This is a genomic window from Alkalibacterium sp. AK22 (assembly GCF_000585255.1).
Taxonomy (GTDB): domain Bacteria; phylum Bacillota; class Bacilli; order Lactobacillales; family Carnobacteriaceae_A; genus Alkalibacterium.
The window spans coordinates 230,685-288,355 of the sequence record NZ_JANL01000042.1; the positions used below are offsets into that span (position 1 = coordinate 230,685).

49 protein-coding genes, 8 tRNA genes and 1 other RNA gene (1 of these 58 only partly in view) are annotated in these 57,671 nt (G+C 43.9%); 13 read left to right on the forward strand and 45 right to left on the reverse strand.

Going from position 1 to position 57,671, the window contains the following annotated elements; genetic code table 11:
* The 3 genes from ADIAL_RS10505 to ADIAL_RS10515 all read left to right on the forward strand — a co-directional run.
* Positions 1–382, forward strand: partial view of a M20 metallopeptidase family protein gene (locus ADIAL_RS10505; protein WP_034303331.1) — the end only. Its footprint begins 776 nt before the window's first position; only the last 382 of its 1,158 coding nucleotides appear in the window; the start codon falls outside the window, past its left edge; it ends in the stop codon at positions 380–382.
* On the forward strand, positions 379–1,437 hold the full coding sequence (locus ADIAL_RS10510; RefSeq protein ID WP_034303333.1) for an alanine racemase: 1,059 nt from the start codon (positions 379–381) through the stop codon (positions 1,435–1,437). The genes ADIAL_RS10505 and ADIAL_RS10510 overlap by 4 nt, the downstream gene beginning before the upstream one ends.
* A 224-nt stretch (positions 1,438–1,661) precedes the next feature.
* Complete coding sequence (locus tag ADIAL_RS10515) at positions 1,662–2,636, forward strand: hypothetical protein (RefSeq protein WP_034303336.1); 975 nt, start codon at positions 1,662–1,664, stop codon at positions 2,634–2,636.
* A gap of 130 nt (positions 2,637–2,766) precedes the next feature.
* On the opposite strand, the gene ADIAL_RS10520 is transcribed toward ADIAL_RS10515, so the two are convergent.
* From ADIAL_RS10520 to pflB, 3 genes are all read right to left on the reverse strand, one after another.
* The gene (locus tag ADIAL_RS10520) at positions 2,767–3,693 is read right to left on the reverse strand and encodes a manganese-dependent inorganic pyrophosphatase (RefSeq protein ID WP_034303340.1); all 927 of its coding nucleotides are present in this window, start codon (positions 3,691–3,693) and stop codon (positions 2,767–2,769) included.
* A 118-nt stretch (positions 3,694–3,811) separates the two neighbouring features.
* Positions 3,812–4,564 (reverse strand): pyruvate formate-lyase-activating protein, encoded by a 753-nt coding sequence (pflA, locus tag ADIAL_RS10525; protein WP_034303342.1) that lies wholly within the window; start codon positions 4,562–4,564, stop codon positions 3,812–3,814.
* Between the two features lie 33 nt (positions 4,565–4,597).
* Complete coding sequence (pflB, locus tag ADIAL_RS10530) at positions 4,598–6,859, reverse strand: formate C-acetyltransferase (RefSeq protein ID WP_051503863.1); 2,262 nt, start codon at positions 6,857–6,859, stop codon at positions 4,598–4,600.
* Between the two features lie 320 nt (positions 6,860–7,179).
* On the opposite strand from pflB, the gene adhE reads away from it, so the two are divergent.
* Both adhE and ADIAL_RS10540 read left to right on the forward strand, forming a co-directional pair.
* Positions 7,180–9,798, forward strand: a complete 2,619-nt coding sequence (gene adhE, locus ADIAL_RS10535; RefSeq protein WP_269317909.1) for a bifunctional acetaldehyde-CoA/alcohol dehydrogenase — start codon at positions 7,180–7,182, stop codon at positions 9,796–9,798.
* Between the two features lie 196 nt (positions 9,799–9,994).
* Positions 9,995–11,002 (forward strand): potassium channel family protein, encoded by a 1,008-nt coding sequence (locus ADIAL_RS10540; RefSeq protein ID WP_034303346.1) that lies wholly within the window; start codon positions 9,995–9,997, stop codon positions 11,000–11,002.
* A 168-nt stretch (positions 11,003–11,170) separates the two neighbouring features.
* On the opposite strand, the gene parC is transcribed toward ADIAL_RS10540, so the two are convergent.
* From parC to ADIAL_RS10565, 5 genes are all read right to left on the reverse strand, one after another.
* Positions 11,171–13,654, reverse strand: a complete 2,484-nt coding sequence (parC, locus tag ADIAL_RS10545; protein WP_034303348.1) for a DNA topoisomerase IV subunit A — start codon at positions 13,652–13,654, stop codon at positions 11,171–11,173.
* Between the two features lie 23 nt (positions 13,655–13,677).
* On the reverse strand, positions 13,678–15,651 hold the full coding sequence (gene parE / locus ADIAL_RS10550; protein WP_034303351.1) for a DNA topoisomerase IV subunit B: 1,974 nt from the start codon (positions 15,649–15,651) through the stop codon (positions 13,678–13,680).
* 240 nt (positions 15,652–15,891) lie between these two features.
* Positions 15,892–17,532 carry an ABC transporter permease gene (locus ADIAL_RS10555; protein WP_034303353.1) on the reverse strand — a complete coding sequence of 547 codons (1,641 nt, stop codon included), beginning with the start codon at positions 17,530–17,532 and terminating at the stop codon, positions 15,892–15,894.
* Between the two features lie 54 nt (positions 17,533–17,586).
* Positions 17,587–18,630 (reverse strand): extracellular solute-binding protein, encoded by a 1,044-nt coding sequence (locus ADIAL_RS10560; protein WP_034303355.1) that lies wholly within the window; start codon positions 18,628–18,630, stop codon positions 17,587–17,589.
* A gap of 121 nt (positions 18,631–18,751) precedes the next feature.
* Complete coding sequence (locus ADIAL_RS10565; RefSeq protein ID WP_034303357.1) at positions 18,752–19,813, reverse strand: ABC transporter ATP-binding protein; 1,062 nt, start codon at positions 19,811–19,813, stop codon at positions 18,752–18,754.
* Positions 19,814–20,026: 213 nt separating this feature from the next.
* On the opposite strand from ADIAL_RS10565, the gene plsY reads away from it, so the two are divergent.
* Positions 20,027–20,626 (forward strand): glycerol-3-phosphate 1-O-acyltransferase PlsY, encoded by a 600-nt coding sequence (plsY, locus tag ADIAL_RS10570; protein ID WP_034303360.1) that lies wholly within the window; start codon positions 20,027–20,029, stop codon positions 20,624–20,626.
* 100 nt (positions 20,627–20,726) lie between these two features.
* Here the strand turns inward: plsY and ADIAL_RS10575 are convergent, their stop codons facing one another.
* The 14 genes from ADIAL_RS10575 to ADIAL_RS10640 all read right to left on the reverse strand — a co-directional run bounded on the left by ADIAL_RS10575 (position 20,727) and on the right by ADIAL_RS10640 (position 34,242).
* Entirely contained in the window at positions 20,727–21,758 is a 1,032-nt protein-coding gene (locus tag ADIAL_RS10575) for a sensor domain-containing diguanylate cyclase (RefSeq protein WP_051503864.1), read from the reverse strand.
* Positions 21,759–21,784: 26 nt separating this feature from the next.
* A complete protein-coding gene (gene hslU, locus ADIAL_RS10580) occupies positions 21,785–23,209 on the reverse strand; it encodes an ATP-dependent protease ATPase subunit HslU (protein WP_034303363.1) in 1,425 nt (474 codons plus the stop codon).
* Positions 23,210–23,220: 11 nt separating this feature from the next.
* A complete protein-coding gene (gene hslV / locus ADIAL_RS10585) occupies positions 23,221–23,760 on the reverse strand; it encodes an ATP-dependent protease subunit HslV (RefSeq protein ID WP_034303366.1) in 540 nt (179 codons plus the stop codon).
* 141 nt (positions 23,761–23,901) lie between these two features.
* Entirely contained in the window at positions 23,902–24,798 is an 897-nt protein-coding gene (gene xerC, locus ADIAL_RS10590) for a tyrosine recombinase XerC (protein ID WP_034303369.1), read from the reverse strand.
* Between the two features lie 198 nt (positions 24,799–24,996).
* Positions 24,997–27,066 (reverse strand): type I DNA topoisomerase, encoded by a 2,070-nt coding sequence (gene topA / locus ADIAL_RS10595; RefSeq protein ID WP_034303372.1) that lies wholly within the window; start codon positions 27,064–27,066, stop codon positions 24,997–24,999.
* Positions 27,067–27,237: 171 nt separating this feature from the next.
* A complete protein-coding gene (gene dprA / locus ADIAL_RS10600; protein WP_034303374.1) occupies positions 27,238–28,116 on the reverse strand; it encodes a DNA-processing protein DprA in 879 nt (292 codons plus the stop codon).
* A gap of 73 nt (positions 28,117–28,189) precedes the next feature.
* Positions 28,190–28,960 carry a ribonuclease HII gene (locus ADIAL_RS10605; RefSeq protein ID WP_034303498.1) on the reverse strand — a complete coding sequence of 257 codons (771 nt, stop codon included), beginning with the start codon at positions 28,958–28,960 and terminating at the stop codon, positions 28,190–28,192.
* Positions 28,944–29,807 carry a ribosome biogenesis GTPase YlqF gene (gene ylqF / locus ADIAL_RS10610; protein ID WP_034303500.1) on the reverse strand — a complete coding sequence of 288 codons (864 nt, stop codon included), beginning with the start codon at positions 29,805–29,807 and terminating at the stop codon, positions 28,944–28,946. The genes ADIAL_RS10605 and ylqF overlap by 17 nt, the downstream gene beginning before the upstream one ends.
* Before the next feature lie 33 nt (positions 29,808–29,840).
* Positions 29,841–30,494: a signal peptidase I gene (gene lepB / locus ADIAL_RS10615; protein WP_231492172.1), complete on the reverse strand. Its 654-nt coding sequence runs from the start codon at positions 30,492–30,494 to the stop codon at positions 29,841–29,843.
* A gap of 70 nt (positions 30,495–30,564) precedes the next feature.
* A complete protein-coding gene (locus tag ADIAL_RS10620; RefSeq protein WP_034303376.1) occupies positions 30,565–32,061 on the reverse strand; it encodes a S41 family peptidase in 1,497 nt (498 codons plus the stop codon).
* 33 nt (positions 32,062–32,094) lie between these two features.
* Complete coding sequence (gene deoD, locus ADIAL_RS10625) at positions 32,095–32,808, reverse strand: purine-nucleoside phosphorylase (RefSeq protein ID WP_034303378.1); 714 nt, start codon at positions 32,806–32,808, stop codon at positions 32,095–32,097.
* Positions 32,809–32,836: 28 nt separating this feature from the next.
* The gene (locus tag ADIAL_RS10630; protein ID WP_034303380.1) at positions 32,837–33,058 is read right to left on the reverse strand and encodes a YozE family protein; all 222 of its coding nucleotides are present in this window, start codon (positions 33,056–33,058) and stop codon (positions 32,837–32,839) included.
* Entirely contained in the window at positions 33,055–33,570 is a 516-nt protein-coding gene (gene msrA / locus ADIAL_RS10635; RefSeq protein WP_034303382.1) for a peptide-methionine (S)-S-oxide reductase MsrA, read from the reverse strand. The genes ADIAL_RS10630 and msrA overlap by 4 nt, the downstream gene beginning before the upstream one ends.
* A 45-nt stretch (positions 33,571–33,615) precedes the next feature.
* The gene (locus ADIAL_RS10640; RefSeq protein ID WP_034303384.1) at positions 33,616–34,242 is read right to left on the reverse strand and encodes a YpmS family protein; all 627 of its coding nucleotides are present in this window, start codon (positions 34,240–34,242) and stop codon (positions 33,616–33,618) included.
* 165 nt (positions 34,243–34,407) lie between these two features.
* On the opposite strand from ADIAL_RS10640, the gene trhA reads away from it, so the two are divergent.
* The gene (gene trhA, locus ADIAL_RS10645; protein WP_034303386.1) at positions 34,408–35,064 is read left to right on the forward strand and encodes a PAQR family membrane homeostasis protein TrhA; all 657 of its coding nucleotides are present in this window, start codon (positions 34,408–34,410) and stop codon (positions 35,062–35,064) included.
* An 82-nt stretch (positions 35,065–35,146) separates the two neighbouring features.
* Here trhA and ADIAL_RS10650 read toward each other — a convergent pair whose 3' ends face one another.
* The 3 genes from ADIAL_RS10650 to ADIAL_RS10660 all read right to left on the reverse strand — a co-directional run bounded on the left by ADIAL_RS10650 (position 35,147) and on the right by ADIAL_RS10660 (position 38,545).
* A complete protein-coding gene (locus tag ADIAL_RS10650; RefSeq protein WP_034303388.1) occupies positions 35,147–35,638 on the reverse strand; it encodes a dihydrofolate reductase in 492 nt (163 codons plus the stop codon).
* 65 nt (positions 35,639–35,703) lie between these two features.
* Complete coding sequence (locus ADIAL_RS10655) at positions 35,704–36,648, reverse strand: thymidylate synthase (protein ID WP_034303391.1); 945 nt, start codon at positions 36,646–36,648, stop codon at positions 35,704–35,706.
* Positions 36,649–36,661: 13 nt separating this feature from the next.
* Positions 36,662–38,545 carry an ABC-F family ATP-binding cassette domain-containing protein gene (locus ADIAL_RS10660; RefSeq protein WP_034303393.1) on the reverse strand — a complete coding sequence of 628 codons (1,884 nt, stop codon included), beginning with the start codon at positions 38,543–38,545 and terminating at the stop codon, positions 36,662–36,664.
* 172 nt (positions 38,546–38,717) lie between these two features.
* Between ADIAL_RS10660 and ADIAL_RS10665 the strand changes: the two genes are divergently transcribed.
* A complete protein-coding gene (locus ADIAL_RS10665) occupies positions 38,718–38,927 on the forward strand; it encodes a cold-shock protein (protein WP_034303395.1) in 210 nt (69 codons plus the stop codon).
* Between the two features lie 90 nt (positions 38,928–39,017).
* Entirely contained in the window at positions 39,018–39,434 is a 417-nt protein-coding gene (locus ADIAL_RS10670) for a ribonuclease HI family protein (RefSeq protein ID WP_034303397.1), read from the forward strand.
* A gap of 118 nt (positions 39,435–39,552) precedes the next feature.
* Here ADIAL_RS10670 and ADIAL_RS10675 read toward each other — a convergent pair whose 3' ends face one another.
* From ADIAL_RS10675 to ndk, 3 genes are all read right to left on the reverse strand, one after another.
* Complete coding sequence (locus tag ADIAL_RS10675; protein ID WP_034303399.1) at positions 39,553–41,061, reverse strand: DUF1846 domain-containing protein; 1,509 nt, start codon at positions 41,059–41,061, stop codon at positions 39,553–39,555.
* 79 nt (positions 41,062–41,140) lie between these two features.
* Positions 41,141–42,724: a Mur ligase family protein gene (locus tag ADIAL_RS10680; RefSeq protein WP_034303401.1), complete on the reverse strand. Its 1,584-nt coding sequence runs from the start codon at positions 42,722–42,724 to the stop codon at positions 41,141–41,143.
* A 225-nt stretch (positions 42,725–42,949) separates the two neighbouring features.
* Entirely contained in the window at positions 42,950–43,348 is a 399-nt protein-coding gene (gene ndk / locus ADIAL_RS10685; RefSeq protein WP_034303404.1) for a nucleoside-diphosphate kinase, read from the reverse strand.
* A 484-nt stretch (positions 43,349–43,832) separates the two neighbouring features.
* Here ndk and ADIAL_RS10690 point away from each other — a divergent pair, with 484 nt between their 5' ends.
* A complete protein-coding gene (locus ADIAL_RS10690; RefSeq protein ID WP_034303407.1) occupies positions 43,833–45,143 on the forward strand; it encodes a Na+/H+ antiporter family protein in 1,311 nt (436 codons plus the stop codon).
* Between the two features lie 710 nt (positions 45,144–45,853).
* Here the strand turns inward: ADIAL_RS10690 and ADIAL_RS10695 are convergent.
* The 4 genes from ADIAL_RS10695 to ADIAL_RS10705 all read right to left on the reverse strand — a co-directional run bounded on the left by ADIAL_RS10695 (position 45,854) and on the right by ADIAL_RS10705 (position 48,539).
* The gene (locus ADIAL_RS10695) at positions 45,854–46,978 is read right to left on the reverse strand and encodes a THUMP domain-containing class I SAM-dependent RNA methyltransferase (RefSeq protein ID WP_034303409.1); all 1,125 of its coding nucleotides are present in this window, start codon (positions 46,976–46,978) and stop codon (positions 45,854–45,856) included.
* 117 nt (positions 46,979–47,095) lie between these two features.
* An RNA gene (gene rnpB / locus ADIAL_RS11280) (RNase P RNA component class B) lies at positions 47,096–47,474 on the reverse strand.
* Positions 47,475–47,490: 16 nt separating this feature from the next.
* Positions 47,491–47,805, reverse strand: coding sequence for a cell division regulator GpsB (gene gpsB, locus ADIAL_RS10700; RefSeq protein WP_034303411.1), 315 nt, complete (start codon positions 47,803–47,805; stop codon positions 47,491–47,493).
* A 134-nt stretch (positions 47,806–47,939) separates the two neighbouring features.
* Positions 47,940–48,539, reverse strand: coding sequence for a DUF1273 domain-containing protein (locus tag ADIAL_RS10705; RefSeq protein ID WP_051503865.1), 600 nt, complete (start codon positions 48,537–48,539; stop codon positions 47,940–47,942).
* Between the two features lie 28 nt (positions 48,540–48,567).
* On the opposite strand from ADIAL_RS10705, the gene recU reads away from it, so the two are divergent.
* Complete coding sequence (recU, locus tag ADIAL_RS10710; protein WP_034303504.1) at positions 48,568–49,188, forward strand: Holliday junction resolvase RecU; 621 nt, start codon at positions 48,568–48,570, stop codon at positions 49,186–49,188.
* 126 nt (positions 49,189–49,314) lie between these two features.
* Positions 49,315–51,981 carry a transglycosylase domain-containing protein gene (locus ADIAL_RS10715; RefSeq protein ID WP_051503866.1) on the forward strand — a complete coding sequence of 889 codons (2,667 nt, stop codon included), beginning with the start codon at positions 49,315–49,317 and terminating at the stop codon, positions 51,979–51,981.
* A gap of 315 nt (positions 51,982–52,296) precedes the next feature.
* Here ADIAL_RS10715 and ADIAL_RS10720 read toward each other — a convergent pair whose 3' ends face one another.
* The 11 genes from ADIAL_RS10720 to ADIAL_RS10770 form a co-directional block, all read right to left on the reverse strand.
* Positions 52,297–52,494, reverse strand: a complete 198-nt coding sequence (locus tag ADIAL_RS10720; protein WP_034303413.1) for a hypothetical protein — start codon at positions 52,492–52,494, stop codon at positions 52,297–52,299.
* Positions 52,495–52,651: 157 nt separating this feature from the next.
* Positions 52,652–52,723: transfer RNA gene (locus tag ADIAL_RS10725), tRNA-Gln, on the reverse strand.
* A 6-nt stretch (positions 52,724–52,729) separates the two neighbouring features.
* A tRNA-His gene (locus tag ADIAL_RS10730) sits at positions 52,730–52,802 on the reverse strand.
* A 69-nt stretch (positions 52,803–52,871) separates the two neighbouring features.
* Positions 52,872–52,942: transfer RNA gene (locus ADIAL_RS10735), tRNA-Trp, on the reverse strand.
* Positions 52,943–52,946: 4 nt separating this feature from the next.
* A tRNA-Tyr gene (locus ADIAL_RS10740) sits at positions 52,947–53,027 on the reverse strand.
* Positions 53,028–53,037: 10 nt separating this feature from the next.
* A tRNA-Phe gene (locus ADIAL_RS10745) sits at positions 53,038–53,110 on the reverse strand.
* Positions 53,111–53,117: 7 nt separating this feature from the next.
* Positions 53,118–53,189 (reverse strand) — tRNA-Glu (locus ADIAL_RS10750).
* A 10-nt stretch (positions 53,190–53,199) separates the two neighbouring features.
* Positions 53,200–53,287, reverse strand: a tRNA-Ser gene (locus ADIAL_RS10755).
* 9 nt (positions 53,288–53,296) lie between these two features.
* Positions 53,297–53,369: transfer RNA gene (locus tag ADIAL_RS10760), tRNA-Asn, on the reverse strand.
* Between the two features lie 84 nt (positions 53,370–53,453).
* Positions 53,454–54,374 carry a diacylglycerol/lipid kinase family protein gene (locus ADIAL_RS10765; RefSeq protein WP_081757812.1) on the reverse strand — a complete coding sequence of 307 codons (921 nt, stop codon included), beginning with the start codon at positions 54,372–54,374 and terminating at the stop codon, positions 53,454–53,456.
* Entirely contained in the window at positions 54,371–54,805 is a 435-nt protein-coding gene (locus ADIAL_RS10770; protein ID WP_034303417.1) for a Fur family transcriptional regulator, read from the reverse strand. The genes ADIAL_RS10765 and ADIAL_RS10770 overlap by 4 nt, the downstream gene beginning before the upstream one ends.
* Before the next feature lie 164 nt (positions 54,806–54,969).
* Between ADIAL_RS10770 and ADIAL_RS10775 the strand changes: the two genes are divergently transcribed.
* The gene (locus ADIAL_RS10775) at positions 54,970–56,058 is read left to right on the forward strand and encodes an FUSC family protein (RefSeq protein WP_034303419.1); all 1,089 of its coding nucleotides are present in this window, start codon (positions 54,970–54,972) and stop codon (positions 56,056–56,058) included.
* Between the two features lie 117 nt (positions 56,059–56,175).
* Here the strand turns inward: ADIAL_RS10775 and ADIAL_RS10780 are convergent, their stop codons facing one another.
* A complete protein-coding gene (locus ADIAL_RS10780; RefSeq protein WP_034303421.1) occupies positions 56,176–57,012 on the reverse strand; it encodes a hypothetical protein in 837 nt (278 codons plus the stop codon).
* A gap of 97 nt (positions 57,013–57,109) precedes the next feature.
* The gene (gene ntdP, locus ADIAL_RS10785; protein WP_034303422.1) at positions 57,110–57,646 is read right to left on the reverse strand and encodes a nucleoside tri-diphosphate phosphatase; all 537 of its coding nucleotides are present in this window, start codon (positions 57,644–57,646) and stop codon (positions 57,110–57,112) included.
* Positions 57,647–57,671: the final 25 nt, after the last annotated feature.

Here is a 57,671-nt window from a genome sequence, read left to right on the forward strand (position 1 = left end):
TGATCTGGAACACATCAAAAAACAGATGGACCGTATTATTAAAGGAACTGACGCACTATTTGGAACCCAGAGCGAATTGACCGTAGCCAAGGGCTACCCCGCTGTATACAATGATGAGTCGTTGATGGAAACAGTGGAAAAAAGTTGTGAACGGTCCGGTCTGTCACTCGAACTGCTCAGAGAACCCTATCTTTTCGGAGAAGATTTTTCCTTCTACTCGGCGGTGGCATCTACCCACTTTGCCTTCTTAGGCGCCCGTAATGAAGAAAAAGGCTATGTTCACGGCTTGCATACCCCAGAATTCGATTTTGATGAACGCATACTTGAGAAAGGCATTCGTTTTTATCAAAGTATTCTGCACACGTTAGGAGCGATATCATGACGGCGGTCATTACCAAAAACCAGAAACTATTGTCCAAGCAAGCAGAAAGCATTCAATCTAAGGTGCCCACCATAGCGGTAGTTAAAAATGACGCCTATAATTTCGGACTTAAAGAAACGTATGAAGCTTTTTACAAAGCCGGAATCCGCTCTTTCACAACCACAAACTTGAAGGAAGCTATCGAACTTAGACAGCTGGACGGCACGATCACTGTGCTTCTGCTCGATCCTTCTCTAGCTTTTGATGAATTGAGAGAATACCAGATCACGGCCACCATCCCATCCCTGGACTACTACAGGAAGTACCGGGCGGACCTGGAAGGCATCCCTGTGCACCTGGTCTTTAAAAACGACTTGAACCGTCTCGGTTTCACCTCGTCTTCAGATATGCAGGCCGTACTGGATGATTCCAAAATAAATGTCACCGGCCTCTGGACACACTTTGGTTATGCAGATGATTTTGAGAGCGCCCATTACGTTCGTGAAGTTGAAAACTGGAACAGGGTGCTCGACGATCTGAACGATTACCTGCCGAAGCTTTCCTGCATTCATGCGCAGAACAGCGCATCCTATGCCCGGGACGGCCTTCACGACCGGCATACACATATACGCTGCGGTGTCTTTCTCTATGGATCCCGACCTTACTACCATGGGATCGACCAAAAAAATGCCCGGCAGACCGTAGAAGTCAGCGCAAATGTGATCGAGCTTTCTGATGTTAAAAAAGGGGAAAATGCCGGTTATTCTACCGCCTTTACGGCTTCGGAGGACACCCGCCTTGCTGTCTGCGATATTGGCTATGGTAACGGCCTGATGCCCGGACGGAAGGCGTTTCCGGTGATCATAAATGGTAAAGAGTGGCCGATCCGTGTGATGATGATGAGTCACTTGCTGGTCGAAGTCGATGAGACAGTAGCTGTAGGAGACGAAGTCATCCTCTACAATGGCGAAACACTCCGGTTCGACTGGTTCACCGAACAGGGACTGGGGTCTTTTTCTCAGCAGATGGCTGCTTTAAATGTGCGTACCTTCACCGAACGTTTCATCTCCTGCTGATCAGCACACCTTTCACATTAGAACCCGGATCAAGCCCCCTATTTAGGGGGCTTTTTTTTGCAGATACAGCTTCAGCTGATTAAAAGGCTACATATGGAGAAATAATGTTTTTTGTATCGGTTTTATGTGATACAATGAACATGTAAAAATAACCGTTTACAATAAAAACAAGAATAGTTCCATCGCTATTCTTGTGACTTTAATCACGAAAGGGAGCGAGTAAAGTGATCACTATGCTTAGTTTTCTGCTCTTCTCTGTCGTGTCCATTCATATCATCCAGGCTCTGATCACTGGCAACATTAATCAGCTGCACTCCCTGCTAATTATACTGGTTGCCTTTATCGGTGTCTTTCTATGTATTCAGGTTTATAGAGAATGGACGGAGACCCGACAGACTGTGACAGATACAAACCGTTTAAAAAACAGGCAGCACCTGTTCACCATGCTGGCTTTGACTGGGGGAACTTACCTTACTTTTATTCTTAATCATGCCGCAGGCCTGGGCGGCGTGCTGGCTTCCAGCCTGGTGGGCTTGCTAGCGGCCTGGAAATTTAAACCCTATGCAGCAGCCATTTACTGCGGATCTTTTATTGGAATGGCCTGTAGCCTGATTTTCTCCAATCCTTTTTCGCTTCTGCTTGCAAGTTTGATAGCCAGTATTCTCTTTGTCATTAGCCTCCCTTTCTTTGCCGGATACGGCGGAAAATTGGGATTCATGGCTTTCACAGGTACCTTTTCAGCCTCTCTTATAATGAGAACGCCCCTGCGGACAGTCGATCCGCTGGCTCAGGACTTATATCTGCCTGTCTTTATCTTTATCATCATTGCAGGCATGGTTACCTATTTTCTCCAACGGGCATTTGAAATGGATGCAGTATCGGCTTCGGCCCTGATTGGTTTGACTTTCGCCTTACTCTATCCAGACCCTGCACACACGGTGGTTGTAGCCGCATTTTGTGCAACCTTTACCGGCATGGTATCCTGCAGCAGATGTACCTCCTATAAAAACATGTTCTTCCTGACAACCCTGACGGCCGTCTTGTTCATAGCTGCCTTTGCGCTGTTTGACGGCTCTGGAGGAAAACTTGGTGCCATTGCTTTTATTGCCACCGTCAGCGGAACAGGCATGCTGCAATTGATACGCTCAGTAAAAAAGCGAATCAGCCCCGCACATAAAGCCACTTACAGTCCCAGATAATCTTACATTCTGAATAGAAAAAAACCGCCGGACACCCTCTCGCTTGGTGCTGACCCCCAAAAGTTAGATTCTTCCTCTAACTTTTGGGGGTTGGTACACTTTGGAGGTGTCCGGCGGTTTTAACCATTTATTAGCTCAGTTCCTTAGTTAGTTGCGGAACAACCTGTTTCTTTCTGGATACGACACCTTCAAGCAGCATCGTACTTCCAGATAATTTTTTATCAAAAGCCTTAGCTGCACGGTCAGCATCCTTACCAAACACCACAGCAACGGAATCACTGTCCAGTACATTTGTTACAATCAGGATAAAGAGGTCGTAGCCTTCGCCTTTACTCTGTGCTTCCATTTCCTCCAAAAGCTCTGCCTTTCGGTCCAGCACCTCATCAACATCCACGACATTAACCTGGCCGATACGAACCGTATGCTCTCCCATCGGAAAGTTCTTTGCATCGCCATTTAACAGCTGGTCTGCTGTTTTATCAGCTGTGTTAGTACCTGCCTTCAAAAGGTCTTTACCGTATTGTTCATAGTCGTCACCAGCAATGTCTGCAAGCTCTTTTACAGCTTGCTCATCTTCAGACGTGCAGGTTGGTGATTTAAGCAGCAAGGTGTCTGAAATAATGGCTGACAGCATCAAACCAGCTATATTCTGAGGGATAGCTACGCTGTTTTCCTTGAAGAGTTTTAAAATGATTGTGTTAGTACAGCCGACAGGTTCGGCACGATAATAAAGCGGGTTGGCCGTCTGAAAATTGGCGATCCGGTGATGGTCGACGACCGCCAGAACTTCAACGCTCTCAATGTCAGCAACACTCTGCTGTTTTTCATTATGATCGACTAGCATGACCTGATCGGTTTCTTCCGACACCGTTGAAACAACTCTTGGAGCTTCAGTATTGAATCGGTCCAGGGCAAACTGGGTCTCTTCTGTAGGCTTCCCTAGGGCGACGGGCTCTGTTTTCTTACCAAGCTGGTTTTGTAGATAGGAAAAACTAATGGCTGATGTAATAGCATCGGTATCTGGACTCTGATGTCCAAAAACTAGTATGTTACTCACTGTCATTCTCCTTTTAAGTTAAAGTCTTTATAACTAGAATATAGGAATCTGGCAAAAAATTCAATCAAAGGAAAAGAACTTTACCTGACTGATGCGCTCGGGTAAAGTTCTTTTTACGTCAACTTGACTGATATTTGTGTGTTTTTAATATCCGATTTGCGTTGGCAACCCGTTCAGCTGTCGGCGGATCGATCTCTTCAAGCTTATAGGGTATGCCCAGTTCTTCGTACTTGTAAACACCCAGCTTATGGTAAGGCAGGACCTCTACCTTTTCCACGCTGTCAAGCTGGTCGATGAAATCACTCAATTTTTCCAGATGTTCGTCATAATCGGAACGTTCAGGCACTAGCACATGCCTTAACCACATGGGTACATTTATTTCCGATAAGTACCTGGCCATGTCTAGTATAGCTGTGTTTGGATGCATGGTGTACTTTTTATGAATTTCATTATCGATATGCTTGATATCCATCAGCACCAGATCCGTATACTGCATCAGCTCCTTGAAGCGGCTGAAAAACGGTTCGTCATAGGTGAACGGCTGACCGCACGTATCCAAAGACATGTGAATCCCTTCAGCCTTAGCGAGCTTAAAGAACTCGATCAGAAAATCGATATGCAGCAGGGGCTCCCCGCCACTGACGGTAATTCCGCCCTCTTCTCCCCAGTACTCCCTGTAGTCCAATGCCTTCTCAAGCATTTCTTCAGGTGTATAAGGTGTGCCTCCACCCATGTTCCAGGTATCAGGATTATGGCAGAATTCACAGCGCATGCGGCAACCCTGCATGAACACCACGAAACGAATGCCCGGTCCGTCAAGGGAACCAAAACTTTCTATCGAGTGTACGAATCCTACTGTTTTATCTGCCATTTCATTTCCTCCTGTTGGTTTATATTAGCCTGTTTACATGCTGTCGTGGAACGTTCTGCTCAGCACATCCAGCTGCTGTTCTCTTGTCAGTTTGATGAAGTTGACCGCATAGCCAGATACACGGATGGTCAGCTGCGGGTACTCTTCCGGACGTTTCATGGCGTCTTCCAGTGTTTCGCGGTTCAGCGCATTGACGTTCAAATGGTGCCCGCCTTTTTTGACATAGCCGTCTAGCATGGCTGAAAGGTTACGTTTTTGCGTTTCCTCTTCTTTACCTAATGCTTTCGGCACAATAGAGAAGGTATTGGAAATACCGTCAAGAGACTCAGTATATGGAAGCTTCGCAACAGAATTCAAGCTGGCAAGCGCTCCATTGGTGTCACGGCCGTGAAGCGGGTTGGCTCCCGGTGCAAATGGCACACCGGCTCTTCGTCCGTCAGGTGTGTTACCGGTTTTCTTGCCGTAAACGACGTTTGAAGTAATGGTCAGAATAGAAGTCGTGTGCATCGCATTTCTGTATGTTGGGTGCTTCTTGACTTTACCCATGAATGCCTTCAGCAGGTCGATCGCAATTTGATCCGCACGGTCATCGTTATTTCCGTATTTTGGATAGTTTCCTTCGATAGTGTAGTCCACTGCCAGTCCGTTCTCATCTCTAATCACATGAACTTTTGCATGTTTAATGGCTGACAGGGCATCAACTGTAACGGAGAAACCAGCGATACCGGTAGCCATTGTACGGACGACCTCAGAATCATGAAGGGCCATTTCCAGACTCTCATAGCTGTATTTGTCATGCATATAGTGGATAATATTCAGTGTGTTAATGTACATGCCAGACAGCCAGTCCATCATGTCGTCATATTTTTCCATCACTTCAGCATAATCCAGTACATCAGAAGTGATTGGACGGAATTTCGGTCCTACCTGTGCTCCTGACATTTCGTCCACACCGCCGTTGATGGCATAAAGCAGGGCTTTGGCCAGGTTGGCACGGGCGCCAAAGAACTGCATCTGCTTGCCGATTGGCATAGCGGATACACAGCAGGCAATACCGTAATCATCGCCCCATTCTTCTCGCATAATATCGTCATTTTCATACTGAACAGCTGAGCTTTCAATCGATACTTTGGAGCAGTAGTTTTTGAAGGAAGACGGCAGTTTAGTTGACCACAGAACAGTCAAGTTAGGTTCTGGAGCCGGTCCCAGGTTGCTCAAAGTGTGCAAGAAGCGGTAGCTGTTTTTTGTAACCAGATGACGGCCGTCCATGCCGATACCGGCAATGGCCTCCGTTACCCATGTCGGATCTCCAGAGAACAGTTCATTATATTCCGGTGTACGGGCAAATTTGACTAGTCGGAGTTTCATGACAAAATGATCGACAAGCTCCTGTGCTTCCACTTCAGTCATGACCCCTTCTTTGAGGTCTCTTTCAATGTAAATATCAAGGAATGTAGAGGTTCGTCCAAGTGACATTGCAGCGCCGTTCTGTTCTTTTATCGCTGCCAGATATCCCAGGTAAAGCCACTGGAAAGCTTCTACTGCGGTATGTGCAGGCCGTGACAGATCAAAGCCATAAATGTTTCCCAGTTCCTTCAGCTGGTGAAGAGCTTTTATTTGATCGCTCAACTCTTCACGATTACGAATAGTTTCCTCGCTCATCATCACCTTATCGGAGAGTGCCTTATCCTGTTCTTTTTCCTCAATCAGACGGTCTACACCATAAAGTGCTACTCGTCGGTAGTCACCGATAATTCGTCCCCGTCCGTATGCATCCGGTAGGCCTGTGATGACACCTGACCGGCGAGCATTTCTCATTTCAGGAGTATAAGCGTTAAATACTCCTTCATTATGAGTCTTTCTCCACTCTCTAAAAATTTGAGACAAATGGGGATCGACCTCAAAGCCGTAAGATTCAGCAGCCTGCTCCATCATGCGGATACCGCCGAAAGGCTGTAGCGAACGTTTGAATGGTTTGTCAGTCTGGAAGCCCACTACTTTTTCTTTTTCCTTAGTAAGGTAGCCAGGACCGTGTGAAGTAATGGTAGAAACGATCTCTGTATCCATGTCCAGCATGCCGCCGGCTTCTCTTTCTTTCGTGTTCAAGTCCATGACTTGGGCCCACAGCTCTTCTGTGGCTTCTGTAGGACCTGCAAGGAAAGATTCATCACCATCATACGGTTTATAGTTGCTCTGGATGAAATGACGGACATCAATGGCTTCTTTCCATTGTTTACCTTTGAAACCCTTCCATAGCATGTCGAGCGTCAGTTCACTTGCGCGTTGTTTTTCCATTATAAGATCTCCTTTATTCACTATTTAATTCATGTTCACTATATCACATTCACTTCCTTTATACAAGTGAATAAATGAACATTATACGACAAACCAACTCTAGGGCAGACGTCAACTTTTATTGCTCATAACATCACAATATGTCACAAAATGGACACAACTGTCTTTTTATGCAAGCGGATTCACTGTGTTATGATATGGCTGTAAAGAAATTGAAGTATGAAAGCACATGAATATCAGTTTTCAAACTTTTTCAGACCACCCTCGGTAAGGGGACGGCTTGATTAATTATTTAAGTTCATTTGCTCACTACTTCACTAATTAAATGGAGGGAACCCATTATGGCAAAAGTACTAGACAAAACACAAAAAGGAACAAATGTACAAGCAGATATCGATCAACTCGTCACAAAGGCTAAAAAAGCTCTTGATGGCATGTACGAACTGAACCAGGAACAAGTAGACAAGATCGTTAAGGAAATGGCGCTAGCCGGCCTGGATCAGCACATGCAACTGGCAAAGATGGCTGTTCAGGAGACCGGCCGTGGAATCTATGAAGATAAGATCGTCAAGAACCTTTTCGCTTCTGAGTATATCTACCACTCCATCAAGTATGACCGCACAATCGGTGTCATCAATGAGAATGAGCACGAAGGAACAGTTGAGATCGCTGAACCGATCGGTGTCATTGCCGGTGTTACGCCTGTAACTAACCCGACATCAACAACGATCTTCAAATCTATGATTTCTATCAAGACAGGAAATCCAATTATCTTCGCCTTCCACCCTTCTGCCCAGAAGTCCAGTGCTGCAGCTGCCAAAGCGGTGTATGACGCAGCCGTTAAAGCAGGCGCACCGGAACACTGTATCCAGTGGATTGAAAAACCTTCTGTAGAAGCAACTCAGACACTGATGAGACACGAAGGGGTGGCTACGATTTTGGCTACCGGCGGATCCGGCATGGTTAAATCAGCTTACAGCTCCGGCAAACCCGCTCTAGGTGTGGGCGCCGGTAACGTCCCATGCTACATCGAAAAATCAGCCAGCGTCAGACGTGCAGTCAATGATCTGATTCTGTCCAAGACTTTTGACAACGGAATGATTTGTGCTTCTGAACAAGCTGTCATCGCTGACAAGGAAATCTATGAAGAAGTTAAAGCTGATATGATCGAAAACGGCTGCCACTTCCTTAATAAGGATGAAAGACTGAAAGTTGAACAGCTTATGGTCTCTGAAGACAATCATTTAAACCCTGATATCGTCGGACGTTCTGCTTACCAAATCGCTAAAATGGCTAACATAAAAGTGGCTGAAGATACAAAGATTCTAGTTGCAGAATATGCCGGTGTCGGTCCTGACTACCCGCTCTCAAGAGAAAAACTCAGCCCTGTACTTGCTGCTTATAAAGTCAATAATACTGAAGAAGGCATCAAACGTGCCGAAGAAATGCTATCTTATGGTGGACTGGGACACTCAGCTGTTATCCACTCCAATGACGATGCAGCAATCAGCACGTTCGACCGCCGCATGAAAGCCGGCCGTCTGATTGTTAACGCTCCTTCTTCTCAAGGAGCCATCGGTGACATCTATAACGCATATCTCCCATCTCTAACTCTGGGATGTGGATCTCACGGAGGGAATTCAGTGTCTACTAACGTCAGCACCATGCACCTGATCAACGTCAAGAAACGTGCCAAGCGTAAAAACAATATGCAGTGGTTCAAGATTCCACCAAGAGTCTACTTTGAGCGTAACTCTGTACAGTATCTGGCCAAAATGCCTGACATCAAAAAAGCTTTTATTGTGACTGACCCGATGATGGTCGAACTGGGCTATGTGGATCGTGTCCTCTATCACCTGCGTAACCGTAAAGATTATGTTCACTGTGAAATTTTCTCAGACGTAGAACCGGATCCATCTAAAGAAACTGTTCTAAAAGGTGCCGAAGCTATGGCTGCCTTCCAGCCGGATGTCATCATTGCACTGGGTGGCGGATCTCCAATGGATGCAGCTAAAGGTATGTGGCTGTTCTATGAGCACCCAGATACAGACTTCAACGGTATCAAGCAGAAATTCATGGATATCCGCAAGCGTGTCTACAAATATCCTAAATTGGGTGAAAAGTCTCAGTTTGTTGCGATTCCTACGACTTCCGGTACCGGATCTGAAGTGACTTCTTTCTCTGTTATCACAGATACGGAAAAACAGACTAAGTATCCATTGGCTGACTACGAACTGACTCCGGATGTAGCCATCATCGATCCTCAATTCGTGATGAGTGTGCCTAAAGTCGTCACCGCTGACACAGGTATGGACGTTCTGACTCACGCAATCGAAGCCTATGTATCAAACATGGCTAACGATTACACTGATGGTCTGGCAATCAAAGCCATCCAACTGGTATTTGAATATCTGCCAAAAGCTTACGAAAATGGTGACGATGAATTAGCCAGAGAAAAAATGCACAATGCCTCTACGATTGCCGGTATGGCATTTGCAAATGCCTTCCTGGGCATCAACCACAGTCTGGCACACAAACTGGGAGCGCAGTTCCATATAGCTCACGGACGTGCCAACGCCATCCTGATGCCTCACGTTGTTCGCTACAATGCCAAGAAGCCGACGAAATTCGTTGCCTTCCCTAAATATGAGTTCTTCATTGCCGACAAGCGTTATGCAGAAATCGCAAAAGCTCTTGATCTACCAGCAAGCACAACTGAAGAAGGTGTTGAAAGCTTGATTAAAGCCATCTACGACTTGGCTAAGAAACTGAACATTCCAATGAGCATCAAGGAAAATGGCGTAGACAAAAAGGCCTTTGACGCAATCGTCGATGACATGGCTGAACGTGCTTTCGAAGATCAGTGTACAACAGCAAACCCTAAAATGCCTTTGGTGAAAGAACTGGCTGAAGTATATAAAGCGGCTTTTAAAGGATAGTTTAAATCAGCTTGCTTGACAGAATAAAGACCTAAGCAGAAGTTTGCTTAGGTCTTTATTTTGTCTTCTGCCTTCTTAACATTTTTTTAACTATCCGGTCTCCCCTCCTCTGCTCTTTTGATTGCTAATTCTTCCCTGTAAAGCTAAAATTGAGAAGAGAACGCATGTACACTGTGCAAGGAAAGGAGCTGACCCATTGGATAAACGCAAGCGCACCTTTTTAATTATAGCCCTGTTGGCGGCTATCGTCCTAATCGGAACGGCCGGCTATTACCTGATGCTGGACATCACTTTGATGAATGCTTTTTACATGACTATTATTACCATGTCGACCGTTGGTTTTCAGGAGGTTGCTCCGATGCATGCCACTGCCCAGCTTTTTACCGTTGGACTTATTGTTATCAGTCTAGCGACTATCGGTTATTCTGGAGGTCAGCTGATTGGCCTTTTACTGGACGGAAGCTTACGCGAATCTTGGAGGGAGCAAAAAATGAAAGAACAGTTAAATGCATTAAATGATCACATCATCGTATGCGGAGCAGGGGAGACCGGCTGGCATATCATTCAGTCACTCATGAAGCAGAATACTGATTTTGTTGTGATCGAGTTTGAAGAAGAGAAACTGGAGGCTGTTAAGGAATATGGATCGATCCTAGCTTTTCAAGGTGATGCTACTTCTGATGACGTGTTGGAAAGAGCAGGCATTTCAAGGGCCCGATCTCTTGTTGCCTCGCTAAATAACGATGCTAATAACCTCTATACCGTTCTGTCCGCCCGTCAGTTGAACCCTAATTTAAATATCGTCGCCAGAGCCATCACGCATGATTCCCACGAAAAACTGATTCGGGCCGGAGCTGATAAAACGGTATCCCCTAATGAAATTGGGGGATACCGTATGGCTTCCATGCTTACCAAACCCAATGTGGTTGCTTTTTTGGATACCATTACTCATTCAGGAAAAATCGATTTAAATCTTAATGAAGTCATCATTCAAGCGGACTCAGAGCTGAGCAACAAAACATTGATGCAGGCGAGCATTCCCGAACAGACAGACCTGATCATTATCGCTATAAAAGAACAGGACAATGAGCAGATTGTCTTCAATCCAACTAAAGAGCACTTGCTGAAAGCCGGACAAATTCTTATTGTATTGGGCGATGACAAAGACTTGAATAAACTTAAAAATCTGGCAGGTGCCTTGTAGACACCATAAAACATCCCTAAGCGAATCTTTCCGTTTTGTCTTGCATACTCACTGTCAGCGGCTTAGGCCAACTCTTTTTATATTAATGAACTGTTTTCAAAGTATTAAAACCCCGCTTGCATCTGTAATTGATACAGGGCAAGTGGGGTTTTACTGAACAAAAAATAACTAATCTTTCCCCTTAGGGCTCGTGTCGATACTGACTGCTGTAGACAAGTAAGCATCTACAGGTACACCATCGGCATCTTCATCCAGGATAAACGAACCGTTAGAGTAACGGTCACTGTATGCATAATTTTTTGGCAAGAGCCTTTGTTTCTGATTTTTATCGGTGGTAATCGTATAGGCTGCTTGACCATCTAGTACATCAATCATCAGTGCCACGCGATGCGGCTTATTCTTCAGTTCGCGCAGGACCAGCAGACCGCGCTTGGCCCTTGATATCAAGTCAAAGTCTGAGACATTCATCTTTTTAACAGCACCGCGGTGCGTTACTAGCATGACCGCCTTGTTGCCAGTAGTTGGGTCGAAAATAATACCGTCGACCACATAATCTTCTTTCTTTAAATTGATTGATTTGACACCGCTAGCTGTTGCACCGACTATCGACACTTCGCTGAGAGCATAACGTAAACCAAATCCCATCTGAGTGACCAGAAATACATCCAACTGTGCATCATCTTGAATGCGGTAAACTGACAGGCATTCATCCGTATCTGACTTGAGCTTGATTGCTGTATGGGAACGTGAGCGGTATGTCCGTTTCGGCTTATAATCGCTGACAGCCGTCTGTTTGATATAGCCTTCTTTTGTAACAAAAACAAATCGCTCATTTTCATTTTCATCAAAGCTGTTCAAACCGAACACTGCAATAATCGTCTCCTCCGGTTCAAGACTGATACTTTGAGATATATGCTGCCCCAAATCTTTCCATTTGATATCTGGAATTTCATGAACCGGCCGGTTAATTGCATTTCCCTTAGAAGTAAACAGGATAATCTGCTGCAGAGTTGACATTTTCTCGGTATAGAGGGAATAGTCCCCTTCTTTGAGCCCCAGTTCTTCAGGATTTGAAGCTCCGTAAGATCGCAGACTGGTCCGTTTAAGGTAACCTTCCTTGGTAACCGATACAATGACTTCTTCTTCGGCTACCAGTACTTCTTTTTCAATCTTCAGTTCCTCAATTTCTTCCTGGATAGCTGTCTTACGTTCCTGAGCATAGGCATTACGGACGTCTTTCAGTTCCTGCCTGATCAGCTTATTAAGAGCTTTCTCATCGCTCAAGATTAAATTATAATCAGCGATACGTTTGCCAAGCTCATCTGCTTCTTTCTGAAGCTGCGTGATGTCTGTGTTCGTCAGACGGTAAAGCTGCAGACTGACGATTGCTTCAGCTTGCACAGCTGAAAACTGGAATCGGCTGATCAAGTTATCCTTGGCATTGCTTTTATTTTCACTTTGTCTGATTACAGTAATAACTTCATCCAGTATCGAGATAGCCTTAATCAATCCCTCAACAATATGAGCCCGCTTCTTATCTTTATTAAGCAGGAAAACTGTCCGCTTGAGGATCACATCTTTTTTGTGCGCCAGATAAGCCTGCAGAATATCTTTTAGTCCGACTTGCTGTGGTCGCTTATCACTAATGGCAATCATGTTTAAATTATAAGATACCTGCAGATCTGTATGTTTGAACAAATAGTTCAATATGCCGCTAGCAGGTGTTTCTTTTTTCAGTTCAATAGCAATCCGAAGACCCGTGCGGTCTGATTCATCTCGGACATCGGCAATCCCCTCAATTTTTTTGTTTAAACGGATCTCATCAATCTTCCGCACCAAGGTTGCTTTGTTTATTTCATAAGGAATTTCATGAATAATAATCTGTTCCTTGCCTCCGCGAAGCTTTTCGATTTCAGTGCGGCTGCGCACGACAATTTTCCCTTTTCCAGATTTATAAGCTTCCTTAAGCCCTTTTACTCCTTGGATAATTCCACCTGTAGGAAAGTCGGGGCCCTTGACAAAGTCCATCAGCTTGTCGACTGAAGCATTAGGATGAGCAACCATATACATGCAGGCATCCACTACTTCTTTCAAGTTGTGTGGTGGAATATCAGTGGCATATCCGGCTGAAATTCCTGTTGCGCCATTGACCAGCAGATTAGGAAAACGAGCCGGCAGAACAGTAGGCTCATTGGTTGTATCGTCGAAGTTTAAAACCAGTTCAACCGTTTCCTTATCGATATCCTTCAACAGTTCAGAAGCAATCTTGGATAGGCGAGCTTCTGTATAACGCATCGCTGCCGGTGGATCCCCGTCCATACTTCCGTTATTGCCGTGCATATCCACCAGAGGTGTTTTCATTTTCCATTCCTGACTCATGCGGACCATAGCTTCATAGACACTGCTGTCTCCATGAGGATGGAAGTTACCAATCACGTTCCCGACGGTTTTGGCAGACTTTCTAAAGCCTTTATCATAGGTATTTCCTTCTGCATGCATGGCATACAGTATACGCCGCTGGACAGGTTTCAACCCGTCTCTTATATCAGGCAAGGCACGTTCTTGAATAATATATTTGGAGTACCGCCCAAAACGGTCTCCCATTACTTCTTCTAATGTAAGTTCCTGTACTTCAGCTCGTTCATTTGTCATGTCATCTATTCAAACCTTTCCCGCTATTGAACTGGATTTTCTTGCTCATCCATTATGTCATGCGTTTCCAGAATACTACCCTCTTCTTCTAGAGAAAATTCAACGTTTTCTTCGATCCACTTTCTGCGCGGATCCACCTTGTTACCCATGAGTACAGAAACACGCCGTTCAGCTTGAGCCAGATCATCGATAGTCACTCGGATTAATGTCCGCGTAGCCGGATCCATGGTCGTTTCCCACAGCTGGTCAGCATTCATTTCACCCAGCCCTTTGTATCTTTGAATCATATACGTTTTGCCGAAAGACTTGAGCACCTGCTGAAGTTCTTCATCCGTCCAGGCGTATTCCACTTCCTCTTTTTTCCCTTTCCCTTTGGAAACTTTATACAAAGGCGGTAAAGCCAAATAAATTTTCCCCGCTTCAATCAGCGGACGCATATAGCGATAGAAAAAAGTCAGCAGCAGGACTTGAATATGAGCACCATCCGTATCTGCATCGGTCATGATGACGATTTTATCGTAATTGCATTCACTCAGCTCAAATTCAGGCCCGACACCGGCACCAATCGTATAGATCATTGTGCTAATTTCTTCATTTTTTAGGATATCCTGAATATTGGCCTTTTCTGTATTGATTACTTTTCCGCGCAGCGGCAGGATTGCCTGAAACTTGCGGTCACGTCCCTGTTTGGCGGATCCACCAGCAGAATCTCCCTCAACCAGATACAATTCATTTTTTTTTGCATTTTTGCTTTGGGCCGGAGTCAGTTTTCCTGAAAGAATCGTCTCTTTCCGCTTACGTTTTTTACCGTTTCTGGAGTCTTCTTTCGCTTTTCTAGCAGCTTCCCTAGCTTCTCTTGCCTTGATGGCTTTGCGCACAATCTGCTGGCTCATTTCGCCATTTTCAGCGAGAAAAAAGTTGAACTGCTCCGATATGATCGTATCACAAGCCGTCCGCGCTTCGGGCGTCCCCAGCTTACTTTTAGTCTGTCCTTCAAACTGAAGCAGATTTTCCGGAATACGAACAGAAAGAATGATTGCAATCCCTTCTCTAACATCTGTCCCCTCCAGGTTCTTGTCTTTTTCCTTTAGTAAGCCAACACGCCGGGCATATTCATTGAAGGTCTTAGTAATTGCTGTTTTTGAGCCGATTTCGTGGGTTCCGCCATCTTTTGTACGTACATTATTAACAAAACTTAAAAGGTTCTCAGAGTAGCCGTCATTATACTGGAAAGCACATTCGACTTCGATCCCCTTGTACGCTCCCTCAAAGTAAGCCACGGGAGACAAGGTATCTTTTTCTTCATTCAAGTAGCGGACAAATTCCTTAATGCCTTCCTCATAATGAAAGGATTCTTCTACGTCTTTACGTTCATCAGCCACATTGATTATAACGCCCTTGAGCAGAAAAGCAGATTCCCGCAGTCTTTCGCTTAAGACACTGAAAGAGTATTCTATGGTCGAAAATATTTGAGGGTCCGGCTTGAAGTGAACCGTCGTACCGGCTCCTTTTTTACTGATTTTCTTTTTTGAAAGTTTGCCAACAGGTTTTCCGCCATCTTTGAATTTCTGAACAAATTCATGCCCGTCGCGTCTAACTGTCACTGTCAGCCACTCAGACAGCGCATTAACTACTGAGGCGCCTACTCCGTGCAGACCACCGGATGTTTTATAGCCTCCATCCTGACCGAACTTACCTCCGGCATGAAGGACAGTAAAAATAACCTGAATCGTCGGCACACCAGACTGATGCATCCCAGTCGGCATCCCTCTTCCATTGTCTTTGACCGTAATACTGTTGTCTTTGTGGATGATGATATCGATTTCTGAACCAAAACCTGCCAGTACCTCATCCACTGCATTATCCACGATTTCATAAACAAGGTGATGCAATCCCCTTGAATCGGTCGATCCGATGTACATGCCTGGACGCTTTCGGACGGCTTCCAGTCCTTCCAGAACCTGAATTGATGTATCATCATATTTATTTGCTGCCATTGACACTACCCCTCGCAAAGTTATTCATTTGACTCGATTTTTATAAACATTTCAAGCAAGCATTTCTATGATACCATAAAAATGGAAACCTAAAAACTGAATAACGAACCGAACGCCTGTTTTCTTTTTTTATTTTAATCTGTTCACGCCATTTTCAGTTGTCTCATTTTAAATAAAAACATGCTTTCTCTCTGCAGCGACTTAAAGACCGCTTGCTGCAGGACAAAGCATGTTCAGCATTCAATAGTTTTTCAGTAACAAGTGCAGTGGAATGATAGATACGATAATGATCAGCAATGCTCCAGGTGCCGCTTGAGCATACATAGCTTCTGAAGCATGATAGTATACCCGAATAGCCAGCGTTTCAAACCCCGGGGGTCTCAGCATTAGCGTGGCGGGCAACTCTCGAATCGTGTTGACAAAAACTAGAGCTCCACCTGCCAGAAGGCCAGGCATCATAGACGGTAACGTGACGTAAAAAATCACCTTCCAAGTAGAATAACCTAAACTGCGAGCTGACTCGTCCATACGCGGAGAAATCATATTGATGGCGGCTTCGCCTGATTGCAGTGCCTGAGGCATAAACCGGATCACTTGAGCAATAATCAGCAAGAAAACAGTATGATAGAGTACGGGTATATGATTATTGAATAGAGACACAAGGCCCAGTGCAACAATCACCCCCGGTAAAGCGTAGCCTGTATAACTTGACTTATATATAAAGTTACTGACTGACGAAGGATTTCTTGAATAAAGGTATAAAATCGGCACAGAGAGAATAATACTGAACAGAGCTGAAAAACTGGCTATTGTAAAACTGTTCAGCATGTATCCTGCAAAGGAGCTGTCGATCAGACCCTGCCCGGCCGCAATCACCGTCCAGTAGATAAGTACAGCTACTGGAAGAAATACAGACAGGAAGAAAATCCCGCCGACAAAGAACAATGCAGGATACTTGCCCCAACCTAATTTCAAAAGGCGCACATCCCGAGCCGTTCCACTGGACTGATAAAACACTTTTTTTCGACGAAGCGCTTTTTCAATGATTAGAACGAGAACAGTCAAGGCAATCAGCACCAAGCTCAGCACAGCGGCTGACGGGATATCAAAACCAACACGCTGGAAAAAAATGGCTGAAGTAAACGTCACATAGCGCATCATTGAGACAGCACCAAAATCACCTAGCACATATAGGAAAGCGAGCACACCCCCGGCACCCACCGCCGGTAGGATCAGCGGTAAATTGACTTTAAGAAAAATATAGAATGCTCCTCGCCCCATTGACTTGCCTGCTTCATCATAGGTCTGACTCAGTTTTCTAAACGCTGAACTGGTAATTAGAAAAACATAAGGATAGGTAAACAAAGTCATCACCAGTAAAGTGCCTGAAAATGAGAACACGTTGTAGGATAGATTCAGCTGGTCGCTTCCAAGCCTCGCCAACAGCCTGAAAAGCATACCTCGTGGTCCAAGGATATTGATGTACGCTACCGCACCAATGTAAGGTGGAATGACAAGCGGAACAGCCAGAAGCCAGCGCCAGATTCGTCTTCCTGGCAGGTCGGTTCGTGTAATTAGCCACGCCAGACCGACGCCAATCACTATACTGCCAATTGTTACTGAAGTGGCTAGCGATAGCGTCCTCCAGAGCAGATTGGGTATCCGTGTACCGATCAGTCTAAGCCAGCTTGCCCTACCTGCCGTCAAGGACTGGTATACAACATAAATCAGCGGAATGGACATCACAAGGGCAACACTTATGGCAGCAAGCAGCAGCGAAACATTGGGCACATTCCCGTTCCACAAATGGCGATTGTATTTTCTGATCATAGAGGGCAGTTTAAGCCTTCTATGATCATCTGCTGTTTTTTTTTCTGCCATTTTTCCACCTACCCATACTGTCTTTTACTGATACGTTTCAAGCTTACTCACTCATTACCTTAAGTTCAAGTCTAAACCTGCATCTTCAATAAGGTTGCGAGTATCTTCAAAGTAGTTTCCAAGTTCCATAAGCGGCATATCCTGAAGCTGAAGCTCATCCAGTCTGACCGCTTGCTCAAATGGAGGCTCGAGATCTCTGTTCATTGGAACCTCAAGAGATTCACCGACAAAGGCCAGCTGATTTTCCTCTTCCATCAACCAGTCAAGGAAGATGTCAGCTGCTTCCGGATTTGGGCTGTTTGCTAAAAGACCTACACCTGCTGCATTGACAATGGCACCCATTTCGCCTTCACCCTGATCAGTGTATACAAAACCGACGTTATTATCAGTTGGTTCCATTAGCTGCTGGTGATAATAGTAGTTGTTAACCAAGCCAAAGGCGTGAACTCCTTCACCAACAGCTCTTCTAATGTCTCCGTGACCCTCAAAGATACCCGCTGCATTTTCCTGAATAGCATCGACCCATTCGCGTGTTCTCTCATCACCCCATTCGTGTCTCAAAGCGGACACGTTGGAAATCATACCACCATTTCCACCTCGAGTGATCGCAAATCCATTCGGAACATCCGAATAATCATTTTCGAGCAAATCTTCCATCCGATTCGGTACGTCTGCTTCGTCAATCATATCCTTATTGTAAATAAATCCGCGCGCTCTGGAAGATAAAGCAATCCATTCATTGTTTTCTGCACGATAGGCTGCTTCGATGGACTCCACATTTTCAGGTTCTGTCGAACGCAGCAAGTCTTCTCTGGCTAAGTATTCCATAGAACCGATGTCGTTTGAAATAAAGACGTCTGCCTGGACATTTCCACTCTCTTCCATAATCTGAAGTGGTTCTATACCGTGCAGGGCACTCACTTCTATACCCGTGTCTTCTTCAAATTTATCCAGCAAATCTCCAACAAAAATCTCGTTTCGGGAGGAATAGACAACGAGTTCCTGAGCCTCTCCACCCGTTGTTCCTTCACTCTGACAACCCGCCAGTACAGTCAATGAAGCACCTGCAAATAAAAGCTTAAACATTGATTTATTCATAAATCATGACCACCTTTTCCTTTTTAATTGAGAACGATTATCAATCTCAAATAAAAGGATACTCGAAACTTTTGCTTACGTCAATATTTTTGTTGTTCTATTCACAAGTCAATGTTCATTTTTATTCGATGACAGTAATGTCATTGCTTGATATGTCAAATCTTACCTGTTCATTGACTTCTATATCAAAACTAATTGGTGCATTAATGAGCAATGGGGTCGGGGCCAGACCTCTATGACCTTCCGCTGTCAGATGAATTTCCTGAGAGTCGCCCCCGTAGACAATACGGTCGACAAAACCGCTGTACCTGCCCGTTTCAGATACCGAAATATTCTCAGGCCGGATAGACAGCATCACTTTTGAATGAGGAGACTGAAGCACAGCCGGCATCTGGTCAAAAGTCCCGACACTGGTCTCGATACCTGTGCCCGTTGAGTCGACAATTCCTTGAAGTAGATTTGTTTTCCCTACAAACTGAGCTACAAAGCAGTTGGATGGACAACGATACAATTCTTTGGGAGTAGACACTTGCTGTATCATTCCCTCTTTCATTACTACAATCTTGTCGGCTACCGCAAAGGCATCTTTTTGGTCATGGGTCACAATGATAGCTGTTGCATTTGCTTTTTTCAATATAGCAGAGATATCGTAGCGCATTTTTTCTCTCAAACCGGCATCGATATTACTGAACGGCTCGTCCAGAAGAATGACGTGGGGTCTAGGGGCCAGTGCTCTTGCTATAGCTACACGTTGTTGTTGCCCGCCGGATAGTCTAGACGGAACCGATTCAGCATAATCTTCCAACTCTACCAGTTCAAGCATTTCTTTTACTCGCTGAATTTTCTGACTTCTTTTCATGTGCTTTAATCCAAACATGATATTTTTAGCAACGGTCATATGGGGAAACAGCGCATGTTCCTGAAAGACCATACCGATCCCTCTTTTTTCGGCAGGGGTCACACTTGACTCAGATACGATATACTCTTTGTCAATTTGAATCGTACCCTCACATGGGTTTTCAAAACCCGCAATCATCCTCAATGCTGTGGTCTTGCCGCATCCACTTGGGCCTAGCAAAGAGACAATCTCACCTTTATTTATACTGAAGCTGACCTGATTGACTGCTGGCGCCAAGTTTCCACCAAAGCGTTTCGTCAGGTTATTGATATGAATAAATGTCATAATAAAACTCCTAATCTTATCTGATCGTCCTTTATTGAGAAAGATTATCAATTAAAAAAAGTATAGCACAGATTGTGAACAAATAACATACGTCTCCTTATTTTGGCTCATTAAATTCATAGAATCATAAAATTCGGTTCTTGCCTGTTCACAGCAGACAGAATCATGGTAAACTGATTAATAGTGCAGCATGTGAGCTAAGGAGGAAATAAGTTGACGGAAATAGTTGTAATCATAATAGCCTATCTGCTGGGCTCTATCCCTTCGGGGGTCTGGGTCGGGCAGCTGTTCTTTCAAACTGATATCAGACAGCATGGCAGTGGCAGTTCCGGCACAACCAATACTTTCAGGGTACTTGGAAAAAATGCGGGAACGGTTGTATTAATTTTAGACATAGCCAAAGGAACAGTAGCAGCGCTTCTGCCTCTCTGGTTCGGTCTTTCGCTTCATCCAATGATTGTCGGTATCTTTGCTGTCATTGGACATGTCTATCCTATATTTGCCGGTTTTAAGGGCGGAAAAGCAGTCGCTACAAGCGCCGGGATTGTATTAGGTGCTCAGCCTCTACTTGCTTTAATCTTACTAATTATTTGGGCAGGAATTTTATATAGTTCTAGCATGGTCAGTCTAGCCAGCATCATTACGGCAATTATTGCCGCTCTGGCTTCTCTCTTTTTAGGAGATCTGGTTTTTGCAGTCATTATATGGGCAGCTATGATCCTGGTCCTGGTCCGCCACCGTTCAAATATCGAACGGATTAAAAAAGGCGAGGAAAATCGTGTTCCCTTTGGGCGGAAACCTTCGGGTAACTGACCTTGCAAAAGAGCGAACATCCAAAAAAAAACCGGCAAGGATAATTATCCTTGCCGGTTTTTTGTATGCAATTATCACATAAAAACTTCAGTTTATCGGCTTAAGTGACATTGTGACGATCCAAAGTAACCGCATCTAAAGACAAACCGATTACACAGTTTTTTCCTTGAGCTTTGGCACAATACAAGTTCATGTCTGATTCAGTAACCAGATCTTCAAGTGTCTGACCACCTTGATAAAGGGCAAAACCGATACTGACTGAAACAGCTTCATTTGTTAAGAACTCATTGTGAATCACTGCCACACGGCAGTTCTCAAGGGTCAGCTTGGCTGCTTCAATAGAGCAAACAGGCAAGATTAGAAGGAATTCTTCTCCTCCATATCGACCAACCATTCCTTGCGTACCTAAGCTGTCTTTAAGCGCCTTGGCTGTTTCTTTGAGAACATAGTCTCCAAAAACATGCCCTTTACTGTCATTGATTTGCTTGAAGTCATCTATATCGACCATTGCCACAATTAAAGGTTCTTTATTTATTCCACTTAAGGACATTTGCGCCTTCAGCTGACCCATTATCGACCGGCGGTTAAAGATACCTGTCAATTCATCCTGATCCATTAATTCGATGAGAGTGGCTGCCAGGTCTTCCAGATTTTCTTCCTTTTCTTTCCTCCAGGTAATGTCAAACACAATTCCCGAAGCAAACAAGGGAGACCCGTCCGCTAGCCTTCTCGTCACTTTTCCCCTGTCATAGTACCATTTCCAGCTGCCATCTTTGGCCCTTATCCGGTACTCCACTTCGTATACAGACGTACTGCCATTAAGATGCTCGGCCATTTGACTCATAATCCTGTCATAGTCGTCAGGATGCAGCCGACTGGTAAAAAAATCATAAGGAACTTTCTCAGGCAGTTCCTCTTTAGTATACCCCAAAGCCTGTGCCTTGAGCGGGTTAAACATGACTTCGTTGGTCTGAACATTCCAGTACCAGTGTCCCAAATTGCCTTTCCAGGGATAATCTAGCCGAACTTGCGCTTCTTTTTCTTTCAGCAGTTCCTGAATAAAGACTGCCTGTGAATCAATCTGGTCAATCAGTTCTTCTCTGGATAGCTCATCAACTGAATATTTCCTCATGTGTTCCTCGCTTTTTTCCGGCCTGATTACAGAATATAACGGCTCAGATCTCTATCTTCTACAATATGCCCAATCTTTTCTTCCACATATTTCTGCGTGATCTTCACTTCTCCCATGCTCATATCAGGCGATTCAAAAAGCAAGTCCTCTAGCAAACGCTCCAGAATCGTATGCAGACGTCTAGCACCGATATTTTCTGTAGATTCATTTACTTCAAAAGCAATATGAGCAATTTTTTCAATTGCATCCATAGTGAAGACAACTTCAATGTTTTCAGTTCCCAAAAGCTCGCGGTACTGCTTGACTAGGGCATTTTGAGGTTCTGTAAGAATTTTGACGAAATCATCCGCTGTCAGATCATTCAGTTCAACACGAATTGGGAATCGGCCCTGAAGTTCCGGTATCAGATCACTCGGCTTGGACAAGTGGAAAGCACCAGAACCAATAAAGAGAATATGATCCGTATTAACATTGCCGTATTTCGTCTTGACACTGGATCCTTCAACGATAGGTAATATGTCTCTTTGTACCCCTTCGCGGGAAACCTGTCCACTGCTTTGCTGACCTTTTGACGTGATTTTGTCTATTTCATCAATAAAAATAATACCGGCATTTTCCGTCAGGTGTACGGCATCGGAATGGATGTCTTCTGTATTGATCAGCTTGTCCGCCTCTTCTTCCGTAAAGATTTCTACCGCTTCTTTAACGGTAACCTTGCGCTTGACTTTTTTGGACGGTGAGAGCTGCCCCAGCGTTTCTGACAGGTCGATGCCCATCTGTTCCATAGGTGCACTCATCGGATTATTTGGCGTCTGTTTCTTTTCTTCAACTTTGATCTCGACTTCTCTGCTGTCAAGTATCCCCTTGGCTATCTGCTCTTTAAGCTCGTTACGCTTGGATGAGATTTCAGACGTTACGGTTTCTTCTTCTTCACCCGCATCCTGAGCAAACTGGTTGGGGTCCATGCCCATGTTTCTGAACATGCCGGCCAGCGGATTATGATCCTGACTGCTTTTTTCTTTTTTTATTCCAGGAGCAAGGGCTTTGGCCACACGGTCGATCGCACGCTTTTCAGCCTGTCCTCTCACACTCTTACGGTACTCTTCTTTGACCAGTTGAATTGATGCTTCAGTCAAATCTCTGACCATTGATTCAACGTCACGTCCGATGTATCCGACCTCTGTGAATTTTGTTGCCTCAACTTTGATGAAGGGAGCATCAACAATAGCGGCCAGACGTCTGGCAATCTCTGTTTTACCAATACCTGTTGCCCCGATCATCAGAATATTTTTGGGCGTAATTTCTTTTTGCATGTCCGGATCCAGCTTCAGTCTACGGTAACGATTTCGAAGTGCTACCGCTACAGCTTTCTTGGCATCTTTCTGGCCTACGATATATTCGTCCAGTCGATGGACAATTTCTTTAGGTGTCAAGTCATTTCTAGCTCTCATAATCAGTCTCCTTACAGTTTTTCTGTTACGATATTGTGATTGGTGTATACACAGATATCTGCAGCTACAGTCAGGCTGTCTCTGGCAATTTCTTCAGCAGTCAGAGAAGCTCCATGCTTTTTCAAAGCTCTGGCAGCAGACAAGGCAAAGTTTCCGCCTGAACCAATACCTAAAATGCCATCATCAGGCTGGATGACTTCTCCATTACCTGATATCAGAAGCATCTGTTCTTTGTTCATAACGATCAGCAGCGCCTCAAGGTTGCGCATCATCTTATCTGTACGCCATTCCTGTGCTAGCTCTACCGCCGCACGCATCAGATGACCGTTATACTGATTTAAATACCCTTCAAATTTTTCCTCAAGAGTAAACGCGTCAGCTACACTGCCGGCAAAGCCGACCAGCACTTCGTTATTGTAGATTTTACGCACTTTTCGCGCTTTCCCTTTCATGACGACTTGTTCGCCCATTGTAACTTGGCCATCGCCAGCCATGGCACATTCACCGTTGTGATGGATTGCCAGTATAGTTGTTGCATGAAATTCAGTCATAAGTTTACCTCCAAATATAAGTTGGCTCATTCAATTACAGTTGCGCGGGACGATACCTGCTCTTTACTTTCAAGCAAACAGTCGACACCGACTCAGACAATGTACAAAAAAACGGCCATAGATGTCAAGGATGCCAACCCTTCAGGCTCGGGGGTGGAAAGAGTTGTAGTCCCTCTGCAGATGCTCTGTTGTTACATGCGTATACACTTGTGTTGATGAGATACTTTTGTGTCCGAGGAGTTCCTGCACCGTACGGATATCTGCACCATTATTCATCAGGTGCGTGGCAAAAGTATGCCTAAGCATGTGGGGAGAAATTTTATTTGTCAAACTGCTTTTTTTAATCAGCTGTGTCAGGACATACTGAATCCCATTTTGAGTAATCGGGTCTCCATGATGACTGACAAAGACGTAAGTATGATCTTTCCCATGCCTGCCTGTTAGCTCTTTTCGGCCTTGCTTCAGATAGCTTCTCAGCGCTTCACTGGCATAGTGTCCAAAAGGAATATAACGTTCCCTGTTTCCCTTGCCCTTTACCAGCAGCATACCCATATCAAAGTCCAGATCAGCCAGCTGTATGCTCTGACACTCGCTTACGCGGATACCTGTACCGTAGAGCAGTTCCAGCAATGCCTGATTTCTCTGTTCCAGCGGCTTGTCCCCTTGGGCTGCCTCAAAAAGAGCAGACATTTCTGCTTCATAAAAAAAGGTAGGCAGGCGGGAACCCTTGTTTTTAACCTGCAAATAAGAGAAGGGATTGTCTTCAATGATCTCGTTGTTCAGCAAAAACTGGTAAAAAGCGCGCAAACTTGATATTTTTCGGGAAATAGAGGCCCGGGAATACTTCTGATCTGTCAGTTCGCTTAAATAAATACGGGCATCCGCCAGTTCAACGTCCAGCAACTCTCCGCCGCCAGTGTCTGTCAGAAAATCAGAAAAAGACCGAATATCATCAGTATAGGCCTGGCACGTATGACCAGAGTAGTGCCGTTCATTTTTTAGATACTGCGAGAACAGCTCCAAGCATTTCATGTTCATTTCTCTAACCTCCGCTCTTTATATTCTATCATACTTGGCAGCTATTAGACTATCACTATATATGCTTGCTATCGACCAGCTTAAACAAGTTGTCCAATACTTGTAAAATGACCCGCACATGTCCTCTCAGCCTGCACGGCAAAAGCCATGCAACTGATAGAAAACATCAGCTGCATGGCTTCAGATTATAGTTTATTCTTACTTTTGCGGCGCTTCCTCATAGTCACATTGAGAACACTTGACCTGGCTCTGCTTTTTAGTCGTTTTTTCAACAAGGTAATGATTACACTTGGGACAATCCCGTCCAATAGGTTTGTCCCATGAGGTAAACTCACAGTCCGGATAATGTTCACAGCCGTAAAAAATACGATTTTTCTTGGACTTTCTCTCTACTACTTCACCTTTTTTACATTTCGGGCAGGTGACTCCAATCTTTTTAACGATAGCTTTAGTATTACGGCAGTCAGGAAAATTAGAACAGGCATAAAACTTACCGTAGCGTCCCATCTTGATGACCATTGGCGACCCACATTTTTCACAGTCGAAACCAGCCGGCTCATCCTCAATCTCTACTTCTTCCATTTCCTTTTCAGCCTTGTCAACCTCCTGCTTGAAAGGACGGTAGAACTGGTCAATCAGTTCAATCCATTCCTTCTTACCTTCTTCAACTGCATCCAGATCTTTTTCCATGTCAGCTGTAAAGTTGACGTCCACAATATTAGGGAAAAACTCTTCGATGATTTCGTTGACAATCCCACCAAGCTCTGTAGGTTCAAAGCGTTTGTTCTTTAAGGTGACATAATAACGTCTTTGGATCGTTTCAAGTGTAGGAGCGTAGGTTGATGGACGTCCCACACCATTCTCCTCAAGTGTTTTAATCAGCGTTGCTTCACTGTACCGGGCTGGAGGCTGCGTGAAGTGCTGGTTCGGCTCTAGTGATTCGAGCTTTAATGCATCCCCTTCTTGTAAATCTGGCAGCATATTGTCTTTTTCTTTTTTACTTTCAGCATAAACCATCTGGTAACCCTTGAACTTGATTTTAGATCCGTTGGCTCTGAAAGTCACATCGTTTTGCTCGATATCCACCCGCATCGTGTCATATATAGCCGGTTTCATCTGACTGGCAATAAAGCGGGACCAAATCAGCGAATAGAGCTTAAACTGATCCTTACTCAAGTACTGTTTAATGTCTTCCGGTTTACGTGCGGCACTGGTTGGACGAATGGCCTCGTGAGCATCCTGTGCACCGCTTTTCTTTGTCTGCTTTTTCGGCTTGGACTGCGCAAACTCCTCACCATATTCATTCACAATCAGTTCATTGGCCTCAGCTTTAGCTGTTTCAGATAAACGTGTAGAATCTGTACGCATATAAGTGATCAGTCCGACTGCGCCTCCACGACCAAGAGATATTCCTTCGTACAGCTGCTGCGCAATCATCATTGTCTTACGGGTACGGAAGTTGATTTTACCTGCTGCTTCTTGCTGCAGACTACTGGTGGTAAATGCCGGATGCGGATTGCGTTTACGTTCCTTTTTGACTACTTTCTTTACATCAAATGTTTCTTTCTGATTAATTTTACCTAGTACATCCTGGACGGCCGCATTATCAGGCAAGTCTGCTTTTTTACCGTTCAGACCATAAAAGCTGGCTTTAAATTTCTTGCGGTCTTTTTGAAAATTAGCCTCTAGTGACCAATATTCTTCCGGTTCAAAGGTTTTGATTTCATTCTCACGGTCACAGATCATTTTCAAAGCAACAGACTGTACACGTCCGGCACTTAGGCCTCTCTTAACTTTTTTCCACAAGAGCGGACTGATCTGATACCCAACAATCCGGTCCAGGACTCGTCTAGCCTGCTGTGAATCAATCAGATCTTCATTTAGATGTCTAGGGTTTTTAAGGGCCGTTTTCACAGCATCTTTCGTAATTTCATTGAAGACTACTCGATTTTTTTCTTCATTATCGAGTTTAAGCAAGAAACTTAAATGCCAGGCGATTGCTTCCCCTTCTCTATCCGGGTCGGCTGCGAGAAAGACTTTTTCTGCCTTCTTGGCATGCTTTTTCAGATCCTTGATAACTGGACCTTTACCTCTGATGGTAATATAATCCGGTTCATAATTATTTTCAAAATCTACACCCATCCGACTTTTTGGCAAGTCACGAATATGACCTAAACTGGCAACGACCTTGTAGTTACGTCCTAGATATTTTTCAATGGTTTTTGCTTTAGCTGGTGACTCCACTATTACTAAATATTTGAAAGCCAAAATTAAGGCTCCTCTCCTTAAATGCATTCCCTGTCGCTGTTCATTTTATATTATTAAGGGACATTTCTTTTTATATAAAGAATCGTTTACCATCATATGCCATATTAATCAGCTTTGTCAACTTCAAAGACATTTTTTTGTTAATTCATTCACTAATTGAACGGTTATACATTAATCAATGTCCTTCCACTGGGCCAATATATCCTCTCCACTAGTGCAGGGGATGGCACCCGCTTGAATCAGGGTATTGCATCCTTTCGAAAGTGGGCTGAAAATTGATCCCGGAACAGCAAAAACATCACGCCCTTCGTCAAGAGCCATTCGGGCAGTAATTAAGCTGCCACTCTTATTTTTTGCTTCAATGACCAAAGTTCCCCTCGCAAGGCCTGCGATAATCCGGTTCCGTTGCGGAAAGTGGTGTCTTTGCGGGCGAGTCGCCAAGGGGTACTCAGATAGAACGAGTTGAGAAGATTGCATGCTAATCTGAAGGCTTCTGCTGGAAGACGGATAATACTGATCCAGTCCAGTACCGATGACTCCGACTGTTTTTCCTCCTCTCTCAATCACCAGCTGATGCGCCAGCGCATCAACTCCTCTAGCCAGCCCGCTGACGACCCCTACTCCGTTCTCGATAAGTGGAGACAGTAGATGTTTCAAGGCAGCGAATGCGTAGGGAGTATGGAATCTGGCTCCCACGACGGCAATCAGAGGCATATGAACCAGGCTTATATCTCCTTTGTAAAAAAGCACGAGAGGCGGTTCGAATGACTGACGAAGCGCCTCCGGATACGACGCTGAAAGAATTGTCAGTATCTGTTGGTCTTCTGAAGTGATTAGCTTGTTAAACGGCATTATAGAACGACTGCTTTGAAAACGCAAAAATGTATTCCGCTTTTGAGCTGAAACAAAAGCTTCAGTGCCATCTTTTTGAAAGACTCTCAGCTCTGGTATGCTTTCATAGGCCAGTTGCCAGCGCTGCCTGATGGACAGGCCTGAAAAATGAGCCAGATCAATCAGTAGACGGTCTCTATACTCGGCTGTATGTATCATATTTTTACCTCCAAAAAGAAAATGAGTTCTTATCTATCTCATTGATGAAATAGACAAAAACTCACGAAATTGCTTAATTTTTTTTAAAATCACTTACTGGACTAAAAGAAAATCTGTGAATCGGTGATGGCCCATATTTCTCGAGTCCGGCCAGATGCTCTTTTGTCCCATAGCCTACGTTTCGAGAAAACCCGTATCCTGGAAACTGTCGGTCGTAGTCTTCCATTAAGCGGTCGCGCGTTACCTTCGCTATAATGGAAGCCGCAGCGATCGAAATGCTTTTCGCATCTCCTTTGATGATTTTTTCTTGAGAAATCGAAGTGTCGATGTGCATAGCGTCTACAAGAATATGGTCAGGTGCGTATGTTAGATTTGCAATGGCTTCTTTCATTGACAACCGGGTAGCCTGATAAATATTCAGCTGGTCGATCACTTCGGCACTGACGACGGACACACTAACAGCTAGGGCTTTTTCAGTAATGACATCAAACCATTTCACTCTATCTTTAAGAGACAGCTGCTTGGAGTCATTGATTCCGATGAGCTCAATGTCTTCAGGAAGCATAACAGCAGCAGAGACCACCGGACCCGCCAGAGGTCCCCTTCCAACCTCATCTATTCCTGCAATTAGAGAGGCTCCCTGTTTCCGTGCTCTATGCTCGTACTGCTGCATTTCTTCAAACTTTTCCCTAAGATAAGCGGCTTTTGCCTGCTGCTTCTCCCAGCTTTTCAGAGCTGCTTTAACGCCAGCACGCTCGTCTGACCTCAGCTGATTTATATAAGTCGCTTCTACAGGCTGGTCACTGTTTAGTGTTTGCCTGATTTCTTTAATCGTCTGCTGTATCTTTGATGTCTGCTGGTCTTTCAAATGTAATCCTTCCTAACTGTCCATTTCTAATTTCATAGAGCACCATTTCTGCTGCCCGATCATAATCCTGTCTGAAGCCGCGCTTGTGGGAAATTTCCATAAGCAGTTCCGGCATTGGCTGTTCCTTTTCACTTTCTTCAGACAAGCCGTAGCGTGAGGCAATGGCCCCAGAATAATTTGCTGCCAGATAATCCATTGCGTAAAGTGCAATATCGTCCAGATGAAGCAAGGTATCCTTGATGGCACCCGTCACAGCCAGACGCTTACCTACTTCCTGATCTTCAAATTTAGGCCACAAAATACCTGGTGTATCCAGCAGCTCAAGCTCCTTACCATATTTAATCCACTGCTGAGCCTTGGTCACACCCGGCTTATTACCTGTTTTGGCAATGTTTTTACGTGCAAAGCGGTTAATCAGCGTTGATTTGCCTACATTGGGAATACCGACACAGACTGAGCGAATGGCTCTGGGCTTCATTCCTTTGCTTTCTCTTTTTTCAAAGAAAGGCCGCAGTACTTCTTTGGTCAGCTTCAACACCTCTTTTAGTCCTTCTCCCTGTTTAGCATTGATGGAGATTGCTGGTTGAGCGGAATCCTGATAGTAGTCCAGCCATTCCTTGGTGCGTTTGGGATCGGCCAGGTCACTTTTCATCAAAATCACTATATGCGGCTTGTCGCCAATCATCTGCTCAATATCAGGGTTCTTACTGGAATAAGGGATTCGGGCATCCACCAGTTCGTATACCACATCCACCAATTTCAGTTTTTCCTGAAACTGCCTTTTGGCTTTCGCCATGTGTCCCGGGTACCATTGTATCGTCACAAAATCATTCCTTTTTTTAAATCTGACATTCAATCAGTCGAGCGCTCCGATTCGGTTAATCGGCCAAATACGCAAACTTGTTTCACCGATAACTGACTCGCTTTCAACAAATCCAAAAGAACGGCTGTCTCTAGAGTTCGTTCGATTATCGCCGAGCACGAAATACATGCCCTCGGGAACAAAATCTACCCCTGCAAGAGAAGGAAGTGAAAAGTCACCATTGTAAAATTCCAACGTTTCATCACTTTCTTGCGAAAGGTCGATATAACTCTCGTCCACTGCTTCACCATCAATATAAAGAACCTGATCACGATAAGCAATGCTGTCTCCTGGCAAGCCAATCACCCGTTTAATATATTGCTTAGAGGGGTCTTCAGGCGCCGGAAAAACGACAATATCAAACCGATCAACCTCGGATATCTTATTTAGCAACAAGCGGTCCTGATGTTCAAGAGTGGGGCTCATAGAGTCCCCTTCAACACTTACCGGGGCAAAAAGAAATGTTCTAATTGCAACAAATATACCGGTTATGACAATAATATAAATAAAAGTACTCAGAAGCTCTTGAGCAAAGCCCCTCGTGCCTCTAGACTTTCTTTTGTTGTTCCCATGGCGTTTACTACGCGGTTCGTATGAAGAATCCTTCAATAGTACACCTGCTCTCCTCAAATTGTCTACAATCGTCACTATAAATATAAGATAAGGGAGAAAACAAGCTGCTGATTACAGGCTGTATCTTCTCCCTAATCCTAAGTGCTTAGTTGTTCAGCAAAAATTCTACTGCTTGCTCGTACTGCGTGTCATTGGCGTCAATCAATTCTCTCAAGGCATCAATCAGTTCTCGGGCAGTTGCATCCTGTACGATACCGTCTGTACTCAAGCCTCTGTCTGCCTGGAAAGATTCGACCGCTTCTCTGGTCTGTTCGTTAAATGCATTGCTAACTTCCCCGACATCATAGCCTAAAGCATCGAGAATCGCATTGATGTTTTCTACTTCTTCTGAAACGTCACCTTCCTGATAGGTTTCTTCCTGACTGATGATCAAGAAGCTCTGATACTCAGGCATTTCGACTTCGATGTCTGGCTGAATACCCTCTTCGTTGATCCAGTCCCCGTTTGGCGTTAACCAGCGGCCAGCGGTAAACTTGATTTCACCATTACTGGTCAGTGGCAGCACATTCTGAATGGTTCCTTTACCAAAAGTCGTCGTTCCAATAAGCGGGATATCAGAGGACTGGCTCATTGCACCTGCCAGTATTTCAGAAGCACTGGCGCTACCACCATCAATCAGCAGTACACTTGGACTGTCAAGTTTGAAGTTCCCAAGGTCGTCAGAGTTGGCTCTATAAATAAAGGGTTCTTCTCCTCTGCCTTGAGACTGCATGATGGGTTCTCCATCTTCAACAAATATATTTGATATTTCAATTGCTGAATTCAGCAGTCCACCGGGATTTCCGCGAACATCGAAGACAAACTGCTCAGCCCCCATCTCCTGAAGTTCCTCAATCGCATCCACCACTTCTTCATAAGTAGGTATGTTGAAGTTCGTGATATGCACGTAGCCAATCGACGGGTGGTCTTCATCTAGCTCAAAGCGAACAGATTCTACGGGTATCGAATCCCTGGTCAACGTGACTGTAAAGTCACTTTCTCCACGACGGATCAGCAGATCCACTTCAGTCCCTTGAGGTCCTCTTATCAATGCTACCGCTTCACTGATACTTAAATCAGCTACGGACTCGCCATCCACTTCTACAATATAATCATTGGGGAGGAGTCCCGCTTCTTCAGCCGGTGAACCGGCTATTGGAGAAACAATACGGACAAGGTCGCCTTCTTTCATGACTTCTGCTCCGATTCCCTCGAAAGATCCCTGTATATCTTCATCCATAGAGCTTGATTCTACTTCATCTAAAAACTCGGTATACGGATCGCCAATCGAGTCAGCCATTCCTTCAAGTGCCCCTTCTATCAGGACTCCAGACTCTATCTCTTCTAGGTACTGGGTCATAAGAATGTCGTACAACTCCTGCACAGGCTGAAAGCTGTCATTCAGCGTCGATTCTTCAGAACCCGGAGCGGTTGTGGTGGTTTCGGTGCTGTTTTGTTCCTCTGTGGCGCTGTCCTGCCCTACAAAATCAAGTGCCAGAGCTGTCCCTATGATTCCGATGACTAGAACGGTCAGCAAAGAGCCTATATACAATGACAAGCTAATTTTTTTGGTCTGCCTATTTTCATCTGGTTCCTGATACATGTCATTCCTCTTTTCTACATTGCCGGTTTGACTTTAGTTATCCATTCGTAAAGCAGCTTCCAAAGCAATGATCATCATATCATTGAAAGTGGTCTGCCTTTCTTCTGACGTGGTTTCTTCGCCCGTGAGCAAGTGATCGCTAATGGTCAATAGAGCCAGTGCTCTCTTGTTATGTTTGGCTGCCAATGAATACAGACCCGCAGCTTCCATTTCCACTGCCAGCACACCATAATCAGCCAATTTCTGCTTATCCAGCTCTTCGTTATAAAAGCGGTCTGCGCTCAAAACATTCCCGACACGAATACTCATTCCTTTTTCAATCCCGATATCATAAGCGTGTTTCAGCAAATCAAAGTCAGCAATTGGCGCAAAATCCACCTGGTTATTAAAAATATGACGATGCAAGCTTGAATCGGTCGTAGCTGCTTGTGCCAGGACAACGTCACGAATTTTTATTTCTTTTTTCATTCCACCGGCAGAACCTACCCGAATAAGATTTTCTACACCGTATTCCTGTATGAGCTCTTCTCCATAAATCATGACAGAAGGAATGCCCATTCCTGTACCCTGCACGGATATTTCCTGTCCTTTATAGGTACCTGTATAGCCAAATGCATTTCTGACGGTATTATACTGTCTGACATCCTCTAAAAAAGTCTCAGCAATATACTTGGCTCTAAGCGGATCTCCAGGCATTAGGACTGTTTTTGCAATTTCACCTTTTTTTGCTTCGATATGTGTACTCATAATTAATACTCCTCCATTATATATGTTTTTATTTGTTTTTTTCTGTATAGTCTTGGAACAACTGATCAAAAACCAACATCGACTCAACATAGTCTGCACTTAATTCCAGATAATCAGACAGTTCAGCATAATCAGATGACTGCTTCGGAAATGCTCCGTCGTCACTAACGGCATTAGCGAATAGCGTTGCGCTATCTTTTTTGTATGGATCTCTCAAAGTTTTGACATAGTGGTAGAAGGACCGCCTCATTCGCTGCCCACCCTGCTGTCAGCCCATGCTTTTCGCTGTTGTTTTTCTTCAGCATAGCGTCTGGGATTTTTCTTATAGAACTGCTGATGTTCTTCCTCTGCCGGATAAAAACGATTTGCCGGTTCGATTGTTGTGACAATTGATTCCGTATAGCGCCCGCTGTCTTCCAGTAAATGTTTTGACCTTACAGCTTTTTCTTTCTGCTCATTATCATAGTAGAATATCACCGGACGGTAACTCTCTCCCCGGTCCATGAATTGTCCCATCGCGTCCGTCGGATCAGTTTGTTGCCAATACAGCTCAAGCAAGTCTTCAAAACGCACTTTCGACTCATCGTACTCAATATAGACCGCTTCTGTATGACCTGTAGTTTGAGTTTTGACTTGCTCATAAGTCGGATTAGGTACGTGCCCGCCCGTATATCCAGAAATAACCTTCTGAATCCCGTCCATCTCTTCAAAGGGCTCTACCATACACCAGAAGCAGCCTCCAGCAAATAATGCTTTACTCATCTCTTTCCATCCTTTCTTAGAACGTGACTGAACTGTCTTGAAACTTTACCGGATTGCTTCGTCCGGTAGTACAATATCTATCGTAATGTCATCGGCCTCCAGATCAATCCGGTTCATCCTCAAACGGGCGCCATTTCCAAGCCGAAACTCGCTCAAAGCTACCAGAATGATTTGTTCTTCGCTGTTTATCCTGACCCAATCCGGTAGCTCCAGTTGCTGGCTGATAACATTCATTGCCAGTCCAGTCGGCAGTTCGAAGGCTCCCAACTGGATAGAGGTTGCTCTCAACTGCAGATTACCATCTTCCATTACAAAAGGATCCATATATAATGAGAAATCTACATCAAAATTGACTACTTGGATAGTGCCTGAAAGTTCGACGTTTTCATCGATAGTAAAGGTATAACCCGAAAAGTCGTCTCCCAGTTCTCTGGAAAGATATACATTTACAACCTGGTTCAGCTGCTGACGGTTTGATGTCAGTTCAAAAACCAGCTCATCACCCTCGGCTACCGCAGTTCCTTCAGTTCTGATGGACTGAGTCGACTGTTCAGTTGGCCTCAGCTGCCAGCCGATCCAGAAGACAATAGACCCGACGAGTACCAGTAAAATGAAAAAGGCCCATTTCCACCCAGACGTTTCTCTACTTCTGTTTCCACGCGTTTCTGACAATAGGAATCTCCTCTCTACTCGGCGTCTGTATATTAGTCACAGATATATCATGTTATGATCATTTTATCTATGTTATAATGAAATGCAAACAGACGCAGTCTTTCTAAGATAGTATACCAAATTTTCCTTAGGTCGTACAGAAACAGAGAGACAAAGGAGGTCCTAATGTCAAATTCAAACGAGCAGCAAATGTTCAATAAAAAATATCTGATACTGAATGAAGTCTTGAATGCTGTGACACACGGAGTCGGGGTGGTACTCAGCATTGTCGGTCTCATCTACCTCGTACAAAAGGGTCTGGAGTATGGCGGAGCCCTTGAAGTAGCTTCCTATGCAATTTATGGTGCCACGCTGATTCTGCTGTACCTTTCAAGCACGCTCTATCACAGCCTGACCTTTACTCGAGCTCGACAAGCTTTCAGAATCATTGATCACTGCAGCATTTTCCTCCTTATAGCAGGGACATACACACCCTACACACTGATCACGGTAGGAGGCGGATTTGGAACAGTCCTGACAACGCTTATCTGGCTCATAGCTGTTTTAGGTATAGTCTACAAGACAGTCTGGTTTAAAAAATTTCAAGGTCTGTCTGTCTGGCTTTACATTTCAATGGGATGGCTGGCCCTGTTCTTCCTTCATTCTCTCTATCAAGGGCTTGGAACAGCTGGATTTATCTGGCTGGTTGCCGGGGGTCTATCCTTTACGGTAGGGGCATTGTTCTACCGCCTCAAGCATATTAAATTTATGCATGTTGTCTGGCACCTATTCGTGCTTACTGGAACAATCTTTATGTTTTTTTCCATTTACCTTTACACGTGATTGTCGTATACTCCTAAAAAAAGCAGCAAGAAGTAGATGGGACAAAAGTCCCCGTCACTTCCTGCTGCTTTTTACTGTCCTGTTAGTGTTTCCTTTTGTATATTTCAAACGTATGCGCGTGAACATTATTGCTGTCGACAGTTCCCTCACGCTTTTCGACCAGCTCAAACTGAGTATAGTCGATTTCAGGCATAAATGTATCTCCTTCGAACGTATCGTGAATAACGGTACGATACAGCATATCCACTTCATCAATAAACGCTTCAAACAAAGATACCCCTCCAATAACGTGGAGCGGTTTGTCTGTTTTTTCTGCGGCTTCAAGCAGTTCCTCTTTAGAATGACAGATCACCACACCCGGCTGGTCAAAACTTTGATTTCTTGTCATCACGTAATTGACCCGGTTTTTAAGCGGTGGGTTTGGAATGCTATCCAAAGTTTTTCTTCCCATAGCGACATTGCCTGTCAGCGTAACTTTCTTGAAAAAAGCCATATCGGCAGGCAGATTCCAGGGAAGGTCTCCCTCTCTGCCAATCAGTCTATTCTGGTCTTCAGCCCATACAAAGGTTATCATGGTAAGGTTCCTCCAATTTGTTGTCATGCACAATTATTTAGTTGTCTGCTACAATTTCGCCTGTTTCAGACCGCTATAGGCGCCTTAATTGCTTTATGCGGATCATACCCTGTCACTTTTATGTCATCCATGTCAAAGTCAAATATGCTTTTCTCTTTATTTAATTCTAGCTGAGGAAATGTCCGAATATCTCTTGAAAGCTGCTCTTGAATTTGGTCCATATGATTCATATACAGATGTGCATCTCCAAGGGTATGAATGAATTCCCCAACCTCAAGTCCTGTTTCCTGTGCAATCAGATGAGTCAGCAAGGCATAGCTGGCAATGTTGAAGGGAACTCCTAAAAATACATCACCGCTTCTTTGGTAAAGCTGGCAGCTCAATTTACCTCCCTCAACATAAAACTGAAAGAGTGTATGACACGGTGGCAATGCCATAGTAGGCACTTCCTCTGGATTCCAAGCTGAGACGATATGCCTTCTGGAGTTAGGATTAGTTTTTATCGAGTGGATTACATCCTGAATCTGATCAATAAACCCTCCATCAGCTGTTTTCCAGGCCCTCCACTGTGCACCGTAAACATTACCAAGGGAGCCGTGCTTTTTTGAAAATTCAGCATCGTTTAATACCTGATTTCTGAATAACTGCATTTCCTTATTATAGATCTCTTTAAAGTCAGCATCCTGCTGCACTCGCAGGCCAAAATCGGTCATATCCGGGCCGGTGTAGTCCGAGCTCTGAACATAGCGCTCAAATGCCCACTCATCCCAAATGTGGTTATTGTTTTCTAGCAAGAACTTTATATTCGTATCTCCTTTTAAAAACCAAAGTAGTTCACTTTTAATCAGCTTAAAGAATACCCGTTTTGTAGTCAGCAGTGGAAACCCCTTTTGAAGGTCGAAACGCATCTGATGGCCAAAAACTGAAAGCGTTCCGGTTCCGGTACGGTCGTCTCTTCGTGTGCCTTCTTTGATAATTCGTTTTGCCAAGTCTAAATATTCCTGTTCCATTATTAAACACTCCTTATGCGTATTGTGCCAGATATTCCCATCTTGCATATTTCTCTTCCAGATGTTTGCTCAATTCTGTCTGTTCTTTAGTAAGTTCATTCAGCTTGACATGATCTGAACCCGCCCGGTCAATCTCTTCCTGAAATTCATTGATTTTTTCTTCCAGTTCTTCGATTTCCTGTTCAATCGTTTCCCACTCTTTTTTTTCGAGGTAAGTGAGCGACTGCTTTTCCTTGGTTTCTCTGGTTCTCTGATCCGCTTTCTTTTTCCTGACTTCCGTCTGCTCCGTCTTTGATTGGTCTGCAGTGCTCTCCAGGTAAGCAGATAATGAGAGATGACTTTCTTCAATCATTCCTTGCCCTTTGAATATTAGCAGCTTGTCAGCAATTTTGTCCAGGAAGTAGCGATCATGTGATACAGCAATCACTGCACCTGAAAACTGACTGATATACTCTTCCAAAATTGTCAGGGTCTCCACGTCAAGATCATTCGTCGGCTCGTCAAGGATCAGAACATTAGGTTGCTGCATCAATATTTTCAGCAAGTAAAGCCTTCTTTTTTCTCCTCCGGAAAGCTTGCTTACCGGCGAGCCGTGCATAGAGCGCTTGAACAAAAAGCGTTCCAGAAGTTGTGAAACACTGACAGAAGAACCGTCTGCCAGTTTGACCTCTTCAGCTATTTTTCTAAGATAAGTAATGATGCGCTTGTCTTCATCAAGGTTTTCATTTATTTGCTTGTAATAACCGATTCTGACCGTTTCCCCGATTGTCAGGATACCTGAGTCAAGTTCGCGTTCCTTTGATAAAAGTTCAAGAAATGTCGTTTTCCCTGCACCATTTACTCCCGTTATCCCAATGCGGTCTGACTGCTGAATAAGCAAATTGAATGTATCGAGGACTACAGTATCTCCCATACTCTTGCTGGCATTTTCAAGTTCTAGTACTTTTTTGCCTAGCCTGGAGCCCGAAAGGTTTAATTCCAGCTCAGAAGCGGCGGTCTGACTTTTTACCGATTTTTCAAGGTTTGTAAAGCGTGCTTTACGGGCTTCTTGCTTGGTTCCGCGCGCTTTAACCCCTGCTCGCATCCAGGCAAGTTCCTGCTTATACATCTGTTTTTGTTTGTGAGCAGCTTTCAGATCCGTTTCCTCGCGTTCTGCTTTCAACTCAAGATAAGTCTGGTAATTCCCAGGATAAGCATAAAGCTCTCCTTCGTCCAGCTCCAGAATCTCATTAGACACTCTGTCCAGGAAATAACGGTCATGGGTAACCATTAGCATAGATCCTCTATAGGCAGAAAGATAAGTTTCCAGCCACTTGATCATATCAAAGTCCAAATGGTTGGTCGGCTCATCTAAAATAAGTAGATCAGGTTCCTGGATCAGCACCTGGGCCAGAGCTGCTCTTTTTTTTTGACCACCTGAAAGCTCGCTGACTTTTTTTCTAGTATCTTCAAGTCCCAAGCGATTGAGAATCGATTTTGCCCGAATGCTGACATTCCAAGCATCCAGCTGATTCATCTGCTTCTCGGCATCTGAGAAATCTCGTTGCACCTTCTCGTCCATGGGCGAAGCCGTCAAGCGCGCCAGGACAGCTTCGTAATGCCGGGCCGCTTTGACCATTGGAGCATCCCCGTCAAATACTGCCTGTAAGACAGTCTGTTGTTCATCAAGCTCTGACTGCTGACTAAGATAACTGATATTGTAGTCTCCAGGCTTGCTGATTGTCCCCTGGTCCGGTTTTAAAAAGCCCGCTACAATTTTAAGTAGAGAAGATTTTCCAGTCCCGTTTACCCCAATTAGTCCAATCCGCTGATTTTCCTGAATCGAAAAAGACAGGTCATCAAACAAAACTTTAATTCCATAGGAATGTGTAAGCTGTTCTATTTTCCATTCTTTCATATTGCCGCTCCTCACTTTTTGCTTCATTAATTCTAGCACACTTAAGCATCTGATTCACTACTCTCTTGCAGGCTACCTTACCTTGAGATTGTGCATTTATTGACTAGGCCAAGATGTTGCTATATACTAGGCACTATAGACAGTTAAACACATGAATCCTAGGGGGAAAACGATGACTAAAGGTACTGTTAAATGGTTCAACAACCAGAAAGGCTACGGATTTATTCAGTATGGTGATGAAGAAGATGTCTTTGTTCACTTCACCGGTATTGAAATGGAAGGGTATAAAGCTCTTGATGAAGGCCAGACAGTAGAATTTGAAATAGTTGAAGGGGCGCGAGGTCCCCAGGCTACAAATGTAGTTGTCGTCGATGCCCAATAAGCACTGATACATAGAAAAGAGGTCAGTTAACCTGCGGGTTCTGATCTTTTTTCTTTAGCTGTAGACTCATAAATTTAAGGAGTTTGAATCATGCTGAAAATTTATTCGGATGCTGCTGTGTCCCAGCAGCAAAAATGTGCTGGAGCCGGCTTAGTCGTGTCTGGTGAACATCTACATGAGCAACTGAGTTTTCCGTTGCCCGGCATATTAGACAATCACTTGGCAGAGTTGCACGCTTTTCACTTGGCTTTGAGATGGGTCATAGACAATGAGCGGACCACTGAATGGGCAGTCTTTCATACCGACAGTCAGCTAGTCGCCCAATCTGTTGAAAAAGGACACATAAAAAAAGAAGCGTATACCTCAATTTTTGAACTGATCCTCTCTTCCCTATCTATGCTACAGCTATATGAAATCACCTGGATTCCGGAGAAAGATAACAAAGGTGCTGACAATCTTGCCAAGCAGGCCATTGCCAATCAGTTGAAAAAAAGACGGAAAAAGTAGCTTACCGTCTTTTATCAGCAGAAGTTTAATTTTAAAATACCGTCAGTCTGCCTAGCTAGGAATCCAGTGGGCAGACTGACGGTATCTTATTGGCTAATACAGACTGTTTTAGTCGTTCTCAGTTGTAGTACAAGTTATCGCTAGCATGAACGGGATCGTTTGTAATATCGATACCCAGCTCTTTCATTGTCTGCTCATTTTCGCTGTTTATAATAACGGTAGAATGTGCTTGTACATCAGTCAGATTCCCGATTTGCTTGTATGCCAGATCAGCAGTGGGGTTGGTGACCGCACTGATGGCCAAAGCAATAAGCAGCTCATTGGCTGACAAGGTCTGAACCTTGCTTTTCAGCTCGTTTTTTTTCAGATTCTGGATCGTTTCCAGGATATTTGGAGACAGAAGGTCAATTTCATCAGATATGCCTGCCAAATGTTTTAGGCTGTTGACCAGACCAGCAGCCGAGGCATCCATTAACTTTGTCTTTCTTCCTGTAACTACTTTCCCATCAGAAAGTTCTAAAGCCACAACGGATTGAGTGCTGAAATCATCTAGTCTTTTCTGAACTTTCGCTGCATAGTCACGGGCAACTTTTACTGGTTTACGATCTTCTTTTTTGAGGCCGACCTCTTCCAGTAGAAGTCTGATATGGCGGAGAGAGTCTTCATCTGCTGTTCCTTTTTTGTAGTCATTTTCAACTGCGAAAGCACGGCGTATGATCTCCTGACGGGCGGCTGCATTGACTATTTCTTCATCCGTTATGCCTGACTTGATACGGTTGACTCCCATGTCGGTAGGAGACTGATAAACGGATGCCCGCTGCGTTATACTTTCAATTATACGTTTGATGACAGGAAACATTTCCATATCCCGATTGTAGTTTACTGCCACTTCACCATATGCTTCAAAATGGTAGCTGTCCATCATATTTACGTCTTTCAAATCAACCGTAGCTGCCTCATAAGCGCTGTTGACGGGATGTTTTAGGGGCAAGTTCCAGACAGGAAATGTTTCAAACTTTGCATAGCTTGCCTGATGACCATTGGCAAATTCGTGGTACAGTTGATTTAGGCAGGTCGCCAGCTTTCCGCTACCTGCCCCAGGGGCTGTAACGACGACCAGTGGACGGGTGGTCTCGATATAGGTATTCGACTGAAAACCTTCTGTTCCCAGTATCGCATCAACATCGGTCGGATATCCCGGGATAGCATGGTGTTTATGAACCCTTATTCCACTTCTTTCCAGCTTGGACATGAAAATATCGACAGTAGGCTGGCCTTGGTAACGGGTGATTAAGACACTGTTGACCGGTATCCCATAAGCACGGTATTCATCTATCAGACGCAAAACGTCCTGGTCATAGGTGATGCCGTAATCGCCTCGAACTTTATTACGTTCGATATCACCTGCATAGACGCAGATGATAATTTCTGCCTGATCTTTCATATTTGCCAGCAGTTTCATTTTGGCATCTTCGTCGAAACCAGGAAGCACTCTTTTAGCATGCTTGTCCCCGATAAGCTTTCCACCAAACTCCAGATAAAGTTTCTCACTATTTTCTACCCGCTGGAGTATGTATGCGGATTGCTCTTCTAAGTATTTCTCTGTATCAAATCCGATTGTTCTCATATGACCCTCCTGAGTTATCCGTTAGTACAGAGAAATTATACCATTAATCAGTTGTTTCTTTATTTAAATTAAGTGGATTTTAATTATTGCATGATTCAGCCTTGGGCACCACCGGGTCTTTCATCCCTACCATTTTATTTTTCAGCACACTGTCTACGGCTGCGTAATTGACGAAAGGCTTCATCTGCTTTAATAGATTCAAACATGTTCTAGCCCCATGATCCATGCCTTTAGCCCCAGTGATTAGCAACAGATCGTTGGACGCAATCTGATCCAGACCAAATTTCAAAGCCTCGTCAAGCTCCTCAAAAAGCTCTACTTCTATGCCCGCTTTTTCCATTACCGATAAAAATGCATGCAGTTCTTCATCACTGACCTGATCTTTTTCTTTGACATGGGACTGGCTAGTTGTCAATGTAATCTTTCCAATACCCAGCTCATTAAACCAGTAAATCATAGCTTCTGCATTTTTACGATTTAATTCAGAACCGTTACTCCCTCTTATAGCATGGACCAAGTGCAGACGATTATAGGTCATGTATTTTAGCGTGCTCAGACTTGAATGAATATTATTTTCATTTAAAAGAAGATCGTCAATAATTGTGAATTCATCATCGTACAAAACATGAAAACGCCGTTCAACTCCCTTGAATGCTTCAATTCCTTCAATGACCGTATCTACAGGAATATCATTTAGCAGACCTGCCAGAATGGCGGTCGCTGCATTGGAAACAGAATGAAAGCCAGGTATACTCAACTGCACACGGAAAGCTGACGGTTCAATAAGATGATTGTCCAGCGTTTTAAGAGGACGACGAATATTGACTGTAAAGGCTGGCAGACCCGAGGACATGTCGATATCTGTCAGTTTGACTGCCACATTATCTTCTTTGATTCCATACGTAATTACATTGGATTCTGACTCCTCCACCAGTTTGTTCAGTAGTGGTTCATCGGCATTGAGGATGGCTATGCTGTCTTGAGATGCTTGGCGGATAAGGGAGGCTTTCGCATCGTAGTAGGCTTCAAAAGATCCATGCAACTGGATATGATCCTGGTTGATATTGGTAAAAGCGACAATGTCAAAAGCTGTTTCTGCTGTGCGGTCCAGCTCAAGGGCTGAAGATGAGACTTCCATCGATACATGGCTGACTCCCTGCTTTTCCATATCATGCAGATATTTTTGAAGATCCTTTGACTCGGGTGTAGTCAGGATACTTGGCCGGGACGTATCATTTATTTTGACCATTACTGTCCCAATCACACCTGTCTTTAGCTGATGCCGACTAAAAACAGAATCAGCCATATAAGTAATGCTGGTTTTACCGTTGGTACCCGTAATCCCAAATACACGCATCGCCTGTGAAGGATAATCATAGAAAGCGGCACTCAACTCTGCTAGTGACTTTCTGGAGTCAGAAACAAGAATTTGCGGAACATCGAGCCCTGCTATATATTTTTCGACAACTAGTGCTACTGCACCTTTTGATACTGCATCTTCAGCATAGTTGTGGCCATCTGTCTGATAACCTTTTATACAGACAAAAAGCGTATCCTTGTTGACTTCTTTAGAGTGGTAGGCGATGTTCAAGACTGTCATATCATCAACGGGACTGCTGATTGAAACAGTCTGGATGTGGCTAAGTAATTGAGACAAGTGCATAAATAAATTCCTCTCTGTTACCTTAACTTGATTATTTGATTTCTGCTCAGCTTTGGTTACATAGGCTGAGACTATAACAATATAAGTCTACTTTATAGTTGATGAGATGTCACCTCTTATGCTTAAATTCCCAAAATCTTCACTTTATTATTACTTTTACCTTTGTATCATCAGACTGAAAAGAACAGCAAGAAATGCTGTTCTCTGCTGCTCTTTATCTAACGGTTACCCAAACCAGATGGCAACCTCTTTTTCGACATTCTCCAGTGAATCTGATGCGTGGACAGCATTCTCAGTTTTATTGATCCCATACAAGTAACGAATCGTATTATCATCCGCTTGCTTGGGGTCTGTTGCTCCATTAATCTGACGGACACGGCGAACTGCATCGTTTCCTTGTAGTAAAACGGCCACAACCTGCCCACTGGTTATATAGTTTAAGAGTGTACCGTAAAACGGCTTATCTGAATGCACCGCGTAGTGCTCTTCAGCTATAGTTAGCGAGGGTAGCTGCATATTAAGCTTAATAACTTCAAGTCCATTACGCTCGTATTCATGCAGTATCTGACCAATCAGGCTGCGCCTGACTGCATCTGGTTTAATCAACACTAAAGTTTTTTCCATTTTTTCACTCCCTGTAAGAAAACACTCTTTCGTTTTAAGAGCGGTTTCCTTTTGATAAGTAAGTTTAATTTAACACAAACCTCTTCCGTGTGCATCTCTTCCTTATTATGGTCTTAACAAGTAATCCAGGCATCATAATGCGCTGTTATTCTGACTTTTTCCGTTTTTTGTAGTTGTTTCTAACCTTCAGAAATCGACAAGCGCATTTTTTGTTCCGAAGATTTAATTATATTAGTTGTACCCCCATCAGTAAATTACGTTCAAGCCAGCTATACATACAAGTTCCTTGCTCATCTTGACATTTTTGCCTCTTCAGCTATTTGCTTTCTCCTAGAACCGTTTTAATAGGACAGCAAGCCAGCAATCAGCTTAATTATTCTATTATTTTATTTAAAATGATCAGTGAATGATTTGGTTTTCAAAATAAATGTGATATGATTGAGAGTGTTCATCAAATTTTAACTTAATATTAAGGAGTGAATGTATGTTAACTAACCCTGTTGTTGTTGCTGTAGTTGTCATGGTCGGCTTGTCATTACTCAAGCTTAATGTGCTGCTGGCACTGATTCTCGGAGCCGTAACTGGAGGCCTTGTATCAGGTATGACTTTAGTCGATACCTTAGAGATACTGATTGGTGGAATGGGTGGAAACGCTGAAACTGCACTAAATTATATCCTGCTGGGGGCTCTGGCAGCTGCTATTCATCAGACCGGCGCGGCAAAGATAGTTACACAGAAGCTGTCAAAAAATCTGAAAGGTACCGGGCGCACGCTAATATTTATTATCGCATTTGTCAGTATATTTTCTCAAAATCTGATCCCTGTGCATATAGCCTTTATTCCTATCCTGATTCCTCCGCTGATTTCTGTTTTCAATAAATTGAAAATTGACAGAAGAGCGGTAGCAACAGCCTTAACTTTTGGACTGAAATCTGGATATATTTTTATCCCTGTCGGTTACGGTCTGATTTTTCATAACATCATTCGTGATGAAATGGGACTGAACGGAATGGATGTTTCTGATATTCCAATCTGGCAGATTTTATGGATTCCAAGTCTGGCTATGCTGGTAGGTCTGGTTATTGCTGTACTGATTACTTACCGTAAACCGCGTGAGTATGATGAAAATACCGGTACAAAATTCGGCTACAAGAGCCAGGATGAAACAGAAGTAACACTGAGCAGAAAGCATATCATTGCCCTAATTGGTGCTGTTTCAGCTCTAATTGTTCAACTGATTATGGGTTCTCTTGTATTCGGTGCCATAGTTGGCCTAGCTATTATGGTAGCTGGAGGAGCAATCAAATGGAGCAATCTTGATGCCATGGTCAAAGATGGTGTAGGCATGATGGGCTTTATCGCCTTTGTTATGCTGGTTGCGTCCGGCTTTGGAGACGTTATCCGTGAAACAGGTGGTGTGGATGCGCTAGTGGATTCACTGTCAGGAATCATTGGTGAAAATCAGTTCTTTGCCGCTACCGGAATGATTATTTTAGGTTTATTCATAACAATGGGTATTGGTACCTCTTTTGGAACAGTTCCTATTATCGCTACCATTTATGTGCCCCTTGCCTTCGAGCTTGGGTTCAGTCCTGCTGCAACTATACTCTTGATTGGTTCAGCTGCTGCCTTGGGTGATGCAGGATCTCCTGCCTCAGACAGCACACTCGGTCCGACTGCCGGCCTGAATATAGACGGTCAGCATGATCACATTTGGGATACGTGTGTCGCAACTTTTACCCACTTTGATATACCAATCATGATTTTCGGCATTATAGGCGCCGTCATACTCTAAGTAAATGATTAATTACAATAAAAAGTGCTGAACATAAGCCAGGGCTTATGTTCAGCACTTTTTTTGCATAATGATTCCAAGCTGCAATTATTTTCGCTTGCCCCAGTACTGGAAATTTTGAAGCGTATATCAGTTTGATTCAGTAAGTGTTCATATTAGAGACCTAGTCGTAATAATCCCACTATTATTATCAGTGTATTTAAGTGCTAATCATTCAAGATAGACGCATGAGGTAGACTCAGTATACTTTTCGTTAGTGGTAGACACAAGACTTTCAGAGGGTATTAATAAAAAAGAATGTATAGTAAGAATAGACTTAAAAAAAATTTCATTCAGAAAAATAATTTTGAGAAGGTCATTAAAACTAATAGAATTCTTTCCATTTTGTAGGTCGATTCAATATAGAAAATTTTACGTCATTATATAAAAAATGTTTATCGTAAATTTCAAGTTTAAATTAGCCACCTGTTATTTAAAACTTATAGTCGTTTAGAAGTCAGTGGGTTGATTGGTTGAAAGCAAGTGTTCATAGTCATTTTTTAAGCACTATCGTGCTTAGGCCACTTGGGACAAAGAGCGAAGAGCTTTAGCTCTTACAGATATACTTGAGATCGTACGACCAGAGGGAGTAGTGAAGCTAGACAACAACTACAATTTATACTTTCCTAATGAAACACAAAAAGACTGTTTTAACAGCCTTTTGTGCTTCATTATTTACGCTTTCCCCAATACTGGAAATAATCTGTCCGTAAATAACCGTTATAGAGCTTGCGTTTTTTTGTAGCTCTTTGTCCGTAGTGTTCTTCAAAATCAAGATCACTGGTAATGATGTATTTACTCCAGGTTGTAAGTGGCTTGAAGGCCTTCCCCATATCGCGGTAGATCTGATAGGCTTCTTCAGGATCCCCCAAACGCTCACCATATGGCGGGTTGGATACGATAATGCCGAACTCCTTGTCGGTCTGGAAATCAGCTACTTGCATTTGTTTGAATTCGATGCTGTGTGACAGACCGGCTTCCAGTGCATTGGCCTTGGCAATTTCGATCATGCGCCCGTCGATGTCGATTCCAAGTATATCCAGCTCTACATCGTAATCCGCTTGCTCCTCTGCTTCCTGTCTGACTTTCTGCCACATGTCCTCAGGCATCCAGTGCCAGTCTTCACATAAAAAGCTACGGTTGAAGCCAGGTGCAATGTTATGTCCAATCAGCGCCGCTTCTATCGGTATCGTACCCGAACCACAAGTCGGATCAACAAAAGGACGGTCCGGTCTCCAGGTTGTCAGCATGACCAGTGCAGCTGCCATGTTCTCTTTTAAAGGTGCCCCACCCTTGTCGATACGGTAGCCGCGTTTAAATAAGCTCGGACCCGTCGTGTCGATTGTCAGCAGGACCTTATCTTTTCTGATTGCAACTTCGATAGGGAACTTGGCCCCAGTTTCCGGAAGCATCCCCCGGCGGTGATAGACATCCTTTATTTTGTCTGCGATCGCCTTGTTTACGATGCGCTGTACATCGGGGACACTGTAAAGGGTCGATTTGATCGACTTTCCACTAACCGGAAATGCCGAATCCATCGCTAGATAAGCATCCCAAGGCAGGGCTTTAGTTTGTTCGTATAAGTCGTCAAAAGTCTTGGCGGTAAATTCACCCACAATAAGCTTCACCCGGTCCGCGGTACGCAGCCAAAGATTAGCTTTAGCGATATCTTCTTTACCCCCTTCAAAACGTGCCCGTCCATTTTCCACCTGAGCACTGTATCCTAGATTTTTCAGTTCCTGTCCTACAAGTGCTTCAATACCACTTGCAGCGGTTGCCAATAATTGATATGTCATATTTTCAGAACTCCTCTCAATTTCGCTTGTGTATATATGAGTTTTATTTGGTGCACGATACTCTTTACGTAAAGAAATCCTCTCTGAATCAGAGAGGATTTCAGCCACTATGTACACCACTGTAAGCCATGTTTTGTCTAGAACAGACGGTGAAGTCTGTTCAGAGATAACCATCTGTCTGCACGGGCACATCAGGCCCCGCCTCTTCTCTCTGTTCATTTTCCAGGAGAAAAGTGCCCCTACCATATGTTTGGGTTGCTCACTCGAGGGGTTTACCGCGTTCCACCAGACGCGTTTCCCCGTCTGCTTCGTCACTGTGGCACTTTCAAGGGTACTCGAGCATAGGTTTCCCCTTAGCTCTTTTTCCTGCCGTCATCTCATCTGCATGAGAGCCGCAGCTTATGATTTCGCTGCGCACGAACACTACAAGCATCTCAGCTTGTGTGAGCATGGACTTTCCTCACAGCCCAAAAGAGCTGCGCGGTTATCCATGGTGTACATTATTTCATTACTTATTCATCGTCCAGTTTTGACCCGAACACGTGTCGTTCAAGATTGGAAAGTCGTTTCAGGATATCGAAATTAGTGACATTCGATCCAGCCTGATTTTGACTCTGACTCTGGGTACTCATCTGCTTGGCTTGTTCGTCAAGCTTGTCCAGAAGACGGTTATTCTCCGCTTTCAGTTTATCCAGTTCGTTCTGGAAAGACTCATAATCCCGGATGACCACATCCAAAAACTCATCTACTTCGGTTTGATCATAGCCACGCACTTTTGTCTTAAAATCTTTTTCTAAAATTTCTTTCTGAGTCAGTTCCCTACTCATATCTGCACCTCGCCTATTTTCAGTTGATAGTAAATCTCGTACAGCTTGAAACGGTTTATTCGATTTCGCGTATGCATCTATACTACAAAAACATTATACCAAAACTTGTCCTAAAAGTGAAGATAAGCCTGTCTTTAAAATTCATCCTCCAGATCGGTAATGAACCACTGCAGTTCATCAAAGGATATCAAGTCAACGACATACGTACTGACATCCTGATAAGCCTTAGCCAAATCATAAAAAAACTTGACCTTGCCTTCGCGCTCCGTATCGTAAAATAACAGACAGCCATCTGTGTTTTTAATAATAAACTCCTGATTCCCTTTCAGCTGTCCTGGATTTTGGTACTCGCTACTGGATGTATAGTTTATATAGTCCGCCTTTTCGATCACAGCATTAAAAATAGCCTGATTTTTTTCATTCCAGTTGCTTTGAAACCCCGTAAATGGCAGTAATACAGCTAGCTTAATTTCTGGATAGCGTTTCTTTAAATCAAGAACAACTTGACTTGCCCACAACTCTGTCCCGATATTGCCGGAAATAATAACCCATTCCAGCCCTTCTTCAATATATTCGCTTAAACGCTTCTCAAAATACAGTTTAATATACTTTAGCTTAGGATCATCATCTGTAAAAACAGACACTTCGTATGATCTGTAGCCGCTCACATATAATTTTTTGATGAAACTTTCACCTCCAATATAGGTTTCAAAACTAATGTTTGGTAAAATCATAGTATCTTATCGTAAGGGTGTGAGTAAAGTGAGGATCCGTTACCCTAATGGTAAACCTTATCTCGTCAATAATGACAAAAATAAAGAAAGAAAGCAACCAAAGAAAGCCGGCTTCAGCAATCGAGGAATGACGTTGGAAGAAGATTTGAATCAGTCAAATGACTATTACAGGTCAAGACACATTGCAGTGATTCACAAAAAACCCATACCGATTCAGGTGGTCAATGTCGACTATCCTAGGCGCAGTGCAGCGAAGATCACCGAAGCTTACTACAAAAAAGCGTCCACAACGGATTACAATGGTGTTTACAAAGGGTACTACATCGACTTTGAAGCAAAAGAAACGAAAAACAAAACCTCCTTTCCATTAAAAAATTTCCATGAACATCAGATTCATCATATGGAAAGTTGCGCAACTCAGGGCGGAATCACTTTCGTCATTATTCGTTTCAGCACGACAAACCGAGTGTTTCTGCTCGATTTTCAAGCAGTGAACGACTGGTGGAAGCAGCAGTTCACTGAGAAAGGTAAAAAATCAATCCCTCTTTCTGTTTTCGAAAAAGAAGGGTACGAGCTTCAATACACTTTTTCTCCCCGTTTGCCTTACCTTGATATCGTAGACAAACTGATTCAGAATGTCAGACATTAAGAGTCTCTTAAGATAAAAGACCTCTATTGACTGTATTTTAGAAATAGTGTAAAGTTTTTCTGAAAACTCGACCCCATACTATCACTTCTGTTTAGATCTCATACAATAGAAGATAAGGAGAAAATCATGTCTCAAAAAGAACAGCAATCACGGAAAGACTACAAAAAAAACAAGAACAAAAAAACGGACAAGCCCCGTAAAAAAAGAGGGCTCGGCTTGTGGATTAAACGCCTTTTTTTAACCTTAGCAGCCCTAGTCACATTGGGAATTGTTTTTGGGGCGTCACTGTTTGTCTATTACGCTGCCAGTGCCCCAGACATTACCGAAGAAGACCTGGTCGGTACATTTTCATCAGAACTACTGGATAAAGATGGCGAAGTCTTTTACACAATTGGTGCGGAAACTCGTAACTTTGCCAGTCCTGAGGATATTCCAGACGTTATGGTCAATGCCGTCATTGCCATCGAAGACCAGCGCTTCGAGAGTCATTTCGGTATCGATCCGATCGGGATCGCCCGTGCGGCAGCCGGCTTTGTAACCAACCGCGGACAAATCGTTGGTGGTGGAAGTACAGTTACACAGCAACTGGTTAAACTATCGGTCTTCTCCACTGCCCGTGAAGATCAAACACTGGAAAGAAAAGCACAGGAAGCCTGGCTGGCAGTACAGCTTGAACGTCAGTTGTCTAAAGAGCAGATTATGACTATGTACTTGAACCGAATCAATCTGGGAGGAAATGTTTACGGTGTAGCGACAGCTTCTGAACACTATTTCGGAAAGCCCGCCAGTGAACTTGAAATTCATGAAGCCGCCCTCTTTGCAGGTATGGCTCAGGCGCCTAACCGCTTCAATCCGCATGTCAATCCAGATCTGGCTGAACGCCGTCGTAACGTGGTTATCAACGCCATGTACAGTGAAGGTATGATTTCGGAACAAGAACGGTCTCAAGCTGTCAATACTCCTGTAACTGAAGGTTTGGTTGAGCTAAGTCAGGATGAGCAAAACGACTTGGTATTCGACAGCTTTGTGACCCAGGTCAGAGACGAAATCAGAGAACAGACCGGGCTTGACCTTTCTACAGCCGGCTTGACGGTAGAAACTAATTTAGATATGGCTGCCCAACAGCGTGTCTTTGACGTTTTGAATTCAGGAGAATACGTAGACTTTATCAACGAAGATATTCAGGCAGCTGTTTCACTCGTCGAAGCTGATACAGGAAAAATTAGAGCACTCGGTGGCGGACGGAATCAGGACGGCTTGCGGGAGAGAAACCGTGCCACAGAACAGCAGACAACTGGATCCACGATTAAACCGCTGACCACTTATGGCCCGGCTATCGAGTTTTTGCAGTACTCCACTTATCATCAGATTGTGGACGAAGAATATACGGCTCCTGGTACCGACTGGACTCCTAGAAATTTTGACAGAGCATTCCGCGGGCAGATGAGCCTGAGAGATGCCCTCGTAGAATCCCGAAACATACCAGCTGTCCGTATCATGAACGAAGACTTGGACACTAACGACATTGATAACTTTTTAGGTGGACTGGGTATTGACTCTGCTGAGCTGAACAGTACCAGTAATACAATCCTGCCACAGAATGCGATTAATGGAGAGATGACTCCCCTTGAGATGGCTGGAGCCTATGCCGCCTTTGCCAATGGTGGTAACTTTACCGAACCTTATGCTGTCAGTCGGGTCATTACTCATGACGGACAGGAGATTGATCTGACTCCTGAAACAAACCAGGCTATGTCGGACTACACGGCTTATATGATTACCGATGTCCTCAAAGGCGTCCCTGAGAATAATAGCAGTACCCTGGGCATTCCAGGACTGACTCAAGCTGGTAAAACAGGAACAACTAACTTCAGCGCGGAAGATCATGAAGCGCATAATATTCCTTCTCACGGCGTACCAGATTCCTGGTATGTAGGATATACGCCGACCTATTCTCTTTCCGTCTGGACTGGATTTAACCGGACTGGAGACGGCTATCTAACTCTAAATGACGGTACACGCCTTTTACCTAGACATATTTACCGTGAAATCATGGCCTATGTGTCAGAAGGACTGGATAATTCAGGCTGGACCAGACCCTCATCAGTAAGAGAAGTTCAAGTGGAGAATGGCAGTGATCCAGCCAAACTTCCAGGACCAAATACTCCTTCCGGCAGCATTGTTAGCGAGCTGTTTGTCGCCGGAACCGAGCCGACCGAACAGTCAACTTCTTATGGCGAAGAACTGTCAGTTCCAAGTGGTCTGAGTGCAGATTATGACGATGAGGCTGATGAATTGACTATCACCTGGAATGCCTACACCTTGGAAAATGAAGATGAAGAGGTCACTTATAACCTGACCGTGGGAGGACAATCGACCAGCCTTTCTGGAACAGAAGCAACCATTTCAGAACCCCCTTCAGGTTCACTGACTATCACCCTTTCCGTTTCCGCTTTTGGCAATACGAGTCCAGAAGCGTCAATAACTCTAACGATCCCGGAACGCGACAGCGATGAACCGGAGGACGATGAAAATGAAGATGAAGATGAAACTGAAGAGGAAGCTGATAATGAACCGGAAGTAAATGAGGACGAAACGGAAGACGAACCCGAGGAAGAGCCAGCTGAGCAAGACCAAGAAACAAATAACGATCAGCCAGCGGAGTCACCAGATGACAGCAGCGACGATAATACAAATGAGCCCGAAGTTGACGAACCGGAACCCGAACCGGAACTGGATGAAGAATCAACTGATGACCAGAACGAGGAAGAGGAAGCTGAAGGCGGCGACTGATTCATGAGCTTTCCCTCTTCTTTTTACCTCTTTGGGATTATTTAAATAGATAAGCACGGTAAAAGCTCCAGTACTGCATGACACATTCGCAGTATTGGAGCTTTTTGTATATCGTGAAGACCTCAGTAAAGGCTTTTTACTGCCAGTTGTATCACGTATTCAGATGCATAAATGTGATCTATGGACTTCTCTTTGATTTTCACTCGTCTAGTAGCCTGTCTAACAATAAGCCACGTTTTTACATTAGGTCCATTAATTGAAACAAAAAAACAAGTATGGGTCTTTTTAAAAGACCCATACTTGTTGCTGCACATTTTATTTATCATCAGGATCATTAAATTTTGAGCCAAATAGCCACTTGCCTTTGATTAACCGAATACCGATAAACATATTCCAAGAACCAATTAACAGTCCTGCTCCGCCTATAATGGGATCATGAAAAACAATAAACAGCGATAGCAAGACAATCACAGTCCCTATTGTCAGCAAAAAAATACCATGGTTTTTTCCCATATTACGCACTCTTTTCTTTTTAAATTAAATAACGAAAGCTCAATGCATCTGCATTGAGCTTCGATTCAGCACGCTTTAAGCGCATATACAGCAGATTTGTCTAATTTTATAAATGAGGCCAATCACCTCAAAATTCAGGTCAGAATCTGCTTTTTAACTGGGCTACTAGGATTCGAACCTAGGAATGGCGAGACCAAAACCCGCTGCCTTACCACTTGGCTATAGCCCAATAAAGGGCGACTGATGGGGTTCGAACCCACGAATGCCGAGACCACAACCCGGTGCGTTAACCACTTCGCCACAATCGCCATATTTCTATATAAATTATAACTTAACTACCTCATAAAAGTCATGCCTATTTCAGTTTTAGAGGTAAACAGGGGTAGCAGGAGTTGAACCCACATCGATGGTTTTGGAGACCATAGTTTTACCATTAAACTATACCCCTAAAATGGAGGGAGTAGGATTCGAACCTACGAACCCGAAGGAGCGGATTTACAGTCCGCCGCGTTTAGCCACTTCGCTATCCCTCCATAAGAAACATGGCGCTGGACAGAGTCGAACTGCCGACACACGGAGCTTCAATCCGTTGCTCTACCAACTGAGCTACAGCGCCTTGTAAATGACCCCTACGGGATTCGAACCCGTGTTACCGCCGTGAAAGGGCGGTGTCTTAACCGCTTGACCAAGGGGCCTTATTAAAAACGGAGAATGAGGGATTCGAACCCTCGATACGGAAAAACCGTATACACGCTTTCCAGGCGTGCTCCTTCAGCCACTCGGACAATTCTCCACTATAAAACTCCGCAAGCAGGGCTCGAACCTGCGACAACACGATTAACAGTCGTGCGCTCTACCAACTGAGCTATTGCGGAATACGATGTCTTGCACCAACTCTTATATCATAGCACGGCGCAGTAATAAAGTCAATAAGACTCTAGCAAAAAAGTATGATTTTCTTAACTCTCCTCTCTCTTTACCGGTATCAATGCACGGACAAAACCGGGTCTGACGTTTACCTCAAGAGGAAAAGCCGGGCCTTTTTCACCATCCATCGCTGCGTACATAGGCTTATTTTCAATCACAATATGAGCCTGTTCAAAGGACTTAATCACTGCATGAGAGGACTGTACTCCTATGTCATCCCTCAGCAAGTCTGACAGGATATGCAATTTTTCCCTTATACTGGTCTGATCGATTAATAGCATATACAAGCGCCCGTCATCCATGTGAGCTTTCTCAAAAAAGTGCGGTATGCCCGAGATACTGTGAGAGACACCAATAAGCATCAAACTGACCTGCCTTGTAAAACTCTGACCATCAAGGTCAACTCGCACTGTATACGGCTCTTCGTCCTTTAATGCTCTAAGGCCTTCCATAAAGTAAGCAAGCGATCCGTATTTTTCTTTCATTTCATCAGAGACTGTCCACACAGTCGCCGGTACCGTGCCCGAAGAAAGTGAGCTTAAAAAAAGCCGGCCGTTCACTTCGCCGACGTCGCACGCTTTTATTTTACTTTGAATCAGCTGGTCTACAACATTTTCCACTGGAAGCTGCAGCCCCATTCCCTTTGCGACATTATTCACCGTGCCGGTCGGAATGATTCCAATCACAGGCAAATTGGCCATCTGGTTCAGTGTATTCAGCACCTTGGAAACCGTTCCGTCACCTCCAATTATGATGAGCCGATCGGCTTCAGTTTCAGAAGCATAACGGGTGAAATCAGCAATATCGCTTTCTTTTTGTGTCAGCCTGATTTCGCACTGCCACCCGGCTTCCTGAAATTTTTCTTGAGCATAGAGTGCATATGCTTCTCCACTCTTTTTTCCGGATGATGGATTAGTTAGTAAGACTGCTTTTATGATCTTAATCGCCCCTATTCTGCTTTTTTAGCTTGGCAATGGGGGCAGAGACCGTATATTTCCAGCCGGTGAGACGCCACTTCAAAGCCTGTCAAGTTACTGGCAACGACTTCGACATCGTCCAAACCGGGGTAGTAAATATCTTCTATTTTCCCACATTCAGAACAGATCGCATGATAATGTTCTGTCGAGGCAAAGTCAAAACGGCTAGAACTATCTCCGTACATCATCTCTTTGACGAGTCCAAGATCTGTAAACAGTCTGAGGTTATTGTAAACGGTAGCCACACTCATACTTGGAAAACGACTTTCCAAGGCTTTGTAAATTTCGTCAGCAGTCGGGTGGCTGTCTTGGTCAATTAGAAATTCGAGGATAGCATGTCTTTGTGGGGTAATTCTAATGTTGTTTAATTTTAGACGTTCAATGGATTGTTCGACTAAATAACTCATATTATCAATCCTTTAACTTGTTTTCTTACTCTCTACTCAAATGATACAGTCTTCCTTCTTTTTTTGCAACAATATGTCAAAGCTGTTCCTGATTTTTATTAAAGATGCCATTCTTTTGTAGTATAATGGTACCATTATAAATCGAAAGCAGTGAATTAAACTTTATGAAAATTGGAGCTCGCACGTTCAAAACCAGTATAGCTGTATTTTTATCTTTATTGATCCCCATTACACTCGGCTTTGACGAGAGTGCCTCGCTGGCGGGAATATCTGTTGTAGCTTCTATGCAGCCATCTGTCAAAAAATCTTTCCAGACACTGAAAGACCGGTTAATGGCTAACACTATCGGTGGTTTTGTGGCTGTATTGATGGCAAGTGCTTTCGGTAGTTCACTTCTCGTCATCAGCTTTGCAACCGCCATTCTGATAGCTATTTTGCATCAAATGAAACTCAATAATGTGATTGGATTATCGACGATGACTCTAATCATCATCATGCTTTCGACCAATGGTGATATTATAGAAAATGCTACTATACGTGTTCTGGCCACCTTTGTCGGTGTCGTCGTAGCCTTTGGCGTCAATCGGATGGTCATGCCGCCTAATTATGAGGAAAAACTATTTCAGCTCACTAATGTTGTCACAGACGATCTGACCCGATTTATCCGAGTTAGCCTGAGAAAAAATGTTCAATACTCTCTAATGCGCTCTGACCTTGTTTCTATTGAGCAGTCTATTACTGAAATGAAGAAGATGATGACACTGCTCAAAGATACCCAGTGGGATCGCTGGTTCAGACAGAAAGAGATTTCTGTGACTCGACTTCTAGTCGTTTACCGGCAGTTTATTCGAACAACCGAATCAGCGTATTTTCTCGTAAGGACACTTCATCAGTCAGAGAATGTATACAATCACTTTCCAGAAGAGTTGCGTGTCCTGTTGAGAGAACGCCTCGAAACTCTAATGTCTGCACATGAACAAATCATTTTGAAGTGGAATGGTCGCGTACTGCCCAAAGAGGTAAATTTTATTGCTTACAAATCTGATTTAAGACAGACCTTTATGAGTTCCTTTTTCAATGAAGCCAGTTTGGAGTCCTACCTTGAAAACGACTATGGCCAAAGTAATACTGTGATCCATTTAATGTCAGCTGTATTAGATTATGAAGAGAACCTTCAGCATTTGAACAAGCTGGTCAGTAGTTTCAAAACTAATCATAAAGATGATATCTCAACGGTCAATACTTTACATTGAAGAACAAACCTCTTTCGACCGCATGCACAACTGTCTTCTTTGCCCGACACAATTTAATCAACCTAGACAGAAAAAGCTTCCATCAAGAAGTACTGCCTTGATGGAAGCTTTTTAATTTTATTGCTGTAAGGTTGCACTCAGGCTGGAATCAATAATTTCAGACACCAGCTGATGTCCTTGAGCATTCAGAGTAAGAGACTCCCCGTCAAAATAAGTTCCTGTCCCTTCTGCTTCTGCTTGCTCCATAAAGACAGAATGGACAGGTATAACTGTCAGCTGTCGGTTTTCGGCGAGCTGTCTCATCCGGTTAAGGTAACTTTGATAATCCAGTGAACGGGAATTCATCTGACCGATTTGATCGATCATAGGGTAAGGCTCAATCAGCACAACCTGAGTATTTTCGATTTCTCCCAGACGATTCAAAATAAAAGTCATATATTCCTCTGTTTCGGACAGGCCGATGTCCCTAATTTGATCAGGTAAAGCTGGCATACCATAAAAAACAAAAGCCGGCTCTTCAGTTACTACAGACTGGACAGTCTGCTGAATATACAGCTCATACGAATCTAAATCAGGATATGTAAAATCAGTCACAGCCAATTCAGCTGTTGCCTGTGCCTGTAATTGTTCCAGTACTAGCTGGGTCCAGTCTGCTTCCATGTCAATATCGGCATAAAAAGCAATTTTAGTTTCTTCTTCTAAAAGAGACTGATAGTCGATTCGCTCATAAAGCGATAAAGTATCCAGTCTGCTCTCGTAAGCTGACAGCACATCAGTACCGCTTTGACTTGCCTGGTCATCCTCTTCTTCCAGTTCGTTTAACTCATGTGTATCTGAGTCCAGCTGATCTTCATGCATCTCATCTCGCTGACTTGCTGCATAGCGTGTACCGAATAAAATAACGAGCACGCAGGCTAAAGCCAGAAGAGGAATGGTAACGATACTCTTCTTCATAATTACTTTCCTTTCTATGTAAAATGGCTATACTCATCCTAAACATAAGGAAACAGTAGAAGTTAATCGCTCGCTTCTACTGTTCTTCTCAACACAATCAATTTTTACCTGTCAGTTGCTTGTAACGGTCATACCAGAGGTCGACATAACCTTCTGAAAAAGGGCCTTTTTCTTCATTGATCCATTCCACAAGAATTTTTATATGCTCTTTAAGAATCAGATCGATTTCGTCCGGATAATCCCATTTCTTGCCGTGCTCTTCGTATTCGTCCACATCTAGCAAACGCTTTTCACCGTCAGGGAAGACTTTGACGTCCAGATCGTAGTCTATATACTTAGCACCTTCTTCGTCGATCAGAAAAGGAGAAGCCATATTGCAGTAATAAGAAACGCCCTTCTGCCTGATCATCGTAACGATATTGAACCAGTAATGTTTGTGGAAATACACAAGTGCCGGTTCTCTCGTTTTCCACCGTCTGCCGTCTGACTCGATAACAAGCGTGTGATCGTTGCATCCGATCAAAGCATTTTCTGTAGTCTTGAGTACCATTGTATCGCGCCATGTACGATGCAGACTTCCATCATGCTTGTAACTCTTGATTGTGATGAACTCCCCTTCTTTTGGAAACTTCATCTTCTTACCAACTCTCTAATCATTT

Coding starts and splice junctions, on each gene's coding strand:
- hslU (WP_034303363.1), bottom strand. CDS start 23,209: ATGAGAGCTAGAAATGACTTGACACCTAAAGAAATTGTCCATCGACTG.
- ADIAL_RS10665 (WP_034303395.1), top strand. CDS start 38,718: ATGACTAAAGGTACTGTTAAATGGTTCAACAACCAGAAAGGCTACGGA.
- ADIAL_RS10575 (WP_051503864.1), bottom strand. CDS start 21,758: ATGAGGAAATATTCAGTTGATGAGCTATCCAGAGAAGAACTGATTGAC.
- trhA (WP_034303386.1), top strand. CDS start 34,408: ATGTCAAATTCAAACGAGCAGCAAATGTTCAATAAAAAATATCTGATA.
- ADIAL_RS10680 (WP_034303401.1), bottom strand. CDS start 42,724: ATGCACTTGTCTCAATTACTTAGCCACATCCAGACTGTTTCAATCAGC.
- ADIAL_RS10670 (WP_034303397.1), top strand. CDS start 39,018: ATGCTGAAAATTTATTCGGATGCTGCTGTGTCCCAGCAGCAAAAATGT.
- ADIAL_RS10630 (WP_034303380.1), bottom strand. CDS start 33,058: ATGAGGCGGTCCTTCTACCACTATGTCAAAACTTTGAGAGATCCATAC.
- xerC (WP_034303369.1), bottom strand. CDS start 24,798: ATGAACATGAAATGCTTGGAGCTGTTCTCGCAGTATCTAAAAAATGAA.
- msrA (WP_034303382.1), bottom strand. CDS start 33,570: ATGAGTAAAGCATTATTTGCTGGAGGCTGCTTCTGGTGTATGGTAGAG.
- ndk (WP_034303404.1), bottom strand. CDS start 43,348: ATGGAAAAAACTTTAGTGTTGATTAAACCAGATGCAGTCAGGCGCAGC.
- ADIAL_RS10565 (WP_034303357.1), bottom strand. CDS start 19,813: ATGACATTTATTCATATCAATAACCTGACGAAACGCTTTGGTGGAAAC.
- dprA (WP_034303374.1), bottom strand. CDS start 28,116: ATGATACATACAGCCGAGTATAGAGACCGTCTACTGATTGATCTGGCT.
- hslV (WP_034303366.1), bottom strand. CDS start 23,760: ATGACTGAATTTCATGCAACAACTATACTGGCAATCCATCACAACGGT.
- ADIAL_RS10555 (WP_034303353.1), bottom strand. CDS start 17,532: ATGGCAGAAAAAAAAACAGCAGATGATCATAGAAGGCTTAAACTGCCC.
- ADIAL_RS10655 (WP_034303391.1), bottom strand. CDS start 36,648: ATGGAACAGGAATATTTAGACTTGGCAAAACGAATTATCAAAGAAGGC.
- pflB (WP_051503863.1), bottom strand. CDS start 6,859: ATGGAAAAACAACGCGCAAGTGAACTGACGCTCGACATGCTATGGAAG.
- ADIAL_RS10675 (WP_034303399.1), bottom strand. CDS start 41,061: ATGAGAACAATCGGATTTGATACAGAGAAATACTTAGAAGAGCAATCC.
- ADIAL_RS10715 (WP_051503866.1), top strand. CDS start 49,315: ATGTCTCAAAAAGAACAGCAATCACGGAAAGACTACAAAAAAAACAAG.
- parC (WP_034303348.1), bottom strand. CDS start 13,654: ATGACAAATGAACGAGCTGAAGTACAGGAACTTACATTAGAAGAAGTA.
- deoD (WP_034303378.1), bottom strand. CDS start 32,808: ATGAGTACACATATCGAAGCAAAAAAAGGTGAAATTGCAAAAACAGTC.
- ADIAL_RS10650 (WP_034303388.1), bottom strand. CDS start 35,638: ATGATAACCTTTGTATGGGCTGAAGACCAGAATAGACTGATTGGCAGA.
- ADIAL_RS10660 (WP_034303393.1), bottom strand. CDS start 38,545: ATGAAAGAATGGAAAATAGAACAGCTTACACATTCCTATGGAATTAAA.
- ADIAL_RS10720 (WP_034303413.1), bottom strand. CDS start 52,494: ATGGGAAAAAACCATGGTATTTTTTTGCTGACAATAGGGACTGTGATT.
- ADIAL_RS10775 (WP_034303419.1), top strand. CDS start 54,970: ATGAAAATTGGAGCTCGCACGTTCAAAACCAGTATAGCTGTATTTTTA.
- ADIAL_RS10690 (WP_034303407.1), top strand. CDS start 43,833: ATGTTAACTAACCCTGTTGTTGTTGCTGTAGTTGTCATGGTCGGCTTG.
- ADIAL_RS10705 (WP_051503865.1), bottom strand. CDS start 48,539: ATGATTTTACCAAACATTAGTTTTGAAACCTATATTGGAGGTGAAAGT.
- ADIAL_RS10695 (WP_034303409.1), bottom strand. CDS start 46,978: ATGACATATCAATTATTGGCAACCGCTGCAAGTGGTATTGAAGCACTT.
- parE (WP_034303351.1), bottom strand. CDS start 15,651: ATGGCAGCAAATAAATATGATGATACATCAATTCAGGTTCTGGAAGGA.
- ADIAL_RS10780 (WP_034303421.1), bottom strand. CDS start 57,012: ATGAAGAAGAGTATCGTTACCATTCCTCTTCTGGCTTTAGCCTGCGTG.
- ADIAL_RS10620 (WP_034303376.1), bottom strand. CDS start 32,061: ATGTATCAGGAACCAGATGAAAATAGGCAGACCAAAAAAATTAGCTTG.
- ADIAL_RS10510 (WP_034303333.1), top strand. CDS start 379: ATGACGGCGGTCATTACCAAAAACCAGAAACTATTGTCCAAGCAAGCA.
- ADIAL_RS10560 (WP_034303355.1), bottom strand. CDS start 18,630: ATGAATAAATCAATGTTTAAGCTTTTATTTGCAGGTGCTTCATTGACT.
- ntdP (WP_034303422.1), bottom strand. CDS start 57,646: ATGAAGTTTCCAAAAGAAGGGGAGTTCATCACAATCAAGAGTTACAAG.
- gpsB (WP_034303411.1), bottom strand. CDS start 47,805: ATGAGTAGGGAACTGACTCAGAAAGAAATTTTAGAAAAAGATTTTAAG.
- ADIAL_RS10770 (WP_034303417.1), bottom strand. CDS start 54,805: ATGAGTTATTTAGTCGAACAATCCATTGAACGTCTAAAATTAAACAAC.
- pflA (WP_034303342.1), bottom strand. CDS start 4,564: ATGGCAGATAAAACAGTAGGATTCGTACACTCGATAGAAAGTTTTGGT.